This window comes from Puia sp. (assembly GCF_036500295.1).
Lineage (GTDB): Bacteria > Bacteroidota > Bacteroidia > Chitinophagales > Chitinophagaceae > Puia.
The window spans coordinates 1-57,671 of record NZ_DASYCH010000017.1 but is presented as its reverse complement, the minus strand read 5'-3'; the positions used below and the strand labels follow the sequence as shown (position 1 = coordinate 57,671).

Annotated in this window: 56 protein-coding genes (1 of these 56 running past the window's edge); 33 read left to right on the top strand and 23 right to left on the bottom strand. The window is 53.5% G+C overall.

The window, feature by feature from the left end; translation table 11 throughout:
• The 9 genes in view from VGM48_RS05185 to VGM48_RS05145 are tightly spaced (at most 47 nt apart) and all read left to right on the top strand, a layout consistent with a single transcriptional unit that may run on beyond the window.
• A protein-coding gene (locus VGM48_RS05185) for an argininosuccinate synthase (protein WP_331576729.1) crosses the window boundary here: on the top strand, positions 1–71 show its 3' end. It extends 1,126 nt beyond the left edge of the window; the window shows 71 of its 1,197 coding nt (coding positions 1,127–1,197); the start codon falls outside the window, past its left edge; the stop codon is at positions 69–71.
• On the top strand, positions 68–1,033 hold the full coding sequence (gene argC, locus VGM48_RS05180; protein WP_331576727.1) for an N-acetyl-gamma-glutamyl-phosphate reductase: 966 nt from the start codon (positions 68–70) through the stop codon (positions 1,031–1,033). Before VGM48_RS05185 ends, argC begins: the two co-directional genes overlap by 4 nt.
• A 35-nt stretch (positions 1,034–1,068) precedes the next feature.
• Positions 1,069–2,229, top strand: a complete 1,161-nt coding sequence (locus tag VGM48_RS05175) for an aspartate aminotransferase family protein (protein ID WP_331576725.1) — start codon at positions 1,069–1,071, stop codon at positions 2,227–2,229.
• 6 nt (positions 2,230–2,235) lie between these two features.
• Positions 2,236–3,183 (top strand): acetylornithine carbamoyltransferase, encoded by a 948-nt coding sequence (locus tag VGM48_RS05170; protein ID WP_331576723.1) that lies wholly within the window; start codon positions 2,236–2,238, stop codon positions 3,181–3,183.
• Positions 3,184–3,230: 47 nt separating this feature from the next.
• Positions 3,231–4,010, top strand: coding sequence for an acetylglutamate kinase (argB, locus tag VGM48_RS05165; protein WP_331576721.1), 780 nt, complete (start codon positions 3,231–3,233; stop codon positions 4,008–4,010).
• Positions 4,007–5,089, top strand: coding sequence for a M20 family metallo-hydrolase (locus VGM48_RS05160; protein WP_331576719.1), 1,083 nt, complete (start codon positions 4,007–4,009; stop codon positions 5,087–5,089). Before argB ends, VGM48_RS05160 begins: the two co-directional genes overlap by 4 nt.
• Complete coding sequence (gene argH, locus VGM48_RS05155) at positions 5,086–6,396, top strand: argininosuccinate lyase (RefSeq protein WP_331576717.1); 1,311 nt, start codon at positions 5,086–5,088, stop codon at positions 6,394–6,396. The genes VGM48_RS05160 and argH overlap by 4 nt, the downstream gene beginning before the upstream one ends.
• Before the next feature lie 9 nt (positions 6,397–6,405).
• Positions 6,406–7,059 (top strand): class I SAM-dependent methyltransferase, encoded by a 654-nt coding sequence (locus VGM48_RS05150; protein ID WP_331576715.1) that lies wholly within the window; start codon positions 6,406–6,408, stop codon positions 7,057–7,059.
• 24 nt (positions 7,060–7,083) lie between these two features.
• Entirely contained in the window at positions 7,084–7,734 is a 651-nt protein-coding gene (locus VGM48_RS05145) for a class I SAM-dependent methyltransferase (RefSeq protein ID WP_331576713.1), read from the top strand.
• 4 nt (positions 7,735–7,738) lie between these two features.
• Here VGM48_RS05145 and VGM48_RS05140 read toward each other — a convergent pair whose 3' ends face one another.
• From VGM48_RS05140 to VGM48_RS05125, 4 genes are read right to left on the bottom strand one after another with little or no spacing between them, the layout of a single operon-like run.
• Entirely contained in the window at positions 7,739–9,067 is a 1,329-nt protein-coding gene (locus VGM48_RS05140) for a hypothetical protein (protein WP_331576707.1), read from the bottom strand.
• A gap of 21 nt (positions 9,068–9,088) precedes the next feature.
• Entirely contained in the window at positions 9,089–10,372 is a 1,284-nt protein-coding gene (locus VGM48_RS05135) for a M28 family metallopeptidase (protein ID WP_331576705.1), read from the bottom strand.
• A gap of 11 nt (positions 10,373–10,383) precedes the next feature.
• Entirely contained in the window at positions 10,384–11,118 is a 735-nt protein-coding gene (locus tag VGM48_RS05130; protein WP_331576703.1) for a LytR/AlgR family response regulator transcription factor, read from the bottom strand.
• Between the two features lie 10 nt (positions 11,119–11,128).
• Positions 11,129–12,088, bottom strand: coding sequence for a sensor histidine kinase (locus tag VGM48_RS05125; protein WP_331576701.1), 960 nt, complete (start codon positions 12,086–12,088; stop codon positions 11,129–11,131).
• Between the two features lie 278 nt (positions 12,089–12,366).
• On the opposite strand from VGM48_RS05125, the gene dxs reads away from it, so the two are divergent.
• A complete protein-coding gene (gene dxs, locus VGM48_RS05120; RefSeq protein ID WP_331576699.1) occupies positions 12,367–14,298 on the top strand; it encodes a 1-deoxy-D-xylulose-5-phosphate synthase in 1,932 nt (643 codons plus the stop codon).
• On the opposite strand, the gene VGM48_RS05115 is transcribed toward dxs, so the two are convergent.
• From VGM48_RS05115 to VGM48_RS05090, 6 genes are all read right to left on the bottom strand, one after another.
• Positions 14,299–15,012, bottom strand: a complete 714-nt coding sequence (locus VGM48_RS05115; protein ID WP_331576697.1) for a pirin family protein — start codon at positions 15,010–15,012, stop codon at positions 14,299–14,301. It abuts the gene before it with no gap.
• A 7-nt stretch (positions 15,013–15,019) separates the two neighbouring features.
• A complete protein-coding gene (locus tag VGM48_RS05110; protein WP_331576695.1) occupies positions 15,020–15,892 on the bottom strand; it encodes a segregation and condensation protein A in 873 nt (290 codons plus the stop codon).
• Between the two features lie 63 nt (positions 15,893–15,955).
• Positions 15,956–16,954 carry a DUF3078 domain-containing protein gene (locus VGM48_RS05105; RefSeq protein WP_331576693.1) on the bottom strand — a complete coding sequence of 333 codons (999 nt, stop codon included), beginning with the start codon at positions 16,952–16,954 and terminating at the stop codon, positions 15,956–15,958.
• A gap of 77 nt (positions 16,955–17,031) precedes the next feature.
• Positions 17,032–17,406 (bottom strand): large conductance mechanosensitive channel protein MscL, encoded by a 375-nt coding sequence (gene mscL, locus VGM48_RS05100; RefSeq protein WP_331576691.1) that lies wholly within the window; start codon positions 17,404–17,406, stop codon positions 17,032–17,034.
• 192 nt (positions 17,407–17,598) lie between these two features.
• Positions 17,599–18,162 carry a ribosome recycling factor gene (gene frr / locus VGM48_RS05095; protein ID WP_331576689.1) on the bottom strand — a complete coding sequence of 188 codons (564 nt, stop codon included), beginning with the start codon at positions 18,160–18,162 and terminating at the stop codon, positions 17,599–17,601.
• Between the two features lie 40 nt (positions 18,163–18,202).
• Positions 18,203–19,339 carry an MraY family glycosyltransferase gene (locus tag VGM48_RS05090; protein ID WP_331576687.1) on the bottom strand — a complete coding sequence of 379 codons (1,137 nt, stop codon included), beginning with the start codon at positions 19,337–19,339 and terminating at the stop codon, positions 18,203–18,205.
• Between the two features lie 265 nt (positions 19,340–19,604).
• Here VGM48_RS05090 and VGM48_RS05085 point away from each other — a divergent pair, with 265 nt between their 5' ends.
• Positions 19,605–20,438 carry a transketolase gene (locus VGM48_RS05085; RefSeq protein WP_331576685.1) on the top strand — a complete coding sequence of 278 codons (834 nt, stop codon included), beginning with the start codon at positions 19,605–19,607 and terminating at the stop codon, positions 20,436–20,438.
• 44 nt (positions 20,439–20,482) lie between these two features.
• On the opposite strand, the gene VGM48_RS05080 is transcribed toward VGM48_RS05085, so the two are convergent.
• Both VGM48_RS05080 and VGM48_RS05075 read right to left on the bottom strand, forming a co-directional pair.
• Entirely contained in the window at positions 20,483–21,703 is a 1,221-nt protein-coding gene (locus tag VGM48_RS05080) for an ABC transporter permease (protein ID WP_331576683.1), read from the bottom strand.
• On the bottom strand, positions 21,700–22,173 hold the full coding sequence (locus tag VGM48_RS05075; RefSeq protein ID WP_331576681.1) for a ribosome-binding factor A: 474 nt from the start codon (positions 22,171–22,173) through the stop codon (positions 21,700–21,702). Before VGM48_RS05075 ends, VGM48_RS05080 begins: the two co-directional genes overlap by 4 nt.
• Positions 22,174–22,292: 119 nt before the next feature.
• Here VGM48_RS05075 and VGM48_RS05070 point away from each other — a divergent pair, with 119 nt between their 5' ends.
• Positions 22,293–24,110: an ABC transporter ATP-binding protein gene (locus VGM48_RS05070; RefSeq protein ID WP_331576679.1), complete on the top strand. Its 1,818-nt coding sequence runs from the start codon at positions 22,293–22,295 to the stop codon at positions 24,108–24,110.
• A 6-nt stretch (positions 24,111–24,116) separates the two neighbouring features.
• On the opposite strand, the gene VGM48_RS05065 is transcribed toward VGM48_RS05070, so the two are convergent.
• Positions 24,117–26,663, bottom strand: a complete 2,547-nt coding sequence (locus VGM48_RS05065; RefSeq protein ID WP_331576677.1) for a S9 family peptidase — start codon at positions 26,661–26,663, stop codon at positions 24,117–24,119.
• 292 nt (positions 26,664–26,955) lie between these two features.
• Positions 26,956–27,324 (bottom strand): TraR/DksA family transcriptional regulator, encoded by a 369-nt coding sequence (locus VGM48_RS05060; RefSeq protein ID WP_331576675.1) that lies wholly within the window; start codon positions 27,322–27,324, stop codon positions 26,956–26,958.
• A 46-nt stretch (positions 27,325–27,370) separates the two neighbouring features.
• On the opposite strand from VGM48_RS05060, the gene VGM48_RS05055 reads away from it, so the two are divergent.
• Positions 27,371–27,910: a hypothetical protein gene (locus VGM48_RS05055; protein ID WP_331576673.1), complete on the top strand. Its 540-nt coding sequence runs from the start codon at positions 27,371–27,373 to the stop codon at positions 27,908–27,910.
• On the opposite strand, the gene ileS is transcribed toward VGM48_RS05055, so the two are convergent.
• Positions 27,881–31,303, bottom strand: coding sequence for an isoleucine--tRNA ligase (gene ileS / locus VGM48_RS05050; RefSeq protein ID WP_331576649.1), 3,423 nt, complete (start codon positions 31,301–31,303; stop codon positions 27,881–27,883). The genes VGM48_RS05055 and ileS overlap by 30 nt on opposite strands.
• Positions 31,304–32,136: 833 nt before the next feature.
• Between ileS and VGM48_RS05045 the strand changes: the two genes are divergently transcribed.
• Together VGM48_RS05045 and VGM48_RS05040 are read left to right on the top strand one after the other, a co-directional pair.
• Positions 32,137–32,493, top strand: a complete 357-nt coding sequence (locus VGM48_RS05045) for a PIN domain-containing protein (protein WP_331576632.1) — start codon at positions 32,137–32,139, stop codon at positions 32,491–32,493.
• Positions 32,477–32,713 carry a hypothetical protein gene (locus VGM48_RS05040; protein WP_331576631.1) on the top strand — a complete coding sequence of 79 codons (237 nt, stop codon included), beginning with the start codon at positions 32,477–32,479 and terminating at the stop codon, positions 32,711–32,713. The genes VGM48_RS05045 and VGM48_RS05040 overlap by 17 nt, the downstream gene beginning before the upstream one ends.
• A gap of 7 nt (positions 32,714–32,720) precedes the next feature.
• Here the strand turns inward: VGM48_RS05040 and VGM48_RS05035 are convergent, their stop codons facing one another.
• Entirely contained in the window at positions 32,721–33,272 is a 552-nt protein-coding gene (locus VGM48_RS05035; protein WP_331576630.1) for a CopD family protein, read from the bottom strand.
• 15 nt (positions 33,273–33,287) lie between these two features.
• Positions 33,288–34,340, bottom strand: coding sequence for a ferrochelatase (gene hemH, locus VGM48_RS05030; protein WP_331576629.1), 1,053 nt, complete (start codon positions 34,338–34,340; stop codon positions 33,288–33,290).
• A gap of 137 nt (positions 34,341–34,477) precedes the next feature.
• Between hemH and hemA the strand changes: the two genes are divergently transcribed.
• The 7 genes from hemA to hemL are packed head-to-tail and all read left to right on the top strand — an operon-like array spanning position 34,478 to position 41,634.
• Complete coding sequence (gene hemA, locus VGM48_RS05025; protein ID WP_331576628.1) at positions 34,478–35,710, top strand: glutamyl-tRNA reductase; 1,233 nt, start codon at positions 34,478–34,480, stop codon at positions 35,708–35,710.
• Positions 35,710–36,657, top strand: coding sequence for a hydroxymethylbilane synthase (gene hemC / locus VGM48_RS05020; RefSeq protein ID WP_331576627.1), 948 nt, complete (start codon positions 35,710–35,712; stop codon positions 36,655–36,657). Before hemA ends, hemC begins: the two co-directional genes overlap by 1 nt.
• Positions 36,658–36,659: 2 nt before the next feature.
• Complete coding sequence (locus VGM48_RS05015; protein WP_331576626.1) at positions 36,660–37,358, top strand: uroporphyrinogen-III synthase; 699 nt, start codon at positions 36,660–36,662, stop codon at positions 37,356–37,358.
• On the top strand, positions 37,355–38,422 hold the full coding sequence (gene hemE, locus VGM48_RS05010) for a uroporphyrinogen decarboxylase (RefSeq protein ID WP_331576625.1): 1,068 nt from the start codon (positions 37,355–37,357) through the stop codon (positions 38,420–38,422). The genes VGM48_RS05015 and hemE overlap by 4 nt, the downstream gene beginning before the upstream one ends.
• On the top strand, positions 38,406–39,359 hold the full coding sequence (gene hemF / locus VGM48_RS05005) for an oxygen-dependent coproporphyrinogen oxidase (RefSeq protein WP_331576624.1): 954 nt from the start codon (positions 38,406–38,408) through the stop codon (positions 39,357–39,359). Before hemE ends, hemF begins: the two co-directional genes overlap by 17 nt.
• 15 nt (positions 39,360–39,374) lie before the next feature.
• On the top strand, positions 39,375–40,352 hold the full coding sequence (gene hemB / locus VGM48_RS05000) for a porphobilinogen synthase (protein ID WP_331576623.1): 978 nt from the start codon (positions 39,375–39,377) through the stop codon (positions 40,350–40,352).
• Complete coding sequence (gene hemL, locus VGM48_RS04995; protein WP_331576622.1) at positions 40,345–41,634, top strand: glutamate-1-semialdehyde 2,1-aminomutase; 1,290 nt, start codon at positions 40,345–40,347, stop codon at positions 41,632–41,634. The genes hemB and hemL overlap by 8 nt, the downstream gene beginning before the upstream one ends.
• Before the next feature lie 34 nt (positions 41,635–41,668).
• Here hemL and VGM48_RS04990 read toward each other — a convergent pair whose 3' ends face one another.
• Positions 41,669–42,625 carry an AraC family transcriptional regulator gene (locus tag VGM48_RS04990; RefSeq protein WP_331576621.1) on the bottom strand — a complete coding sequence of 319 codons (957 nt, stop codon included), beginning with the start codon at positions 42,623–42,625 and terminating at the stop codon, positions 41,669–41,671.
• A 240-nt stretch (positions 42,626–42,865) separates the two neighbouring features.
• On the opposite strand from VGM48_RS04990, the gene gyrB reads away from it, so the two are divergent.
• On the top strand, positions 42,866–44,845 hold the full coding sequence (gyrB, locus tag VGM48_RS04985; protein ID WP_331576620.1) for a DNA topoisomerase (ATP-hydrolyzing) subunit B: 1,980 nt from the start codon (positions 42,866–42,868) through the stop codon (positions 44,843–44,845).
• Positions 44,846–44,916: 71 nt separating this feature from the next.
• Positions 44,917–45,120: a hypothetical protein gene (locus VGM48_RS04980; RefSeq protein WP_325590962.1), complete on the top strand. Its 204-nt coding sequence runs from the start codon at positions 44,917–44,919 to the stop codon at positions 45,118–45,120.
• 154 nt (positions 45,121–45,274) lie between these two features.
• On the opposite strand, the gene VGM48_RS04975 is transcribed toward VGM48_RS04980, so the two are convergent.
• A complete protein-coding gene (locus VGM48_RS04975; RefSeq protein ID WP_331576619.1) occupies positions 45,275–45,934 on the bottom strand; it encodes a hypothetical protein in 660 nt (219 codons plus the stop codon).
• Positions 45,935–46,049: 115 nt separating this feature from the next.
• Positions 46,050–47,321 (bottom strand): serine--tRNA ligase, encoded by a 1,272-nt coding sequence (serS, locus tag VGM48_RS04970; protein WP_331576618.1) that lies wholly within the window; start codon positions 47,319–47,321, stop codon positions 46,050–46,052.
• 64 nt (positions 47,322–47,385) lie between these two features.
• Between serS and VGM48_RS04965 the strand changes: the two genes are divergently transcribed.
• The 7 genes from VGM48_RS04965 (at position 47,386) to VGM48_RS04935 (ending at position 51,167) form a co-directional block, all read left to right on the top strand.
• A complete protein-coding gene (locus VGM48_RS04965; protein ID WP_331576617.1) occupies positions 47,386–47,718 on the top strand; it encodes a YbjQ family protein in 333 nt (110 codons plus the stop codon).
• A 45-nt stretch (positions 47,719–47,763) separates the two neighbouring features.
• Positions 47,764–48,120: a hypothetical protein gene (locus VGM48_RS04960; protein ID WP_331576616.1), complete on the top strand. Its 357-nt coding sequence runs from the start codon at positions 47,764–47,766 to the stop codon at positions 48,118–48,120.
• Positions 48,117–48,836, top strand: a complete 720-nt coding sequence (locus VGM48_RS04955; protein ID WP_331576615.1) for a peptidylprolyl isomerase — start codon at positions 48,117–48,119, stop codon at positions 48,834–48,836. Before VGM48_RS04960 ends, VGM48_RS04955 begins: the two co-directional genes overlap by 4 nt.
• A gap of 66 nt (positions 48,837–48,902) precedes the next feature.
• Entirely contained in the window at positions 48,903–49,283 is a 381-nt protein-coding gene (gene gcvH, locus VGM48_RS04950; RefSeq protein ID WP_331576614.1) for a glycine cleavage system protein GcvH, read from the top strand.
• 37 nt (positions 49,284–49,320) lie between these two features.
• Positions 49,321–49,869 (top strand): RNA polymerase sigma factor, encoded by a 549-nt coding sequence (locus tag VGM48_RS04945; RefSeq protein ID WP_331576613.1) that lies wholly within the window; start codon positions 49,321–49,323, stop codon positions 49,867–49,869.
• The gene (locus VGM48_RS04940) at positions 49,866–50,678 is read left to right on the top strand and encodes an anti-sigma factor (RefSeq protein WP_331576612.1); all 813 of its coding nucleotides are present in this window, start codon (positions 49,866–49,868) and stop codon (positions 50,676–50,678) included. Before VGM48_RS04945 ends, VGM48_RS04940 begins: the two co-directional genes overlap by 4 nt.
• Before the next feature lie 75 nt (positions 50,679–50,753).
• A complete protein-coding gene (locus tag VGM48_RS04935) occupies positions 50,754–51,167 on the top strand; it encodes a VanZ family protein (protein ID WP_331576611.1) in 414 nt (137 codons plus the stop codon).
• A gap of 496 nt (positions 51,168–51,663) precedes the next feature.
• On the opposite strand, the gene prfA is transcribed toward VGM48_RS04935, so the two are convergent.
• Entirely contained in the window at positions 51,664–52,728 is a 1,065-nt protein-coding gene (prfA, locus tag VGM48_RS04930; protein WP_331576610.1) for a peptide chain release factor 1, read from the bottom strand.
• Between the two features lie 51 nt (positions 52,729–52,779).
• On the opposite strand from prfA, the gene VGM48_RS04925 reads away from it, so the two are divergent.
• Complete coding sequence (locus tag VGM48_RS04925; RefSeq protein WP_331576609.1) at positions 52,780–53,952, top strand: amidohydrolase family protein; 1,173 nt, start codon at positions 52,780–52,782, stop codon at positions 53,950–53,952.
• On the opposite strand, the gene recO is transcribed toward VGM48_RS04925, so the two are convergent.
• Entirely contained in the window at positions 53,949–54,689 is a 741-nt protein-coding gene (gene recO / locus VGM48_RS04920) for a DNA repair protein RecO (protein WP_331576608.1), read from the bottom strand. The genes VGM48_RS04925 and recO overlap by 4 nt on opposite strands.
• Before the next feature lie 39 nt (positions 54,690–54,728).
• On the opposite strand from recO, the gene VGM48_RS04915 reads away from it, so the two are divergent.
• Positions 54,729–57,065: an efflux RND transporter permease subunit gene (locus VGM48_RS04915; protein WP_331576607.1), complete on the top strand. Its 2,337-nt coding sequence runs from the start codon at positions 54,729–54,731 to the stop codon at positions 57,063–57,065.
• Here the strand turns inward: VGM48_RS04915 and VGM48_RS04910 are convergent.
• Positions 57,062–57,671 (bottom strand): response regulator transcription factor (locus tag VGM48_RS04910; protein WP_331576606.1); only part of this gene is annotated, 610 nt, incomplete at its 5' end. The genes VGM48_RS04915 and VGM48_RS04910 overlap by 4 nt on opposite strands.

The following is a 57,671-nucleotide window of genomic DNA, read 5'->3' as shown; positions in this document are numbered from 1 at the left end:
TAAAGGGGTTTGCGAAGATATTCGGCAACCAGACCGCTATTTTTCACAAGGTTAATGAACCTACCAAATGAGACGAGTAAGAGCAGGCATTATCGGCGGTGCGGGATATACCGGTGGGGAGATGATCCGGTTACTGATCAATCACCCGGCCACAGACATCAAATTTATCCATAGCAAGAGCAATGCGGGCAAGCCCGTTGCGGATGTTCATGAGGACCTTGCCGGGGATACGGCACTGACCTTCGATGCGGAATGGCATAGTGATGTCGACGTAGTATTTCTCTGTGTCGGTCATGGGGAAGCGAAGAAGTTTATGGAAGAGCACGGGAAGAGCTTTGATGGGGTGCTGGTGATCGATCTGTCGCAGGATTTCAGGTTGGGTACACCGGGTTGGGTCTATGGCTTGCCGGAGATGAACCGGGAAGAGATCCGGACGGCGCAGGCGGTTGCCAATCCGGGTTGTTTTGCAACAGCCATCCAATTAGGGCTTTTGCCTCTGGCAAAGGCAGGGCTGCTGAGCGATGTCTATTCCACGGGTATCACGGGGAGCACGGGCGCCGGGCAGGGCTTATCTCCTACCGCGCATTTTTCGTGGCGGGCCAATAATATCCAGGCGTATAAGACGCTTACCCATCAACATCTGAAGGAGATAGGCCAAACGCTCCGGCAACTGCAGCCGGGGGGTAAGCCGGTGGTGCATTTCACGCCGTGGCGGGGTGATTTTACCCGGGGCATCTTTATCAGCAGCCAGCTCCGATGTGAGAAAACTCCTGCGGAGGTGCTGGCGCTTTACGAGGACTTTTATAAGGGGCATCCCTTTACGATCGTCAGCCGGAAGCCGATATCGCTGAAACAGGTGGTCAATACGAACAAATGCCTGATCCAGCTGGAGCAGGAAGGATCGCAGCTGGTGGTGCATTCGGCGCTTGACAATCTGCTGAAGGGGGCGTCGGGGCAAGCCGTGCAAAATATGAATCTTCTTTTTGGCTTTGATGAGACCCTTGGTCTTCGGCTGAAAGCAAACGCATTTTAACCGACCGGGCTATCAGCCGGTTTAAACAGAAGTATATGAAATTATTCGACGTTTACCCTATCAATGACATCACCGTCGTAAAGGCAAAAGGCTCTTATGTCTGGGACCAGGACGGTCAGCAATTCCTCGATCTGTACGGCGGGCATGCCGTTATTTCCATCGGTCATACGCATCCGCATTATGTACAGCGACTCACGGATCAGCTTAACAAAGTGGGTTTTTATTCCAATTCCATCCGGATCCCGCTGCAGGAGGAACTTGCAGAGAAACTGGGGAAGGTCTCCGGCCGCCCCGACTACAAACTTTTCCTTTGCAACTCGGGAGCCGAAGCCAATGAGAATGCGCTGAAGCTGGCCAGCTTCCATACGGGCCGCAAAAAGATCGTTGCCTTCAGCAAGTCCTTTCACGGCCGGACCTCGCTTGCCGTCGCCGTTACCGACAATCCAGCGATCGTGGCGCCGGTGAACCAGACGGAGAATGTCATCTTCCTGCCCTTTAACGATGAGGCGGCGCTGGAAGATTGTTTTGCGAAGCAGGGAAAAGAGATTGCCGCAGTGATCATCGAAGGCATCCAGGGAGTTGGCGGGATCAACGAAGCGTCCGCCGCCTTTTTGCAGGCGATCAGCCGGCTTTGCAAACAACATGGGTCTGTTTTTGTCGCCGACAGCGTGCAGTGCGGGTATGGCCGGAGCGGAAAATTCTTTTCGCATGATCATGCGGGTGTCGATGCCGATATTTATAGCATGGCCAAGGGCATGGGCAACGGGTTCCCGGTGGCGGGGATCATTATCGCCCCGCATCTGCAGGCGAAACATGGCATGCTGGGGACCACTTTCGGAGGCAATCATCTGGCCTGCGCCGCCGCGCTTGCCGTATTGGAGGTGATCGAGCAGGAGAAACTTATGGCCAATGCGACAGAGGTCGGCAACTACCTCATGAGCGAACTGAAGAAGATCCCTCAACTGCAACGCGTGAGAGGAAAAGGGTTGATCATCGGCTTCGACGTGCCGGAGGCCCTGAAGGATCTGCGGAAGAACCTGCTTTGGAATCAGCATGTCTTTACGGGGGAGGCGAAGCCGAATACCATCCGGTTGCTGCCCTCGCTGGCCCTGCGGAAGAAAGACGCCGATGAATTTTTGGAAGCCATCCAGGAGGAGATCCATGCTATGGAAGGAAACGAGGTTAAAGTAAACTAGCATAAAATGAGAAATTTTGTTTCCGCCGCCGATGTCGCGGATATCGACAGCATCGTGCAGTCGGCCCTGGCCTATAAGGCCGACCCGTTGAAAGACAGGACCCTTGGCGCAAATAAGCGCGTAGGCATGCTTTTCCTGAATCCGAGTATGCGGACCAGGCTATCGACGCAGATCGCAGCACAGAACCTTGGCGCGGAAGCCATCGTCTTCAATGTCGATAAGGAAGGATGGGCGCTTGAGTTCGAGGAGGAGGCGATCATGAGCGGCAATACCGTCGAACATGTCAAGGATGCGGCCCCGATCATGGGCAGGTATTTTGACATTCTTTGTATCCGCACCTTCCCATCGCTGAAGAATAAGGAAGACGATTATAGCGAACTTTATATCAATCAATTCATCAAATATTCGGGGATCCCCGTAGTGAGCCTTGAGAGCGCCACCCTCCACCCGTTGCAGAGTCTTACCGATATCGTCACGATACAGGAGGTTTGGAAGGAGAAGCGGAAGCCAAAGATCGTGCTGAGCTGGGCGCCGCATGTAAAGGCTTTGCCGCAGTGTGTGGCCAACAGCTTTTCGCAGTGGGTGAATGCCTGGGGGAAAGCGGATTTTGTCATCACGCATCCGGAGGATTATGAACTGGATACAAAGTTTACGAAAGGTGCAACCATCACTCATAACCAGGACGAGGCGTTGAAGGATGCCGATTTCGTTTATGTGAAGAACTGGAGTACGTATGCCGATTACGGAAAGATCTATACGAACGATCCCGAGTGGATGCTGACGAACGAGAAGATGAAGGCCACGAATGGCGCCAAAGTGATGCATTGTCTGCCGGTGCGGCGGAATGTGGAGCTTAGCGATGAGATCCTTGATGGCCCTTCGAGTATCGTTACGCAGGAGGCGTCGAACCGGGTATGGGCGGCACAGGCTGTGCTGGGGGATCTGCTGCGCTAATGTCGGTCCTTCGGACGCGCCTCCGGCGGCCTGAGCAAAAAATAACTATGCAACTCTCCATTATCAAAATAGGCGGGAATATCATCGATGACGAGGCCAGGCTTGCGACGTTTCTCGATGCGTTTGCCGCGGTGCCGGGGAAGAAGATCCTGGTGCATGGCGGCGGCAAGCTGGCGACGAAGGTGGCCGAAGGCCTTGGTATCCGCCAGCAACTGGTGGATGGGCGCCGGATCACCGACGCGGAGACGCTTCGCGTCGTGACGATGGTCTATGCCGGAACGATCAACAAGAATATCGTTGCGCAGCTGCAGGCCCGGGGGTGCGCCGCCATCGGGCTTACCGGCGCGGACGGGAATGCTATCCTATCCCACCGGCGTGTACATCCGAGCATCGACTATGGCTTTGTCGGGGATGTCGATCAGGTGAATACCCCGCTGCTTACGAGCCTGCTGTTGCAGGACAAGACGATCGTTTTCGCCCCTATTACGCACGACGGGAAGGGGCAGTTGCTGAATACCAATGCCGATACCATCGCCCAGGAGCTGGCCCGCGCCCTGAGCACGGGGTTTTCCGTGAGCCTCGTCTACTCCTTCGAGAAAAGCGGGGTTCTTCTAAACGCGGATGACGAGTCGACGGTCATCGGGCGGATCAACCCCGCGGAATATGAGGACCTAAAGGCCCGGAAGGTGATCTTTGCCGGGATGATCCCCAAACTGGACAACGCCTTTGCGGCCCTGCGCAGTGGCGTGGGCCGGGTGATCATCGGACGTGCGGAAGAGCTATCTTTATTGCTTGCCGGACAATCAGGAACAACCATTCTTCCATGAGTCAACCATCCATTCAAAGCCTGGAGGCGGAAGCCCTCGAGTTGTTAAAGCGGCTGATCGCCGTGCCTTCCTTTAGTAAAGAGGAGGACCGCACAGCCGAGCTGATCATCGGTTATCTGGAGTCGAAGGGCGTCGTGGCAAACCGGCTGCAAAACAATGTCTGGGCAAAGAACAAATATTTCGATGCGGCCAGGCCTTCGCTGCTGCTGAATTCCCATCACGATACGGTAAAACCCAATAAGGCGTATACGCTGGACCCCTTTTCGCCGCTGGAAAGGGAGGGAAAGCTGTATGGGCTCGGCAGCAATGATGCCGGGGGGTGCCTGGTCTCGCTGATCACCACCTTTCTCTATTTTTATGAGCAGCAGGGACTGGCCTATAACCTGGTCCTTGCCGCCACGGCAGAAGAGGAGATCTCGGGGCATAATGGCATCGAGCTGCTGCTGTCTTCCCTGCCGCCGATCCAATGGGCTATCGTGGGCGAGCCGACGAAAGGGGACCTTGCGGTGGCGGAAAAGGGATTGCTGGTTCTGGATTGTGTGAGCCATGGCAAGGCGGGTCATGCGGCGCGTGAAGAGGGGGAGAATGCCATCTACAAGGCGCTAAAGGATATCGAATGGTTTCGCGACTACCGGGCGCCCAGGGTATCCGACCTGCTGGGGCCCGTCAAAATGAGCGTGACGGTGATCGACACGGATAATAAGGCGCATAATGTCGTTCCCTCCCAATGCCATTTTGTGGTGGATGTGCGGGTGAATGAATGTTATACCTTCGAAGAACTGCTGACGACGATCCGTGAGGCCGTCAGCTGCGAGGTCACGCCGAGGAGTCTGCGGATGCGATCATCGGGTATCGCGCTGGACCACCCCATTGTACAGTCGGGGGTGCGGCTGGGAAGGCCCTGCTATGGCAGCCCCACCACCTCGGATAAGGCGCTGATGCCGTTTCCCGCCCTGAAGACGGGGCCTGGGGATTCGGCGCGGAGTCATACGGCGGATGAGTATATTTACATTGCGGAAATAGGTCAGGGGATCAGGGGATATATCGATCTGTTGAACCCGGTAATTTTATCGTTATGAGCGGAAACAAACTATGGAGTAAGGCCGGCACCAGCACCTCGGAATTGATCGAGACCTTTACTGTCGGCCGGGACAAGGATTTCGATGTCCTGCTGGCGGAATACGATGTGCTGGGTTCGCTGGCCCACACCGAGATGCTGGCATCGGTGGGGTTGCTCTCGCGGGAAGATCTTGCGCAGGTGAAGGAGGGGTTGACCACGATCCTTGGCGAGATCCGCGCCGGCAACTTCGTCATCGATGCCGATGTCGAGGATGTGCATTCCCAGGTGGAATTGCTGCTGACCAATCGTATCGGGGAAGCCGGCAAGAAGATCCACAGCGGCCGCAGCCGGAATGACCAGGTGGCCGTCGATATCAAATTATATCTGCGGGCCCAGATACTCGCGGTGAAGGACGAGGTGGCCGCGCTGTTCGATCTGCTTATTAAATTGAGTGAGCAGTACAAGGACAAGCTTCTGCCGGGTTATACGCACCTGCAGATCGCCATGCCTTCTTCTTTTGGGCTTTGGTTCGGGGCCTATGCCGAGAGTCTTGTGGATGATCTGGAGGTGCTGGCGGCTTCCTACCAGGTGGCTAACAAGAATCCCCTGGGAAGCGGCGCCGGTTACGGTTCGTCTTTTCCCCTGGACCGGGAGATGACGACAAAGCTGCTGCATTTCCGAACGCTGAACTACAATTCCGTCTATGCGCAGATGAGCCGCGGGAAAACGGAGAAGATCGTGGCGATGGGTCTGGCCGCGGTCGGCGCCACGCTCAGCAAGCTGGCGATGGACTGCTGTCTCTATATCAACCAGAACTTTGGGTTTATTTCCTTTCCCCCGGAGCTGACGACGGGCAGCAGCATCATGCCCCACAAGAAGAACCCGGATGTCTTCGAGCTGATTCGCGCCAAATGCAACCGTATCCAGGCAACGCCCAATGAGCTGACCCTGCTGATCAACAATCTTCCTTCGGGCTATCACCGGGATATGCAGCTCACCAAAGAGATCCTCTTCCCCGCCATCGAGGAAGAGAAAGCCTGTCTGCGGATGACTCAGCTGATGTTATCGCATATCGAGATCAAGGACAACATCTTAAAAGACGAGAAGTATAAATATCTTTTCAGTGTGGAAGCCGTGAATGAGCTGGTCAACCAGGGCGTTCCGTTCCGGGAGGCTTACCGGCAGGTCGGCAACCAGATAGACCAGGGGCAGTTTCACTTCGACTATGGGAAGGGGCTGCATCATACCCATACCGGGAGTATCGGGAATCCGGGTAATAATGGGATCGCGGCGGAAATGAAGCGGGTGTTGGCTAAATTTGAGTAACCGGCGAACATGAAATTACATATCGGATGTGGCGACACCCTACTTGACGACTTCGTCAATATCGACAACAGCCCTTCGCTGTTGCTGGCGCGCCTTCCGCTGTTTATGGTGACCGGGTTGCGTAAACTCTCCCTTCTCTCCGACATCCAACTGGGATTCATCAAAGCGATCAAGACCAGGCGATCGACGGTCCGTTATGCCGACTGTCTGCATCTGCCCTATAAGGATAACACCGTTGATCTCTGTTATAGTTCGCATGTCATCGGCTGGTATCTGAGTCATTCCCAGCTGCGCCGGTTTTTTGCCGAGATGAAACGGGTTTTGCGGCCGGGCGGCGTTGTCCGGCTTAGCTGGGCTGATTTTGATGTCCGGGTCAGGGACTATCTTGAGAACCGGGACAGCATCGCCCTTTCGCATTCCTTTCCGATGGGAATGAATGAGCTTACCTTTAAAGACAAGCTAAAACTGCTTTTCAGTCCGCATCTCCGCGGCGGCGTGGTCCTGAATACGGATACGACGATCGAGCTGTTAAGACAATGCGGCTTCGAGCGAATCGAGCTTTTGGCTGCGGGTGAAACGACGATGCCGGCGGGGCTGGCGGGTTCTATCGATCTGGCGCAACGGGCCGATCATTCGGTGTATATCGAATGCTATAAGCCGTAATCACATGGGCATAAAAAGATCGCTATGAAGATACATATCGGTTGCGGAACGACGTTGCTGACGGGCTTTGTAAATATCGACAACAGTCCGAGCGCCCTGCTGTCGAAGATGCCGGGTTTTGTGCCGTCGCTGCTCAACAAGCTATCTTTGATCAATGGCGAACAGCTGCATTTTTCCCGGACGCTGCGGGAAAAAAAGGATGAATTCCGATATGCCAACTGTCTTCATCTTCCCTTTCCCGATGGAAGCATCGATTTTGCCTATAGCTCGCATATGCTGGGCTGGTGTCTTGGCCAGCACCAGATCGACGAGTTTGTCCGCGAGCTGCACCGGGTGCTGCGGCCGGGCGGCGGAGCGAGGCTTTCCTTTTTCGATCTTGATAAAGTGGTGGCGGATTATCAGCAACATCGTAATACGGTGAGGCTGATGGAGCAGATGCCGCTGGGCGCACAGGAATTCACTCGCAACCGGAAGATAAAGCTGCTGTTCAGCCCGAACATGCAAAACGGTATCCCGTTGAATGCCGAGACGTTTGGCGACTACTTGCGAAGGAATTCTTTCCGGGACATCCAGCATCTGCCGGCGGGCGCCACGACGATGGACCCGGAGTGGGTCGAGGGTCTCGATCTCTATCAGCGCGCGGGCGCCTCGGTGTTTATGGAATGCCGGAAATAGCGGGTTAGGGTTGTTTCAGGAGATCGAGTGGGTCACCCCTTCCTTTCAGAACTGCTTCTTTTATTTCTCCCGTGCCTTCAAATGCGAGGCGCAGTCCGATGATCCCGCCGATGGATCCATTCCGGGGTACGGTGTAGATCTGCCGGCCGTTGAGCAGGACGCTCAGCAGCCCATTTTCCTGTGTACAGGTGACCTGTTGCCACTGACTGCAGTCGCAACCAAACGCGCTGAGATCGTGATCTTTTCCGTTGACGCCGCGTGAACCGGTGTAGAGCGTCAGGCCGGAGATACAGCCTTTATCGGAAAAAGAGAGGACGATGGGGTTTTCGGTTCCCATGAGGATGATCTGCATCTTTCTACAAAGGGATTGTTCGACGGAAGAAGTGTTGCGGAACGTGGTTCGCAACAGGAAATGATCGCCGTCGATGCCCGGAAATTCGTGAACATCGAAAAAACTCACCCAGCGGTTGCTGAAGACGGGGGAGCCTGTCTTTGTTTCGAGGGTGGCGGCTTTGATCCCCATGCGGCCGGAGTCGAGGGTTGTCTCTGCAGGGGAGAGATAGACGGGCAATGGTTCTCTCGCGATGATCGCTTTCCAGCCCTTTGTCGGAATATAGACATCCGATTCCTTTTTTATCTCGCCGTCGACGATCAGCTTGGCGCGAAAAAAACCGGGAAAGTAATAGATGGAGGTATGTTCTTTTCCGTTGGGGTCTACTTTCTCCCGGCGTGACGGGTCCCAGGATTGCTGGATCGTGACCTTTTGGGGGTTGAGTGCGGTGGCGTCGTAGTCGAAGACGACGGAATTTGGGAGGGCTTCCGATGTCAGGTGATGGTCGAAACGCAGGGAGCCGGGGTTGGAGGGTTTATGGATGATGCGGGCGCTGATAAAAGAGAGTAAGGCGGCGATCGCGAGGGTGATGATGATCATGGGAGTTATGAAGCTGCGTTGACGGCGTGGTGGGGTTGGCGGGGGTTCGGTTGGCGGCTGCGTGGCTGGCGGCTGCACGGTTGGCGGCTGCACGGTTGGCGGCTGCACGGTTGGCGGCTGCACGATGGGGTGTTGTGGTGGCGGCGCCAGGAGGTCGCGCCAGCCTTCAAACCCGGCATACCGGGCCAGTGCGTTGAGGGTCGCCATCGTCGGGGAAGAATCATATTTCACTTTGCCCCAGATGCGTTTCAAGGTGGAGACGCTAAGCCGGACGGATACTTTTTCCGCGATGCGGTCGCTGAGGGTTTCGAAATCCTCGTTTGTCCAGGATGAGGAGTCTCCCCAGCCCAACGAGGCTTCAATAAGCCGTTTGCATTGTTCCAGACCGGAGGCGTTATCCATTACAGGACGAGTTTATTACACTTATCTTATCTGGGTCGTATCCACGCGGGTAGGGGTATCCTTGCCATCGATGATGGAGGTCGAACTGAGGGCGATGGCTTTGATGATGCGGACCATATTGTCGATATTGATGGTGCTCAGTTCGTCAGTCAGCTGATGATAATATTTGTCCCTGTCTATTTGTGTGGTGGAGATGGTATGCGCCGGTACGCCCTGTCTTGCGAGGCTGGCGTTGTCCGAACGGTAGAACAGCTGTTGTTCGGGATAGGGGTCCGGGTAGAAGGCGAAGCTGCTGCCGGTGAGGTTCTTTTGCAGGATCTTGCCCATGTCAGAACGTTCGTAGCCGGTGATGAAGGCCGAGTTGCCGCCCCATTTACTTTCGGAGCCGATCATTTCGATATTGAACATGGCGACTACCTGGGTGGGGTCGAACTGGCTGGAGAAATACTGGGAGCCATATTCCCCGATCTCTTCGGCGGTGAAGGCGGCGAAGACCAGGGTTCTTTCCTGTTTCTTTTGTTTTGCAAAATATTCGGCCAGCTCGATGACGGCGGTGGTGCCGCTTGCGTCGTCGTTGGCGCCGTTGTAGATGGAGTCACCTTTTACCGGGGTTTTTGTCACGCCGAGGTGATCATAGTGGCCCGAGAAGATGACGATCTCTTTTGGGTTCTTGCCGGGGAGGATACCGACGACGTTGGCAAGGGGTGATTCTTTTATTTCCTGCTTCACCTTTATCAGGTAGTGACTGGGCTCCCTGCTGGTGAGAAGGAAGACGACATTCGTCGGGGACTTGAATTGCTGACGACTAAAGCGGGCGAGCCGGGGGAAATTGGCGGCAAAGGATGTATCGATCAGCACCAGGTAATTCTTCTTTGCATGGATATAATGCATGATCTCTGTCTGGTAGGTTTGTCCGGCCTTTATCCAGACCTTTTCATACCCGCTGTTCTCATCGATCGTGAGATCGCTTGAGGAGCTCATCACGAATACATGCCCGGCGGGTTGCTCCTGGCCATCGAGGGTGGCGGTGGCAGAAACCGGTTTTGCCTGGATCATCGTAAACGGCTGACGATAGCTGCTGCTGCCGTTCCAGGTCTTCAGGCCCGCGGCTTTGAAGCGGGACTCAATGTAATCGGCGGCCTTTTCGATATCGGGTGTAAACGTGGCCCGGCCGCGCATGTCGTCGGCGGACAGGGTGCGTTCGGTCTTTTCGACTGTTGTGGCATTGATGATCTTGTCGATCTTCTGTGCGGACAGATGGATAGTCAGCGAAGAAAGAAGCAGTGTAAAAGCAAGGGGTCTCATGTGCAGGTATTTTATAGGCTCATCATCTCTTTGAACTTGACGGTCTGGCGACGGCTGACTTCGATCTTTTCTCCGCCTTTCATTTCCAGAAGGAGTCCGCCGTTGAAATACGGCTCGATCTTTTCGATGAGCCGCAGATTGACGATATGTTTGCGGTTGGCGCGGAAGAAGACCTTTTCATCCAGGCGTTCTTCGAGAGCGTTGAGGGATTTCAGGATCAACGGTTTGTTAGGACCGAAATAGACCTTTGCATAGTTGCCGACGCTTTCAAAGAGCCGGATGTCGGAGAGTTTTACAAACCAGCAGCGTTCGCCGTCTTTTACGAAGACCTGGTCGTGTTCGCTCAGGATACTGCGGTTGACGGAGATGGTATGGTCGGAGAGCGGCTCCTTATCTTCCTCCACCTGTAATTTCTGGAGGGCATCGGCGAGGCGCTTGGGCTCAACGGGTTTTAGGAGGTAGTCCAGCGCATTGACTTCGAAGGCCTTCAGCGCATATTCGTCATAGGCGGTGGTGAAGATAACGTTGGGGGCGCGTTCCAGTTCGGAGAGCATGTCAAAACCCGTCTTTCCGGGCATCTGGATATCCAAAAAGATAAGATCGGGGTTGAGGCTGTCGATCTTTTCAACACCTTCGGCGGCGTTGGCGGCTTCGGCAATGACCTCTATTTCGGGAAAATCGAGCAATAGCTTTTTTAATTCGTTCCTGGCTAGACGTTCGTCGTCGATGATGATGGCTCTGATCATGGTGCTATGTTTATTTACTCATGTCTACGGGGATCAGTACGCGGGCTTCAACCGTGTTGTCGCCGGCTTCCCGGATGTCGAAGTTAGCTTTTTGTCCGAAAAGAAGTTGAAGCCTGTTCTTGGTACTTGCCAGGCCAAAGCCATCGGAGTTGCGGCTGCCGTTGAGGACGCCGGTGTTGAGGATCACCAGCTCGTGATAGTCGTCTTTGAAGTCGGAGGTGATGCGGACGGTGCCGCCGTCGACCTGGCGGCTGATGCCGTGTTTGATCGCGTTCTCCACCAGGGTTTGCAGCATCATCGGGGGGATGGGCTGATCGAGGGTGTCTTCATCGATATCATATTCCACTTGCAGGCGGTCTTCGAAACGAATATGTTCGAGGGCGAGATAGTCTTTTACGATGTTGAGTTCCTTTTCAAAGGTCACGGTCTCGAGCTTTTCGGCCTGCATGCTGCTGCGCAGGATATTGCTCAGTTCGGTGATCGCGGTGCGGGCGCGGACAGGGTTCTCGTCGATCAGGGCCCGGATGCTATTCAATGCGTTGAAGATGAAGTGGGGATTGATATGCGCCTTGATGGTCTTCAGCTCCAGTTCTTTTACCAGCGCTTCCAGCTTGAAGGTGTCGAGTTGTTGTTTGGAGCTTATCTGAATATAGTGGTAGAAATAATAGATCAATGTCCAGGGGATGATCATGAGACCGGTGTCGGCGGTGATCGTGAGCAGCCGGGGCATGAATTCCGTGGTTTTGTGGGAGACGAGGTGCAGCATATCGGCCAGGGCGATCCGGATCAGGCCGATGGTGATACAGGTAAGGACCATGCCGATGAGGAATTTTGGGAGGGCTTTCTCGACGGTGAGAAGGGCCCAGCCGGAGCGTTTTATCACTTCCCTGAATCCATGGGTGACGAAGATGCCCGTCAGGACCGTGATGAACATGATCTCGACCTCTTTTTGGGTGATCTTTTGCTCCAAAGTAGAGGAATTCAATATCATAACCAGGGCAAGGGAGCCCCAACCACCAATCTGGCACCACCAATAATATTTGCTTCCGTTTTTGGTCATACGAGGTATCATATCAAGTCCGGACAGGTCCGGCCTGGGCTCAAATCTAGGGTTTTCCCCATACCCCGGCCTCTTAATTTGTACTAATGGCGATTTTATCCCGGTCAACGGGGCGAGGCCCTGCCGGACTTGCAAACCAGGCGCTAAAGTCGTATTTTTGGGGTTATAAAGGACAATTTTTGGAAATTATGGAAATCACCCCCGGTCCCCTGTTGCAAACGATCAATTCCCCCGACGATCTCAAGCATCTCAGCAGGGAGCAGTTGTACCAGCTCTGTGATGAACTGCGCCAATATATCATCGATGTAGTCAGCGTGCATGGGGGTCATTTTGCGGCCAGCCTTGGGGTGGTAGAGCTGACGGTAGCCCTGCACTATGTTTTTAATACTCCTTATGATCCCCTGGTTTGGGACGTCGGTCACCAGGCCTATGGGCACAAGATACTTACCGGACGCCGGGAGGTATTTGCCTCCAACCGAAAGTACAACGGGTTGAGTGGATTCCCCAAAAGAGGTGAGAGTGAGTATGACGCCTTTGGGGTCGGGCATTCTTCCACGTCGATCAGTGCGGCGCTTGGGATGGCGATGGCTGCCAAGTACAAGGGCGAGACGGACCGCAAGGCTGTTGCGATCATCGGTGACGGCGCCATGACCGCGGGACTTGCCTTTGAAGGAATGAATCATGCCGGGGTTGCGGATACGGACCTGCTGATCATCCTCAACGACAATTGTATGAGCATCGACCCGAATGTCGGCGCTCTCAAGGAATATCTTACCGACATCACTACCTCCAAGACTTACAACCGGTTAAAAGATGATATCTGGAAGGCGCTTGGCCGGTTGCCCGGTAGCCAGTTCAGCCGGGAGATGGCCAGTAAGATCGATCACAGCATCAAGAGCTTTGTCAGCCGGAGCAGTAATCTTTTCGAATCGCTTAACCTGCGTTATTTCGGGCCGATCGACGGCCATAATATCACCAAACTGGTGGATACCCTGCAGGACCTCCGGCAGATACCGGGGCCCAAGCTGCTGCATATCATGACTGTAAAAGGGAAGGGATATGCGCTGGCCGAGAAGGAGCAGACCAAGTGGCATGCACCGGGGCTTTTTGACAAGATCACCGGAGAGATCTATAAGAAACACTACCCTACCCCGCAACCGCCAAAGTACCAGGATGTGTTCGGGCATAGTGTCATCGAGCTGGCGGAGCAAAACCCGAAGATCTTCGGCATTACCCCCGCGATGCCGAGTGGCTCGTCGTTGAAGTTCATGATGGAGAAGATGCCCGACCGGGCATTCGATGTGGGTATCTGCGAGCAGCATGCCGTAACCTTGAGTGCGGGCATGGCCACGCAGGGGATGCGGGTGTTTTGCAATATCTATTCTTCTTTTATGCAGCGGGCATATGACCAGGTGATCCATGATGTGGCGATCCAAAAGCTGCCGGTGATCTTCTGCCTGGACAGGGCAGGGCTGGTAGGTGAAGACGGACCGACGCATCACGGGGCTTATGATATCCCGTATATGCGGTGTGTGCCCAATATGATCGTTTCATCACCGATGAACGAGAGCGAGCTGCGCAACCTGCTTTATACTGCACAATTGGACAGCAATGAATATCCTTTTGTCATCCGATATCCGCGGGGTGAAGGCGTGATGCCGGAATGGAGAACGCCGTTCCAGGAGATCCCCGTGGGGAAAGGCCGGAAGATAAAGGATGGGGAGGGTGTTGCCATCCTCAGCCTCGGTCATCCGGGGAATTTTGCGACGGCAGCCATCCGCGAGTTAAGGGCAGGGGGATTGGATCCCGCGCATTATGATATGCGTTTTGTCAAGCCGCTGGATGAGGAACTTCTGCATGAGGTGTTCAGGAAGTTTGACCGCATCGTCACCGTGGAAGACGGGACGGTTGTCGGCGGTTTTGGTTCGGCGATCCTCGAGTTCCAGGCGGCGCATGGGTACAGTGCTACGGTGCGTATCCTGGGCATCCCCGATCATATCGTCGAGCATGGAACGCTGAAAGAGCTGCAGCATGAATGTGGCTATGATGCGCCGGCTATTGCCGCGGCGGTGAGGGAGATGGCGGGCGATGCCGTCACTGTAAATCATCTATTGGGATAATCATCCAAACATCGGCACTTCGATTGCCAGCAGTTCGGTTTCGGTGGTTGCGGTGAGCGAGACTTTTTCGACGCCGGCGATGCCGAGTCCATCGCGTTTTTCGAGGGTACGGTCGCCGGTCCTGATGCTTCCTTCCAAAATAAACAGATAGATGCCGTTACCGGGAAAGGCCGGTTGGTAGACCAGCGCCTTGCCTGCGCTGAGCCGGGTAAGCGCGAGACGGGCATCCTGGTTGATCCAGAGTGCGTGGTCTTCGGCGCGGGGGCTTACGATGATCTGCCATTTGTCTTTGCGGTCATCGGCGTGAAAGGACCGTTGATCGTGACGGGGGCGGATGCCGGGCTGTTTTGGAAAGATCCAGATCTGCAGGTAGTTGGCATTATCGTAGTGCGAAGCGTTGTATTCGGAATGGCTGATGCCGCTGCCGGCGCTCATGATCTGGACGTCGCCGGTATAGACGATGCCTTCGGTGCCCGTACTATCTTTGTGGGAGAGCGCGCCCTTCAGGGGAATGGAGATGATCTCCATGTTCTCGTGCTGATCGTCATCAAACCCTTTTCCGCCTTTTACGACGTCGTCGTTGAGCACACGCAATGCGCCGAAATTCACTTTGTCCCGGTCGTGCCAGTTACCGAAGCTAAAAGAATGATGGCTGTCGAGCCAGCCGAAGTTCACATGGCCGCGTTCGGCCGAGGGATGGTATATGGTTTCCATATGAGCCCTAGTTTGCTGATGCGTTTAGAAAGCCCGGGAAAAGGCCGCCCGGGCCATTGCCGTTTTCCGGGCCTTCGTCATCAGGCCCGGGTCCGGGTGCTTCGCCGGTGAGAGTTGCGTCTTCGAGGGGGTCTTCCGGTTTTTCGGGATTGAATTCAACGATAAAATTATTCCGGCCTTCGCCGATGAGGATATTCATGTAGTTCAACTGCACCAGTTCCAGCATGGAAAGGAACAGGAAGATGGCATGCAGCCGGTCGTGACAGATATCGAACAGTTTCTCGAAAGACATGGTCCGATGTTCGCGGATGCTCGTGAGAATATGTTTTCGGCTACCCTCCATCGTATAGTTGTATTGTACGACGGTGTGTACGGGTTTGTTCTGGCGCTGCTGGATCTTTTGCATGAGGCGTTCGAAGGTCTTCATCAATTTGAAGAGGGTGATCGCCTGGATCTCGGTGCCTTCGCCGGCTTCTTCGCCGATGTGTGAGAGTTCTTTCTGGAGGTTGCCCCGGCGGACCATGAGGTGGCGGATGGCTTCCATTTCGGCCAGGGTCGCCGCAGCTTCCTTGTAGCGTTTGTATTCGAGCAGTTTATCGATCAGTTCCTGCCGGGGATCGATCTCGTTGCCCTGGGCATCCAGTTCTTTGCGGGGCAGGAGCATTTTTGCCTTTATCCGCATGAGGGTGGATACGAAGAGGATGAATTCGCTTGACAGTTCGATATTCAGGGCTCCCTCTCCATGGATGAAGGAGAGAAAGTCCTGAATGATCTTATGAATGGGAATATTGTAAATATCCAACTCGTCTCTTTCGATGAAGAAGAGCAGGAGGTCGAAAGGGCCTTCGAATTGAGGTAGCTTGATCTGATAATTGGTCATAACCCAACGAAAATAGCTTTTTCCCCGGGAAAGGGGGGCGGGGTTTTCCCCAAGTTGTCCCGACTATTGCGCCAGCGCCGGGGTGATGGGCTTCCGGGTCTTATGCGCGAATTTGTAGGCGAAGCCGACCCCCAATACTTCCTGCAGCTGGAGGGCGGGGCCTCCGGCGGTGCCGTCGGCTTTGACCGATTTGATGCGGTCGTCATAGATCAGGGTGAGCGCAAAGTTCATGCTGATCAGGGTCGTCACTTTGACGGTGAGGACATTGGTCATATACAGGGCGACATTCTGCGGGTGATTGAGGTAGTCGGAGAAGAGATCGAGTCTGCCGGTGTAGACGGCGGATTTGTTCAGCGGGGTGGTGTAATTGATCGAAGCGTAGGCGCCGAATTCGAACCGGGATTTCTTACCGCTGTCCACGCCGAAAGCGGCGACGGCGGCCAGGGAGTCGTTGCTGACGAGCACCTCCCGGATCGTGGCCGGGGACAGAAAGAAGGAAAAATTATTGGTTGGCTTATAGTCCATCCCGAGAGAGAGGAGCAGATAGGCCGGCGCAAAGAGGTCCGAGGTCAACACTTTTGTGTTTGCGTCGAGATAGTTATAGCCGGGAGAGAACTGGGTGCGAAAGTCGAAGAGGCCCGTGAGGTACAGCTTTTTTCCCACGTCGTAGCCATATTTGGAGGTGACGTTGAAGATATCGGTCGTTTTACGAGTGCCGAGGCTGGTTGTATTGGCGATGCCATACTGGATGTTGAGGAAGTTATCCCAGCTGCGACGGCCGTCGACATAAAAAGCGTAAAGGTTGACGAGGGCATTGAGGGAGAGGGCGGATTTATCACCGCCGGCGGACCAGTTGCTCAATGCGGCCTGGTTAAATGTGAGACTGAGCAGGCCGCCCGTTTTCCAGGTCTGTTTTGTGGTATCGTTCGGATCCTTTGTTATGACGGCGCCGCTGACTGCGTCGTGCAGGTTCTCTGCTCTGTTCTGGGCTTGTGACAGGTTGGTAGCTCCAAATACGAAAAGGCAAAGGATAAGAAAGTTGAGGGCACAATTCTTCAACATAATGCGTCAGTTTTTATAAGTGTGAACTTAACAAAAATGTTGCCAGCCCTGCCGGGCTGGCAACGGGTAGTTTTATTTTAGGGGCGTTTCTTGAGCTCGTCGAGGATATCCGCCAACAGTTTTTCGGTGGACGAAGGTGCGGCGGCGGGGGGTACGGATTTCTTTTCCAGCGATTTGAAAAATTTTACGATGAGGAAGAGGATGAAGGCAATGATGATAAATTTGATGGTGGCCGAAAGGAAGCTGCCGTATTTCACGGCTCCCCAGGCCAGTTTATCGATGTTATCCAGGTTCGCCGCTTTTAGCGCCGGGGCCAGCAGCAACGGAGTGATAACATGTTCGACAAGCGACGAAACGATCGCGCCGAAGGCTGCACCAATAACAACAGCAACGGCAAGATCGAGGACGTTGCCGCGCATGACAAAATCTTTGAACTCTTTTAGCATTCCCATGATAGTTGTTTTTAGTTATGAAAGAAGATTTACAACATGAATGTCGTTGAGTTCCGTGAGTATACGCCGGGGCTAGCCGGAATTACCCAGTTGCCGGTCGTACCGGCCAATCGAGGATCGCTCCTATCCTTGCGACAGGTTGAGGAGGTGCTTGTTGAATTGAAAGGGGAGTTTCAGAGGGAGGATCACTGGTCAGACCGACATGATCTCTTTTTCTTTTGCTGCCAGGTGTTTTTCAACCAGGGAAATATGTTTATCAGTGATCTCCTGGATCTCTTTTTCGGCATCTTTTGCTTCATCCTCGCTCAGGCCGTCCTTTTGCAATTTCTTGATCTGTTCGATCGCGTCGCGGCGGATGCTGCGGATCGCCACGCGGGATTGTTCGCCTTCGCCGCCGGCCCGTTTGACAAACTCTTTTCTTCTTTCTTCCGTCAGGGGGGGCATGAACAGGCGGATGATATTGCCGTCATTCTGGGGTGTAACGCCCAGGTTGGCATTTATGATCGCCCGTTCGATGGGCTGGAGCATGTTCTTTTCCCAGGGTTGGATGGTCAGGGTGCGGGCATCCATTACGGAGATATTGCCTACCTGGTTCAACAGGGTGGGACTGCCGTAATAATCGACGGTGAGACCTTCCACCATCTGCGGGCTAGCCTTCCCCGCTCTTATCTTAATCAGTTCAGATTCAAGGTGATTGAGGGCCTTTTGCATATTATCCCGGGTATCTTCCAGGATCAGTTCCAGATCGTCTGACATAGATGATTGATTAACAACCTTGCAAACCTACGTCAAAAGATCAATTGTTTTGCTCCAAAATCGAGTCTTTTTTCAGGGATACCAATTGGGAAGCTTTCGTTAACTGAGCATTCTCTTCCTGAGCCGTCTTTGCGACAAAAAGCCGGGGGCCGGGAAGCAGATAGTAGATTGCGGCGATCAGGGAAAAGAAGATCAGGAATACGCCGGCAAGGAGGTAGGTGACATTGAGTGACCGGCCCAGGAATACGGCGACGATCATCAGGAAGTTAACGGTTACGAGCGTGAGTGTGATGGCCCGATGGGAGAATCCGCGGTCGAGCAGAAGATGGTGAATATGATTCCGGTCGGGGCTGAAGGGGGAGCGGCGGTGGAGGATCCGGATGCCGAAAACCCTTAGGGTATCGAGGAGCGGGATCATCAGGATGGTGAAGCCTACGGCCGGGGATGCGGGGATCGGGAACGACACATCGGCTGTATTGGCGACGTTGATGAATTTGATGACGAGGATCGCGTTGATGGTCCCGACCAGCAGCGAGCCGGTATCTCCCATGAAGATCTTTGCCGGTTGAAAGTTAAAGATCAGGAAAGCCAGGAGGCTGCCTGCGAGTGAAAAAGCGATCACGGCATAGGGCGACAATCCGACGTACAGGAAATAGACGCCGAAGACAACGGTCGATAAGAGACCGAGGCTGCCTGCGAGACCGTCAACCCCGTCGATGAGGTTGAAGGAATTGATCACCACTATAACGGCAAAATAGGTGAGCAGCAGACTAAACATTTCGGGTAACTGATATAATCCGAGGAATCCATGCATGCTGCGGATCTGGATATTCCCGTAGTAGATGATGATGAACGCAGCAAGCACCTGGCCGATAAATTTCTTTACCGGGGAGATGACGAGGATATCGTCTTTTAACCCGAGGAAGAAAATAACAAAGGCCGCTGCTATATAATACTGAAGATCAGCAAATTGACTAAAGTGTAAAGTAAGCAGGCTGCCGAAGATGAAGCCGGCGAAGATGCCTATCCCGCCAAGAGGGGTGATGGGGGCATGATGTACTTTCCGGGCGTCGGGCATATCGAATAGCTTTTTCATTTCCGCCACATTGATAACGGCCGGGATGGCGAGAAAGGTAACGGTAAAGGAAATAGCTATCGAAAGTAGAACATCAAACATCCGTCTGATTTTGATTCGTGAACAAAAATAGGAATTCTTTATTAATGCATTCTATATACGACAAACTCTATTGCAAAGATTAGGCCTGGGTGTTCTGCGGAGATTGCGGGTCAAGGGTCAGGCAAGAAGTTGCGTACCAAGGGAGACTGGGACTGAAAGATAATACAAAAGTTTAATGACTCCAAACAATCGGACAAAAATGGATCAATCGACATGGTAAAAAACCTTTAGATTTGTCAAAAAAGGAATCAATAAATCAATACATATGGCAGAATTAAAAGCAATCGCTTCGCAGATCAGAAGGGATATCGTAAGAATGGTTCATGGCGCCGCAAGTGGGCATCCGGGTGGTTCGCTCGGGTGTGCTGATTTCTTCACCGCATTGTATTTCAAAGTACTGAAGCACGATCCTGCTTTCCATATGGATGCCAAGAATGAAGACGTTTTCTTTTTATCAAACGGTCACATTTCTCCTGTATTCTATTCGGCACTGGCCAGATCCGGTTATTTCGATATCAAAGAACTGTCCACGTTCCGCAAGATCAATTCCCGGCTCCAGGGGCATCCTACCACCCACGAACATTTGCCGGGGATCAGGGTAGCGAGCGGATCGCTGGGTCAGGGAATGAGTGTCGCCATTGGCGCTGCCCTGAGCAAAAAACTCAATAACGATAAAAATATTGTGTACTCTCTACATGGAGATGGGGAATTGGACGAGGGGCAGAACTGGGAGGCCATCATGTTTGCGGCGGCCAAAAAGGTAGACAATCTGATCTCGACGGTCGACTGGAACGGTCAGCAGATCGATGGGACGACAAAATCCGTCATGGATCTGATGAATATCCACAGCAAATTCGATGCGTTTGGCTGGAATACCCTGGAGATGAACGGCAATGATATGGATGAGGTTATTGCGACGCTCGATAAGGCGAGGAGTCTTACGGGTCAGGGTAAGCCCATCGCCATCATGATGCATACGATCATGGGCAAGGGTGTCGATTTCATGGAAAACGATCACCATTGGCATGGGGTTGCGCCGAATGACGAACAGCTGAAAAAAGCGCTGGCGCAGTTGCCGGAGACCCTGGGAGATTACTAAGATGAATTTTACGACAAATGAAAAACGGCCCGATGGGCCGTTTTTCATTTAAGGGCGATGGGTTCCGCGGCGGCCCTTCGCGCGGGCAGCCAGGAGGCCAGCAAGGCGATGACACCGATCGTGGACAGCACCAGAAGAAAATCGGTTGCAACGAGTTTTACCGGATAATAGTCGATCAGAAAGGAGCCGCCCTGCAAGGGAATGAGCTTGTATCTTATCTGCAGGACACAGACGATGACGGCCAGCAGGATCCCCCCTATCCCACCCATCAGCGCCAGCAGCAGGCCTTCGGTCAGGAAGATGCGCTGGATCATTCCATTATTGGCGCCCAACGCTTTCAGCACATGAATGTCTTTTTGTTTTTCCCATACGAGCATGGTCAATGCCCCTACCATATTAAATGCAGCCACGATGAGAATGAGGGACAGCACGATATAAATAACCCATTTCTCTGTTCCCATGACATTATAAAGACTTTGGTTCTGTTCGTAACGGGTCTGCACCTTGTAGCCGGCGCCGAGGAGTTGTGTGATGGCCTGTTTGATAACGGGGGCCTGTTCCGGATCGGTGACGGAAAGTTCCGCCCCGCTGTATTCGTTGGGTCCCAAACCCACCATTCGTTTGACAAATTCGATATTTGTGATCACGTAGTGTTCGTCAAAATCCTGCTGGATACGAAACATGCCGGAGGTGGCCAGGGCTTCATGGTTCATGGACGCCATGGGATCGGCGCTATAGTCTTTGCTTCCCCGGCGGAAGAGGTAGACGCCGAGCGGCAGCAGTTCTTTTTCGGCTTCCACTCCGAGGGTGTTGGCGATGCCCGAGCCGAGGATGGCCTGGGGATGATCACCGGTACCGGTCTCAAACTTTCCTCTTTCGAGTGTCTGGCCTACCCCGCTGACCTTTGTATAGTTCGCGTCCACCCCTTTTATATAGGCGGGCACCCAAGCGCCTTCGTTCTCCAGGATACCCTTATCCTCGGCTACGAGGGATAGGGCGCCGACCCCATTTACGGACCGGAGCTTTTTTATCTGGTCGGCGGTAAGGGTAAGATTTTTCCCACTGATGGGAGAAACCTTTATATCGGGATAAAAGCTTGTGTAAAGTGATTTTACGAGGTCTTCGAAACCATTGAACACACTCAGTACGAGGATCAGGGATGCGGCGCCGACCACGATGGCCGACACGCTTACCCAGGCGATGATATTGATCGCATTGGTAGATTTCTTTGCACGAAAATATCGCCAGGCGAAGAGGAAATTCATTGCGGCCCCTCCTTTCCATCGGGGTTGTCGTTCGTTCCGGCGGAGTTGGCGCTGCCATTGGAGTTGGCGCTGCCATCCGGGTTGTCGCTGCCATCCGGGTTGTCGCTGCCTGCGGGGCGTTCGGCCTTTATTTTACGGAAGAGTTCTTCCATTTTATCGGCATGTTCGAGGGTGTCGTCATGGAACCAGTCGATCGTCGGGATGCGGCGCAGTTGTTGCTTTACGCGGGCGGCCAGGTCCCGTTTGATCTCCCAGGCCTTGTCCTCGATCTTCTTCATCGTGGCGGGAACGTCTTTTACCTGGAAGAAACTGAGATAGACCCTGGCTTCCAGCAGATCGGGTGTGACCTTGACGGCTGTGAGAGAGATCAGGCCCCCATCGATCATACTCAGGCCCAGGCGTTGGAAGATATCGCTTAGTTCCTGCAGCAGCAGGGCGCTTACTTGTTTTTGTCTTTTTCCTTCTTGCATATACTTTTCGCTGTTTACGCGCCTTAAACGCTTTAATCGCGCCTTAAACGGTTTAACGTCTAAAATCTGCGACTTATCAATATTACTGCTAAATTTGCCCCAAATTTACGGATTTCAGCATGAAGAAGTTCTCGGTGATCTTACACTACCTGTCCAGATACAAAGGCAAGATCGTGGTGTATATGATCTTTAATATCCTTTCCATTGTCTTCGGGCTGATCTCCCTTGGCATGCTCAGTCCCTTTCTCTCCATCCTTTTCAACAATGAAGGAGGGGGTAAGGGACAGGCTGTAACCCTCAATACCAACGCGATCGGCGGATTGAAGGATGTGCTTGCCGAGGTGATCCGGCATTCCGACAGGTCCACGGCCCTGCTGGTCATCTGCTTCCTGATCGTCCTCAGCACGATCCTGAAGAATCTTTTTTATTACTGGTCATCCTATATCTCTTCTCCTATCCGGAGTGCGACGATCACTTTTTTACGAAATGATGTATATGAGAAGATCCTTGCGCTGCCGATCGGCTATTTTACCGAACGACGGAAGGGTGATCTTATTTCGCGAATGACCAACGATATCTATGAGATCGAATCCTCGGTCGTCAGTACGTTGGAAGGGTTGATCAAGGACCCGCTGACCATCATCGGCTATCTCGCGTACATGATCTATCTCAGTCCCCGGCTTTCGCTGTTTCTGTTGATCCTGCTGCCCGTGACGGGATTCCTTATCGGCCGGATCAGCCGGACGCTCAAGCGTCAGTCGAAAGATGCTTCCATCCGGCTTGGGGAGAGTCTTTCCGTTCTCGATGAGACGCTGGGCGGCATCCGGATCATCAAAGGGTTTGGCGCGGAATCGCTGTTGCGCAAGAAGTTTGTCCAGATCAACGACAATCTCTTTCATATCCGCAATAAGATGAATGCACGGCGGGACCTCGCGTCCCCGTTGACGGAGACATTGGGGATCGTTATCCTGACGATCATTCTGTACTATGGCGGGATGTTGATCTTTCGTACCCACGGACAGGGCTTCTCCGGGGGCGACCTGATGACCTATATCGCCATTTTCGGTTTGTTGATCAACCCGGCAAAGAACCTGTCGACCTCGATGTTCAATATCCAGCGGGGCGCCGCCGCGATGGAACGGGTGGAAGACCTGTTGAAAGCAACGGTGTCGATAAAGGATGATCCGGGAGCGCGGAAGCTGGAAGTTTTCAGCGACAGGATAGAATTCAGGGGTGTCTCCTTTTCGTATGAGGATGCGGGTATCCTGGAAGGGATCGATCTGGTGATCGAGAAGGGAAAGACCGTGGCGTTGGTGGGCAGCAGCGGTGCGGGCAAATCGACGCTGGCCGACCTGGTGCCCCGGTTTCACGATGTGACGGGGGGTGAACTGCTGATCGACGGGATCAACATAAAAGACTATTCGCTAAAGACGGTGCGCGAGCAGATGAGCATCGTAACCCAGGAGCCGATCCTGTTCAATGACAGCATCGCCGCCAATATTGCACTCGGCAAGCCCGATGCGACGCCGGAGGAGATCGAGCAGGCGGCAAAGATCGCGAATGCGCATACGTTTATCATCCAGAAAGAAGAAGGATACCAAACCAATATCGGCGACCGCGGCAGCAAGCTCAGCGGCGGCGAACGCCAGCGGTTGACGATCGCGCGGGCGTTGCTGAAAAACCCGCCCATCCTTATTCTCGACGAGGCGACCTCTTCGCTCGATACCGAAAGCGAACGCCTTGTACAGGATGCCATCTATAAAATGATGGAACACCGGACGAGCATCGTCATCGCTCACCGGTTGAGCACTATCCGGCATGCCGATGAGATCATCGTGCTGCAGAAAGGCCGGATCGTCGAAAGGGGCACTCACGACGAACTGATGGCCCGCGGCGGCTTTTACAGGAAGCTGGTCGAGATGCAGGAGGTCAAGTAGTCCGGCCTAATCCCAATCGTCATCGTCTTCCTCTTCGGTGTCCGGGTTGCGGCGACCTTCGCGGCTTTCAGCGGCGCCTTTATTCCCCACCTGTTCCTGTTCGCGATCCATCTCTTCGATGGCTACGGGCCGGGCCGATTCGTCCCCGATGAGATAGCGGGAGAAATAGTCTGCCATGCGCCAGAAGAAATATTCGGTCATGTCGCCATATCCATGGCGCTGTCCCGGCAGCAGGACGAGGTCGAAGCGTTTATTGGCCTTTATCAATGCATTCACCACCCGGATAGTATTTCCCGGATGTACATTGTTGTCGATGTCGCCGGTGGAAAGCAGCAGATGCCCTTTCAGGTTTTTTGCGAGGTCGGCATTCTTCTCGATGGAATAGAGAAAGCTGGTGTCGCCTTTGTCGCTGACCATTTCCCGGACCCCATGGTGTTTCTCGGACCACCACCGGTTATAGATGGAGTTGTCGTGGTTGCCCGAAGAGGAAACGGCCACCTTGAAGAAATCGGGATAGACCAGCATCGCGGCGGTACTCATAAAGCCGCCACCGCTGTGACCGTGGATACCTACGCGATTGACATCGATGAATGAATACCGGTCGGCCAACTGTTCGGCCGCGGCTTTTTTATCGGGAAGGCCATAGTCGCGCAGGTTTCCGTAACCGTAGTTATGATACCATTTGCTGCGGGAGGGGGAGCCGCCGCGGTTGCCGATAGTGACGACGACCATGCCCAGCTGTGCGAGGCGATCGACGCGGTCCATCGACCGGCTGAAGGCTGCATTGACGGATTCTGTCTGCGGACCGGGGTAGACATATTCCATCAGGGCATATTTTTTTGTGCTGTCGAAGTTGAAGGGTTTGTACATGACCCCATAGAGATCGGTGATGCCGTCGTCGGCCTTCACGGTGAACGGCTGCGGGAATTTGTAGCCGGCGGCGAAGAGCGAGCTGAGATCGGCGGTCTCGAGGTCCATGATCTTGTGGCCGCTGCTGTTATAGAGAACCGATTTCGGCACGGTGTTCACCCGCGAGAAATTGTCGACATAGTACTGCTGGTCGTCATCCATGTTGACTGCGTGATCAAAGTTGCCGTTGTCGAGCAGGGTGAGTCCGCTGCCGTCCAAACCGACTTTATACAGATGTACATAGTAGGGATTCTCGCCGGGCTCTCTGCCGGCGGCGGTAAAATAGAGGGTGCGCTTTTTGTCATCGATGCCTACGATATCCTCACAATGGAAGGGACCGCTGGTGATCTGATTCTTGAGTTTTCCGGCGCCGTCATAAAGATAGAAGTGGGCCCAGCCATCGCGTTCGCTCCATTCGACGAGTTCCCGGCCTTCATTCACGAGTCCCAGGCGACGGACCTCGACATAGGTGTTTAAGCGTTCTTTTATCAGGGGCTGTGCGATGGAGTCGCCGACGGTTACGGCGCAGACATCGATGCGATGGAGGTCACGGCTGGTACGGGTGAAATAGAACCGGGATGCGGTTCCCAACCAAAATTGGATGCGATAATCGTCATCACGGCGGCGTTCCTGGGTGGGCGCGGACCAGATGGCGACATCCTGGTCCTTGAATTCCGCGGCGCTGACTACCTGGCGGGTATGTGTCGTCATGTCGAAGACGAGCAGTTGTTCGATGGGCGCTTCTTTGTCGCCGGGCATCATGTATTTATAGGTCTCGAGCGTTGGCCGGGGATCGGCGATCGAGTTGATGACCCAGAGGTCTTTTACTTTCCGCATATCCGAGCGTGACATGGCGAAGTGTTTGGAATCCGGGCTCCAGAACAGTTGCGCGGGTTTGCGTTTGTTCTTATTCTTTTCCTTGTCGACATTCGTCTCTCCGCCGCCGCCCTGCACGCCGTTGCCGTGATAGCTGTAGTTCTCCACGCCGTCGGTTGTAAGCGCGTGTTCTACGATGGTGCTGTCGTCCTCATTCTTCAATGCTTTTTCGTAGTTGGCCCTGTCCATCCAGAACAGGTTGAAGTGGCGGCCGAAGACGATGGTGTTGCTGTCCGGGGAGATATTCGCCCAGGATGGTTTGCGTTTGGGTTTTTTGTAGCCGGTGAGTTCGTTGAGGGTGCCGTCGAGGAGATTGTATTCGAAGTAGTAGATCTTTTTTGCGGTGGAGTCTTTTTTGGAGTTTTCTTTATGCAGGGTCTCGGAGCTTTTCACTTCGAACTGGATCCAATTCTCGTCTTTTATAAAGCGCATGCTGTCCAGGCCGAGATGTTTTGCTTCGAAAGGATCTTTTACGATGCGGGAGATGGCTGCGGCCAGTCTATCGTTGTCGAATAGGGTCTTTTTCTCGGCTTTGAGCGGATCGACGATATACCATTTCTTGCCTTCTGTTGTTTCGTACATGTACCAGAAGCGGGTGGTTTTTTTCAGCCAGTGGGCGTCCACCTGGGTGGTAAAGACCATCTTGTCCAGCTTTTTTGGCGAGAAGCGGGCAGCGGCCTGGAAATTGGCTTTTGTCGAGGGGTTTGGCTGGGAGTAACCGATGAAAGATGCCGTCAGCAGCAGCAAGGCTATGAGGATGCGGGGCATAAGCAGTTGTGGGTTTGAAGATGCTATATAGCATTTTCTTTCCCGGAGAATCTGGCGATATCCATCCGCGGTGACATTTCAGGATGAATGGGTGGGCGGAGGAGGCGATCGATCGGGTATACGCCGGCGTTGCAGAAGGGCTTTTTCTGCAGCGGGAAGGCCGTGAGAGTGAAGCCCAGGGAGTGCCTGGGGGCATAGTAAAGGAGGGACGTCACCTTAGTTCCAGGGAAAGGCGGGCCAATCAGCACTGGATACAAAAGTCAAGGGAAGAACTAAAGAAGGTATCCTAACCTTATTTATTCATCATCTGTTTTGCCTCGATACTCAAGGTTGCGTGTGGAACGGCTCTAAGTCTGGCTTTATCGATCAGTTTACCGGTAACCCGGCAAATACCATAGGTCTTGTTCTCGATTCTCATGATAGCCTTCTCCAGGTGGTCGATAAAAGTGATCTGGCGGCTGGCCATCTGGCTGAGCTGTTCTCTTTCCATGCTCATGCTTCCATCTTCCATGGTCATGTAGCGGGCGTCATCGTTATCGCCGCCCATTTCGTCCTTGCGCGTGATCAACCCCTGGAGGTAGGCCAATTCCTTCTTTGCCGCATCCAGTTTGCGATTGATCAAATCCCTGAATTCTCCAAGTTCTGCGTCGCTGTATCTCATAGTGGGTCCAGTTTGTTCTTCTTGTGGGGTGTCTAATACTGATTTTGTGAATTCCGGTTCGTATTTGCGAACTGTTTTTGTTTTTATTTCCGGGATAACCACCTTTACCGGTTTGGCGGGAGGGGCCGGTTTTTTTACTTCCGGTCTCGACGTCAAGGGTGGAGGTGTAGGGAGGGCGGTGGCTACCGCTTTGCCAAGGGGCGGAGCGGGGGTAGCCGGTTTTGCGGCTGCCTGGGCTTGCTGCGCTTTTGTTACAGGGGCGGTTACCTTCGAAATAGGGGTTGTGGTAGCATGGCTCTTTGCTGCAGGCTTAGAAGTACTGGATACAGCTGATTTTTTTGTTGGCAAGGGAGGGGATTTTTTGGCCGATGCTGACGGGGCAACCTTTTTAGCGGCCGGTTTAGCAATACTCTTCACCGGGGCTTTTTTTGCGGCCTTGCTTCCACCTGACGAGTGGACAGATTTTGACGCCGTTTTTTTAGCCGGGGCTACTTTCTTGACATTTACGGTCTTCTTACCGGCTGGTTTTGCCAGTTTCTTCTTGGTTGCCATACAGTTAGGCTTTTTTAGTGACGAACACTTTTAAGAGAATATCATTCACTTCAATTTCAGTGCCATTCGCGGGTTCCTTCACCAATTCGATGGAATCTGCCAAAATTTCCGCACAAATATAGTCATTAAATTGGGTCAAGGAATCTGTAAGGGAGGGTACGTCTGCTACTTTAACCAGGATCCTGTCGGTCAGGTTATAGCCATTGTCTTTCCGGATTTTTTGGATGCGATTAACGAACTCACGGGCATTGCCTTCCTGGGCCAGTGCCGGAGTAACTGTTACATCCAGGGCGACAGTGAGCGCATTTTTATTTGCCACTACCCAGCCCGGGATATCCTCACTGGTGATATCTACTTCTTGGATAGACAATATTATGGGTTCTTTATCAATAAATAAAGTAATATCACCTTCTTTTTCCAATTTCGCTATGTCCTCCTGAGAAAACTGACTTAGGGCTGTGCTGACGGCCTTCATTTTTGCGCCCAGCTTTTTACCGAGTGCGATGAAGTTCGGCTTTATCTTCTTTTTTATGAATCCGTCGCTTCCGTCCAGGTATTTGATCTCCTTGATGTTGACCTCGGCCTTTATCAAATCTTCCACCTTTTGCAGCTGATGGCTCATTCCGGGATTGAGGACGGGGATCAGCACCTTTTGCAAGGGTTGGCGAACCTTGATATTTACCTTTTTGCGCAGACTCAGGATCAGCGATGAGGCATCCTGGGCAAGTTGCATCCTTTCTTCCAGCGGTAAATCGATAAAGCCGGCGTTGGGGGTGGGGAAGTCGGCATGGTGGACGGAGTCCGCTTTTATCCGGCCGGTGATCGCGTTGAGATTGCCGAAGAGCCAGTCGGCGAAGAACGGCGAGATGGGCGCCATGAGGCGGCTGAGGGTTTCGAGACATTCGTACAGGGTCTGATAGGCGCAGATCTTGTCGTGTTCGTATTCCCCTTTCCAGAAGCGGCGGCGGCAGAGGCGGACGTACCAGTTGCTGAGATGTTCGTCGAGGAAGTCTTCGATCAGCCGGCCGGCGACGGTGGGCTCATAGTCGTCGAGGCTGTCGTTCACCTTGGCAACGAGGCTGTTGAGTGAGGAAAGGATCCAGCTATCGATCTCCGGCCGTTCGGCCGGTGGGACATAGGCTTCCTTGAAGGTGAAGCCGTCGACGTTTGCATAGAGGACGAAGAACTGGTACGTATTATATAAGGTACCAAAGAATTTTCGCTGGACTTCCCGGATGCCATCGAGATCGAACTTCATGCTTTCCCAGGGGGAGGCATTGGTGATGAGGTACCAGCGGGTGGCGTCGGCACCGAATTTCCCGATGGTTTCGAAGGGATCGACGACATTGCCGACGCGTTTGGACATCTTATTGCCGTTTTTATCCAGCACCAGGCCGTTGGAAACGACGGTTTTATAAGCGAGGCCCGGGTAACGGGTGTCGCCGTCGGCCGGATAGATGCCGGCCTTTTTGAGTGTGCTCTCGACGGATTCCTTTAACAGGGCGCCGAGGGCATGGAGGGTATAGAACCAGCCGCGGGTTTGGTCGACGCCTTCCGCGATGAAGTCGGCGGGATAGTTTTGGGCAAAAACCTCCTTATTTTCAAAGGGAAAATGCCATTGGGCATAGGGCATGGCGCCGCTGTCGAACCAGACGTCGATGAGGTCGGCAACCCGTTTCATGGGTTTGCCGGTCTTGCTGACGAGGACGATCCCGTCGACATAGGGTTTATGTAGATCGGCCGTAAGCTTTTGGATATAGGCGTCTTCGGTCTCCCCTTTTTCGGGAGTCATGAAGCCGGCTTTAACGGAGGCCTTCAGGGCTGTTTGGAGCTGGGCGATGCTCCCGATGCAAAGCTCTTCGCGTATTGCGGGGTCTTCTTCATCCGTTCGCCAAACGGGTAAAGGGGTACCCCAGTAACGGCTGCGGCTGAGGTTCCAGTCGACCATATTTTCCAGCCAGTTGCCGAAACGGCCTTCTCCGGTGGATTTGGGTTTCCAATTGATGGTCTTATTTAGTTGGACCATCCGGTCCTTGAGGGCGGTGGTGCGGATGAACCAGGCGTCAAGCGGGTAATAGAGAACGGGTTTGTCGGTGCGCCAGCAGTGTGGATAGGTATGTTCGTATTTCTCGATGCGGAAGGCGCGGTTCTCTTTTTTGAGTTTTACGCAGATGTCGACGTTGACATCGGCATAGTTGGGGTCGTCTTTGTAGTTTTTTACATAGCGGTTGCTGAATTCGCCGAGGCCGTCCAGGAACTTTCCCTGTTTGTCGACCATCACCAGGATACCTATATTATACTTCTGACCCACTTTGTAGTCATCGGCGCCGAAGGCGGGGGAGGTATGGACGATGCCGGTACCGTCTTCGGTGGTTACAAAGTCGCCGGGGATGACGCGGAAGGGGTCGCCGCCGGCCACTTCGGGGCTGTTGGCTTCGAAAGGCAGGAGCTGTTCGTAGCGGATCTCTTCGAGGTCACGGCCTTTGAATTCACCCAGGATCTTCCAGGGAAGGACCTTGGTATCGGGGGTAAAGCCGACGAAATCGCCATTCTCGCCTTCGGGCTTGAAGTACTTGCCGATCAATGCCTTTGCGAGGATGACGTTAATGGGGAGATGTGTATAGGGATTGAATGTCTTCACCAGAGCGTAGTCGATCTTCGGACCGACGGTGAGCCCCAGATTGGAGGGCAGGGTCCAGGGGGTAGTCGTCCAGGCCATGAAAAAGACCTCGTCGTCGCCGGCAAGTTTGAAGAGGAATTCGCTTTTTTTGTCGCGGGTTGCCTTGAACATGGCCACGACGGTGGTGTCTTTTACGTCCTTGTAGCAGCCGGGCTGGTTGAGTTCATGAGAGCTAAGGCCGGTGCCGGCGGCGGGGGAATAGGGTTGGATGCTGATGCTTTCGTAGAGAAGGCCCTGGTCATAAAGCTGGGCGAGTATCCACCAAAGGGTCTCTATATAGTTGCTTTCGAAGGTGATATAAGGATTCTTCAAGTCTACCCAATAGCCCATCCGGCGGGTTAGCTCGTCCCATTTATCCTTGTATTTCAAGACTTCCCGGCGGCAGGTCTCGTTGTATTCGGCGACGGAGATCTTTTTACCGATATCTTCCTTGGTGATGCCCAGCATTTTTTCGACGCCCAGTTCTACGGGCAGGCCATGGGTATCCCAGCCGCCCTTGCGTTTTACCTGGAAGCCTTTCATGGTTTTATAGCGGCAGACGAGGTCTTTGAGGGTACGGCTAATGACGTGGTGGATACCGGGGAGGCCATTGGCGCTGGGGGGGCCTTCGTAGAACACAAATGGGGTGGCGCCTTCCCTTAATTCCACACTTTTTTCGAATGCCCGTTCTGCTTCCCATTTTGCCAGCATATCCTGGCTAATGGCGGGTAGATTCAACTGCTGGTATTCCTTGTACTTGTTGGCCATGTAATAATGTAATAAATAAATTATGCGGGTGCGGGGGGTTGCCGGCCCCCTGGGCCGGCTATTGGGGACGCAAATTTACGAAAAAACGACTGGAAGGCTGGCGGCAGGCGAACGAATTATCTTTGATCAAGGGCCGCGGAGGGAAATGTTAAAGGATTGCCAAAAGCCTGCTAAACCGATTTAAAAAGCCACCCCTGTCTTCGGAGTTATCCACATTTCCGGGTTTTGGCATAATTTCTGGATACTATTCTTCCAGAAACGCGATACAAACGGATGGTCAACATCCGACAATTTATACAGAAGCAATTCTAACTCTTTCTACGGTTTAGGGTTTAGGGGTTAAAAAGGGGGGTATTCCTACTCCCCTTCCTTTTAAATTTCCCCTAGCCGCCATTGGCGGCAAGTCCTTTAAGACGGATTTTAGTCCTCCCGGCCGGTTTCACCCCAACTTTTTCCTTATTCCGTGTAACGAACTACCTTATTCAATGGAGATCCGTAGCCATCCCGTTTTTAATCTCTGATATTACCTTGCAAAAAACCCGTTCGACAAGCACACCAGGCTGTAAGATTTCAATTCCTGAATTACCTTTTTAAAAAGTTCAAGTCCGGAGAACCACCTTTTTTACCCCGGAGGACAATGAACCCTCCCGGTCAATGACCGGGAGGGTTGTCTTTTTTTAGGGTTTCTAACCTTTAGATCTATAGATGTATAGACTCTTTTTTTGATTAAATTTGTCAGGATGCGCATATATCTTGACAATTGTTGTTTTAACAGACCTTTTGACAGCCAGTCAAGCATTAGAGTTAAGTTAGAAACCGACGCGAAGTTATATGTGCAACAAAAGATCAAAGAAGGCAAATTTGACTTGATTTGGTCTTACATTCTTGATTTGGAAAACCTGGAAAATCCATTTCCAGAGAGAAAAGATGTTATCGCAAAATGGAAGAGTTTGGCTGTAGTGGATATCGAGGAGAGCGACAGTGTTTTAGTTCTGGCAAAAGCATTTGCATCAGAAGGCCTGCATCCAAAGGATGCCCTTCACGTTGCTTGTGCGATGGAAGCGGACTGCAAATATTTCCTTACAACCGATGACCGTATTTTGAAGAAAATGTCCGCCAAATCTGAAATTAAAGTAGTTACGCCGATTGCCTTTATAGAAGAAATTGAAAATTATGATACAGATAACTGACACCGAAATCAAACAAAAAGGATTGGATATCCTGGTATCCGCGTTGGGTGCAGTAGATGCGGAAAGATTCATTACATTGTTGAGCAGAGAACCTTTTAATTATACACGTTGGCAGAGAACGCTTTTCATTGACATGAGTGTCGAAGCAATTAGCCAACGAGCTATGAAGCTCAGAGGAGATAGTTTGTCTTCTTCTGAATTAGACATTGACGCTCATTAATTTACACCTAGTCACTTTTTCTAACGCTTCTGGAGTGGCTCCGGATGATCTTATAAATTTTTATGGCGCTGATCAGCAAGATCACGAAAAGGAAGAGTCCGAGGAGGCCCCAGGCCCAGCTCAGGTTCTGTTTAACGACGACGAGCATGACGATCGCGACAAGGAAGATGGTAGCCACTTCGTTCCAGATGCGCAGCTGCTGGGAGGAGAAGCGAAAGATGCCTTTCATTTGCTGGCGATAGATCGCCTGCAGGGAGAAATGATACAGATAGAGTCCGACGACAAATCCTAATTTGATGGCGAGCCAGGTGGGGACGGAGCCCATCTGGATCATCATCCAGGGGCCGAAGATGAGGGTAAGGACCGCGGAGGGCCAGGTGATCCCCATCCAGAGCCGGCGGATCATCAATTTGAACTGCTTTTGCAGGATCGTCCGTTCGGGTTCCGGCTTTTCATTTGCCTCGGTATGGTAGACGAAGAGCCGCACCATATAAAAGAGACCGCTAAACCAGGTAACGATAAAAATGATGTGAAGCGCCTTGACATAATTATTAAACATAGGAACGTGTTTATATCAATCCAGGATCATCGTCTTGTCGCCCGCCGTATAATCCCCCACCCATCCCGCCAACGCGTCTACCCATCGCGAGTCGACATTCAGGCAAGGGATCATCGCATATTCTTCACCGCCCGCGCCCAGAAAGGTTTCTTTACCGCGCATGGCTATTTCTTCAAGCGTCTCGAGGCAGTCGCTGACAAAAGCGGGACAGAGGATGAGTAATTTCTTTATTCCTTCCTTCGGCATTTCTTCCAGGCGGATATCGGTGAAGGGTTGGAGCCATCCTTTTCCCAGCCTCGACTGGAAGGAGTTGCTGTATTTCCCTTCGGGGATATTCAGCAGCCGGACGATCTCGCGGGTTGTGGAAAAACATTGGTGACGATAACAGGTGGCGTGCGCCGGCGAGGCCGTATCGCAACATCCGGCCGATTGCAGGCAATGATTGCCCGTGGGGTCCGATTTCCGGATATGCCGGCCCGGCACTCCGTGGTAGCTGAACAGGATATGATCGTAGGGCTGTTTCAGCCAGGGCCTGATATGTTCGCTCAATGCCTGCAGATAATGGGAATCGTTGTAGAACGGCTTTATAAAAGTTAACCGGAAGGAGTATTTTTTCCTGCGATGGATCTCCTGCGCATACTCGACCGCCGTCTCATACGAGGCCATGGCGTAGTGCGGGTAGAGCGGGATCGCGATGACCTCTTCGAGCTGCGGTTCCCGCTGCAGCAGGCGCTGGTAGGCTTCCTCCATGGAAGGATGACCATACCGCATGGCGATCTCGACGGGTTCGGCGACCAGTTGTTGCAGGGCCGCCTGCAGCTGGCGGGTAAGGACGATGAGCGGAGAGCCTTCCTTTGTCCAGATGGTCTCATAGGCCTCGGCCGATTTTTTGGCGCGGAAGGGCACGATCAGCCCGCTGACGAGTATCTTTCGAAACAGCCAGGGATAATCGATGACCCGTTTGTCCATCAGAAATTCCGTCAGATAGGTATGAAGGTCCCCGGTGGAAATGGAATCCGGCGAGCCAAGATTCATCAGGAGAATGGCTCTTTTACCTGTTTGTGTCATACAATAATCTACAAAGATATTCGGTTTGGGCCATCGGGGAGCCATTTTGGGGAAATGACATTCTAATGACATAAAAAACTGTGATGGGGGAACCGCGGGGGGTAACTTTGCGTACTATATTTCTACAAGCTGTAAGAATGCGCACAAGGACCTCTGATATCTCTGAATTTTACGTAGTCGGGATCAATTATAAGAAAACGGATGCTGCAATCCGGGGTCGGTTTGCCATCAGCGAAGAGCAATACGCCCATCTCCTCACTCTCGCACCTTCTCATCATCTTTCCGAACTGTTTGTCCTCTCCACCTGTAACCGGACGGAGATCTACGGGTTTGCCGACGATGCGGGCCAGCTGGCGGGTCTTTTGTGTTCGGCCACGGAGGGCGACTATGCGATCTTTAACGAGATTGCCTATGTCAAAAGGGGTGCAGAAGCGATAGAGCATCTTTTCCTGGTGGGAGCGGGTATCGACTCGCAGATCCTCGGCGATTATGAGATCGTCGGGCAGATAAAGCAGGCCGTGAAATTCGCCAGGGAGCAGCAGTTTGTCGGCGCGTTTCTCGAGCGGCTTGTCAACGCTGTGCTTCAGTCTTCGAAGTCAGTGAAGAATCAGACCGAACTTAGCGGCGGGACCGTATCGGTGTCCTTTGCCGCCATTCAATATATCCGCGAGCGGTTTACCGATCTCGGTGATAAGCATATTCTGCTGATCGGGACCGGGAAGATCGGGCGCAACACCTGCCGAAATATGGTGGATTATCTGGGTACGCGGAATATCACTCTGATGAACCGGACCGAGTCGAGAGCCGCCGAACTGGCCGCGGAGACCGGTGTGGGCTGTGCTCCATTGGAGCAGTTGCCTGTCTTTGCCGGCAAGGCGGATGTCATCCTTGTAGCCACTAACGCCGAGCAGCCTACGCTTTTGTGTTCCCATCTCGAAGGGCAGGGGGATAAGCTGGTTGTCGATCTTTCGATCCCCTGCAATGTGGAAAAGGCGGCCGCCCAGCTGCCGGGCGTAACGCTCGTCAATGTCGACGAACTGTCGAAGATCAAGGACGAGACGCTGCAAAAACGCGAGGCCGAAGTGCCCAAGGCGAGGGTCATTATCGCGGAACATATCGGGGAATTTATGGAATGGTATGCGATGCGCAAGCATGTTCCCGTATTGAAGGCTGTCAAAACAAAATTAAAAGAACTGCATACTCACCCGCTGTACACCCGGCTTACCGGGGCAGCTGCCTCCGGCGAAGGCGACAACGACGCAGACGAGCAGATCCAGCGGGTGATCAATGGAATGGCTACCCGGATGCGCCAGCATAACCAGGGCGGCTGCCATTATATCCAGGCAATAAACGAGTATATCGGAAGCTAATGCCGACTCCCATCCGCATAGGCACAAGAGAGAGTGAACTTGCCCTCTGGCAGGCCAACCAGGTGAAACAACTTTTGGAGCAGGAAGGTCTTGCCGTGGTGCTTGTGCCGATAAAAAGCGAGGGGGATATCGACCTCAAGACCCCCTTATATGAGATGGGTGTAACGGGAGTGTTTACCCGCAGCCTGGATATCGCCCTTCTCAATGACAGGATCGATATTGCCGTCCATTCGATGAAGGATGTTCCCACGCAGTTGCCGGAAGGTCTCCAGCAGGCGGCGGTATTGAAACGGGGACCCGTTCATGATCTTCTGGTATATAAGAGCTCCAGCGATTTTCTCGGGCATCGGGAAGGCGTGGCCAGGGTCGCCACGAGCAGCATCCGCCGGAAGGCCCAGTGGCTGCACCGGTATCCCAATCACCAGATAGAGAATCTGCGGGGTAACGTCAACACGCGGATCAGAAAATTGAGTGAGGAGGGCTGGGATGCGGCTATTTTCGCACAGGCGGGGCTTGAGCGGATCGGGCTGCGACCGGAGAACAGTCTGGTTCTCGACTGGATGCTACCCGCGCCCGCCCAGGGGGCCATCATGGTCGTCAGCCGCGACGAAGACGTGCTTTTACAGGCTTGTCAGCCGCTGAACGACTCCGATACCGCGCTTTGCACCAGCATTGAACGGGATTTTCTAAGAACCCTGCTTGGCGGCTGTTCCACTCCGATCAGCGCATTGGCCGAGGTCGAGGATGGAGATGTCTATTTCAGCGGACAGATCCTATCTCTTGACGGAAAACAGAAAGCCGAGATCGAAAAGATAGTCCCCGTTGACAAGGCCGACCTCCTTGGCCGGCTGGCGGCCGGGGAATTGCTTGAAACAGGAGGACGGGCGATTGCCGATGGTATTCGCGCTGCGGAATCTGCGGCAAAGAAGGCGCCCGGGAAAGAATAGGCATGGCTACTCCAGGTATATTTGTTTTGTCGACCCAGGGCTTGCCGGCCGGGCTGATCCGATTGGCGGCGGCGGCCGGTGTGCAGTTGGATGCAATGGCATTTATCCGCACCGAACCCCTTGCTTTGGGCGATTGGCCCGGGGGAGCGACGATTGCCGTTTTTACGAGTCAGCATGCGGTGGAAGCCTTGTCCGCGGCCGGGCCGGATTGGACCGTCTTTTGTCTCGAGGGCGCCACGCGGAAGCTCGCGGAGGAGCGGTTTGGACCGGCTATCGTCGCGGGAACCGCATCTTCGGCGGCTGAACTCGCAGAGGTGATCATCGGCGCCTGCGCGAAAGACTCCGACATCGATGAGGGCGGCGGAAAACAAGTGGTTTTCTTTTGTGGGGACCGGCGCCGGGAAGAGTTACCTGCCCTGTTGCGTCAGGCCGGGTTTAGAGTCGAGGAGCGGATCGTTTACCGGACGCTGTTGACGCCACACCGCCTGGAACGCGAATATGCGGGCATCGCGTTTTTTAGTCCCAGCGCGGTGGAAAGTTTTTTTTCGGTGAATACGATCAACCCCAGGACAGCGCTTTTTGCCATCGGCCGGACGACGGCGGCGGCAGTACAGGCACGGACGGGGAAGGAAGCGATCCTCAGCAGCCGGCCGGACAGGGAAGTATTGATCCACGAGATGATCACCTATTTTAAAGTATGAATACACTCAAGAACGATCTATTGTTACGCACCCTGCGGGGAGAGAAGACAGAACGGACACCGGTATGGATGATGCGTCAGGCGGGACGATACCTGCCCGATTATCGTATCCTCAGAGAAAAATATTCTTTTTTCGAGCGTTGTCAGACCCCTGAATTGGCAACGGAAATAACTATCCAGCCGGTGGAACAGATCGGTGTGGATGCGGCGATCATCTTCTCCGATATTCTGGTCGTCCCGCAGGCCATGGGGATGGAGGTGCAGATGGTAGAGTCGAAGGGGCCGTTACTGCCCGATCCTATCAAGGGAATGGCCGATCTGAACCGGCTGGCGCTGCCGGATGTGGAGGAAAAACTGGGTTATGTATTCGATGCGCTGCGGTTGACGAAAAAGACCCTGGCCGGGCGGGTGCCGCTGATCGGTTTTGCCGGGGCGCCATGGACCCTTCTGTGCTATATGGTCCAGGGGAAGGGATCGAAGACCTTTGACGAGGCCAAGGCCTTTTGTTATACGCAGCCGGAGGCGGCGCACCGTTTGTTGCAGATGATAACGGACACGACGATTGCCTATCTTCGGGGTCAGGCGGCCGCGGGAGCCGATGTGGTACAGATATTTGACAGCTGGGGCGGATTATTGGGGCCGGAGGATTTTGAACAGCTGTCGCTGAAGTATATCCGGCAAATCGTCGCTGCACTAAAAGATGAGGTGCTTACCATCGTCTTTGCAAAAGGGGCCTGGCATAGCCTCGAGGGCATGGCCGCAACGGGTGCGAACGGGCTTGGCATCGATTGGTGTATCCGGCCGCAAATGGCGAGGAAGCTCGCCGGCCCAACCGTGGCGTTACAGGGGAATTTTGATCCGGCGAAGCTGTTGTCGCCGATACCGGTGATCGAACGGGAAGTGAGGGCTATGCTGGATGATTTTACGGGAGGGCCGGGACGCAATGCAGGCGCGCATGGCTATATCGCCAATCTCGGCCATGGCATCCTTCCCAATGTGCCGGTGGAGCACGCCCTCGCCTTTGTCGAGACGGTAAAAAACTATCAATATGAACCAGCCCGGTAATCCCTTGCAAAAGACCGAGACCTGGTCCTTCCGGGACCGCTGGATCGGATTTATCCATGGTCTTCAGGACCGGATCTGCGCCGCACTCGAAGATCTCGATGGCCAGGTGCTTTTCCGAACGGATGAATGGGAGCGCGAACATGGCGGCGGTGGCAAGACAAGGGTTCTTTCCGACGGCCGCATCTTCGAGAAAGGGGGAGTGAACACTTCCGTGGTGTGGGGGAAAGTGACGGATACGATGCGAGCGCAGCTGAAGATCGAGGGGAAGAACTGGTTTGCCTGTGGTTTGTCGCTGGTGATCCATCCCCTGAATCCCTATGTGCCGACAACCCATGCCAACTGGCGATATTTTGAATTGTACGACGATGCGGGGCATGTCAGCGACCGCTGGTTTGGCGGGGGCGCCGATCTGACGCCTTTTTATCTCTTCCGGGAGGATGCCCGGCATTTTCACCGGAGTTTTAAAGATGCCATGGACGCGTTTGATCCGGCGGCGTATCCGAAATACAAGCAATGGTGTGACGAGTATTTTGTCAATGTGCACCGGAGCAACGAGATGCGCGGCATCGGCGGAGTATTCTACGACCATTTACGGCCGGCGGATGCCGCGGATGCCGACCGGCTTTTTGCTTTTCAGCAGGCCAATGGAAATGCTTTTCTTCCCGCCTACCTGCCCATTGTCGAAAAAAGGGCGGTTATGCCTTATGGTGAACGCGAGGTGGAGTGGCAGGAGGTTCGGCGGGGGCGATATGTGGAATTCAACCTGATCCATGACCGGGGTACGCTTTTCGGGCTGAAGACAAACGGCCGGACGGAGAGTATCCTGATGAGCCTGCCGCCGAGGGCAAGATGGGAATATGACTATCGACCTGAAGAGGGAAGTCCGGAGTCGGTGCTGCTGGATGCGTGTCAGCATCCCAAGGATTGGATAAAATAAAAAACTTTTTAAGATATGTATCTGCAACGACGCAATCGCATTTTGCGCCAGACCCCGGCCATCCGGGCGATGGTCGCCGAGACGGTGTTGACACCGAATGACTTTATCGTTCCGCTGTTTATTGATGAAGGCAAGGGCGTGGAGACGGAGATCGCTTCGATGCCCGGTTATTTTCGCCGGAGCATTGACGGAACGGTGAAGGAAGTAAAGGAACTGTGGGGTCTTGGGATCAAGAGCGTGCTGCTCTTTGTAAAGAGCAAGGACGAGTTGAAAGACAATACCGGAAAGGAGGCCTGGAATCCCGATGGGCTGATGCAACGCAGCATCAAGGCCATCAAGGAGGCAGTCCCTGAGATCCTGGTGATGACGGATGTCGCGCTTGACCCATACTCCTCGTATGGGCATGACGGGATCGTGCAGAACGGGGAGATCGTCAACGACCCTACCGTGGAGGCGCTGATCCGGATGAGTCTGAGTCATGCGGAGGCCGGCGCCGACTGGGTCGCGCCAAGCGATATGATGGATGGGCGGATCGGGGCGATCCGTCAGGCGCTGGAAGAACACCACTACACCCGGACGGGGATCATGGCCTATAGCGCCAAGTATGCTTCCTGTTTTTATGGTCCCTTCCGCGATGCGCTGGATTCGGCGCCGGGGTTTGGCGATAAGAAGGGCTATCAAATGGATCCGGCCAACCGGCTGGAGGCGGTGAAGGAGGCGTTGATGGATGTGGAAGAGGGCGCGGATATGGTCATGGTGAAGCCGGGCCTCCCCTACCTGGATATTATCCGGGAGGTGAAGAATGCTGTCCGGGTACCCGTCAGCGCCTATAACATCAGCGGGGAGTACGCCCTGATCAAAGCTGCGGCGAAAATGGGCTGGATCAATGAGGAAAAAGCGATCCTGGAGACGCTGTTGTCGTTAAAAAGGGCCGGGGCCGATCTTATTGCGACCTATTTTGCAAAAGATGCCGTAAAATTGCTGCATGTATAATAAGAGCAAAGAGCTGTTCGAAAGAGCCCAGCAAAGCATTCCCGGCGGAGTCAATTCACCGGTTCGCGCTTTTCGCAGCGTAGGCGGGACTCCTTTATTTATCAGGCGGGCGGAAGGTCCCTATCTGTACGATGTGGACGGCAACCGCTATATCGATTATATCGCGTCCTGGGGGCCGATGATCCTCGGGCATGCCTGGGGTCCCGTCGTGAAGGCTATACAGGAATATGCCATCTTTTCCACTTCGTTTGGCGCACCTACCGAGCTGGAAGTGGAGATGGCGGAACTGATCCGCAGGATGGTGCCGGGTGTGGACCTGATACGGATGGTCAGCAGCGGGACTGAAGCGTGTATGAGTGCGATCCGGCTGGCGAGGGGGTTTACCGGAAAGAACAAGATCATCAAATTCGAAGGACATTATCATGGTCATGCCGATGCGTTCTTGGTAAAGGCGGGCAGCGGTGTGGCCACTTTCAATATCCAGACGGTGCCCGGGGTCACGCCCGGGGTGGCGCAGGATACGCTGACCGCAGCGTACAACGATCTGCCGGGAGTCGAGCAACTGGTGACTGCGTATCCCGGAGCAATAGCCGCGATCATTGTCGAGCCGGTGGCCGGCAATATGGGTTGTATCCTTCCCGAGCCCGGTTTTCTGGAAGGGTTGCGGGCCCTCTGCGACCGCGAGGGTATCGTGTTCATCTTTGACGAAGTGATGACGGGTTTCCGGCTTGGGCCAGGCGGGGCGCAGGAGCGGTTGGGTGTCCGGGCCGATCTGATCACTTTTGGAAAGGTGATTGGCGGGGGAATGCCCGTTGGGGCCTTTGGCGGCAAGAAGGAGATCATGCAGCATATATCGCCGCTTGGTAATGTCTATCAGGCGGGAACGCTTAGTGGTAACCCGATCGCGATGATCGCCGGATATACGGTGCTTTCGGAGTTGCGATCGAATCCGCGTATCTATGCCGAGCTGGAAGAGAAGACGGTCTATCTGCGGGATGGGCTGGATAAGGTGTTTGCCGCGTGGGGTCAGCCGTATCAGATCAACCAGCTGGGATCGATGATCAGCGTTCATTTCAGTGATCACCCGGTGAGAGACTTTTCTTCGGCGTCGGGCGCCAATAATGGACTTTTTAAATTATTCTTTCACTCGATGTTACGGCGCGGGGTGTATCTGCCGCCTTCGGCGTTTGAGAGCTGGTTTTTGAATAATGCGTTGTCTACCGCCGATCTTGATGCGACGGTGAAGGCTGCGGGGGAGAGTTTGGCGGAGCTGAATGGATGATGGGCCTTCGGCCGGACGGCCTGCCGTCCATGGGTTAATGCAGCAGGAGCTCGCAGGGTTTGAGACCCGTGTGTTTCTTGAAGGCCGTGGAGAAATGGGAGATGGAAGAGTATCCCAGCATGACGGAGACTTCGGTGACGCTCAGCCCTTTTTCATAGAGCAGATAGCGGGCATGTTCCATCCTTTGACCCTGGTAAAAGTCGAAGATGGTGGTGCCGAACATCTCTTTAAATCCCTTTTTCAGATAACATTCGTTGATGGCCACTTTCCGGCTGAGTTCCTTGATGGTAAGGGGTTCGCCGATGTGCTGGAGGAGGATCTCCCGGGCCTGGACGATCTTTTCCCGATCGGCCTCGTTTGCCAGGAATTTGCACTGGAAGCCTTCGACCTCTTTCTCTCCTACCATACATTCCAGGCTGTATAGCAAAAGCATCTGGCTCTGGGCATTGATGTAGATGTTCTCGTGGCTGCCCGTATGGCTGTGGTTGAGCAGGGTCTCGAGGACCATGCGGGTCCGGCCGCAGATGGAGAGTGTCTTACTAAAGGAGCTGAGGTGCCGGAATTCGAGGAGGTCGTCGCTGACGGTGCTGTCCGTCCTCCGGGGTCTTGCGAACTGGGAGAGGTGGACGGGGAGGAAGCGGAAGCTGAGGACGTCGACGGTGTCGATCCGTTCGGAGCAGCCGGGTGTGGCATTCAGCTTACAGGAATCGCATTCGATATCTTTCTTTTTGCAATAGACGTTACCCGCGACACAGAAACGGAGTTCGAGAAAGTTGCGGGTGGGGTCTTCTTTTTTGTAGTGATAGACCATCATTCCCATATCGTCGAGCGACCATTGGGGGTTTTTCGAGTAGCGTTTGATGCTGTATTGTACGGAGCCGGGTATCTGCTGTTCTTTTTCCTGGAGGAGGACCAATTGATCCTGCATGACGGGTTGTTTGTACGCCATGGTTAAGATATCCGGAGCCTGGTACGCTACCTGTGTCATCATTCGGCAAAATTATGCGGAAAACGGGAATAAATACGTGCCGGTAGACTGAATGGTTCAAATGGGGCATTATTTGACCGTTTTTTGACGAAATTGTGACGGATAGGGGCCTTTGGCCTCTAAAGTTGAAGCGCTAATAATTGTCCTTCGGACGGCCGTCTTCGGCGGCTTAGTGCCTTATTTTTCGTACATTTGCGGACCTTATTAATTTATTGTTAACCACACTATTCCAGTCGAAAAAATATGAGTGAATCAATACAGGAAGTCGCGACCCCGGCCGTCAACGGATATGGGGCAGACAGTATCCAGGTGCTCGAAGGTTTGGAGGCCGTGCGCAAGCGTCCGGCCATGTATATCGGGGATATCGGCGTAAAGGGTCTGCACCACCTGGTCTATGAAGTGGTGGACAACTCCATTGACGAGGCTTTGGCGGGATATTGTAAGAACATCGTGGTTACGATCTTCGAGGATAACTCCGTCGAGGTGGTGGATGACGGCCGCGGGATCCCCACCGGGATCAATACAAAGGAGAAGAAAAGCGCTCTCGAGATGGTCATGACCATTTTGCATGCCGGGGGCAAATTCGATAAGAACACCTACAAGGTCTCCGGGGGTCTGCATGGTGTGGGTGTAAGTTGCGTGAATGCCTTGAGCGCCGATCTGCATGTAACCGTATTCCGGGAGGGCAAGGTCTTCGAACAGGAGTATAAGATCGGGGTGCCGCAGTACTCTGTGCGGGAGATTGGTGCGAGTGAGAAGACGGGTACGACGATCCGTTTCTGGCCTGACTCGAACATCTTTATCACGACGGTCTATAGCAAGGACATCCTGGAAGGCAGGCTCCGCGAGCTTTCTTTCCTGAACCGGGGGGTCCGCATTACCCTGCGGGACCTGCGGGAGAAGGAAGAGGACGGAAGCACCTACACCAAGGAGTTTTACAGCGAAGGCGGGATCGTCGAGTTTGTGGATATGCTGGATAAGAATGCCGGCAGGCAGTCGCTTATCCCCAAGGTCATTTTTGTGGAAGGCCGTGACGAGACCACCAATGTAGCGGTGGAGGTGGCCCTGACCTACAACGACAGCTACAGCGAGCACATCTATTCTTACGTCAACAACATCAATACGATAGAAGGCGGCACCCATGTGGCCGGCTTTCGCCGGGCGCTTACCCGCGTGTTCAAGTCCTATGGGGACCGGGAAGGGCTTTTCGAGCGGGCGAAGGTCGAGATCGAGGGGGATGATTTCCGCGAAGGGTTGAGCACGATTATTTCGGTTAAAGTACCGGAGCCGCAGTTTGAGGGTCAGACGAAGACCAAACTGGGGAACAATGAGGTTTCCGGGGTGGTGGATTCCACGGTCAGCAAAGCGCTGAACGACTATCTGGAAGAAAATCCCCGGGAAGCCAAGAATATCATCGCCAAGGTGGTCCTTGCGGCCCAGGCGAGAGCGGCAGCAAAGAAAGCGAGGGAGTTGGTACAGCGGAAGAGCGTGCTTAGCGGTGGCGGTCTGCCCGGGAAACTGGCCGATTGCTCGGACCGGGACCCCAATCGCTGCGAGCTGTTCCTCGTCGAAGGAGACTCGGCAGGCGGGACGGCCAAGCAAGGCCGGGACCGGAGCTTTCAAGCCATTCTGCCGTTGCGCGGTAAGATCCTCAATGTGGAGAAGGCGATGGAGCATAAGATCTATGAGAACGAGGAAATCCGCAATATGTATACGGCGCTTGGGGTAACGGTGGGAACGTCGGAAGACCCGAAGGCCCTGAACCTTGCGAAGCTGCGTTATCACAAGCTGATCATCATGACCGATGCGGATGTGGATGGAAGTCATATCGCGACGCTGATCCTGACTTTTATCTACCGGTATATGAAGGAGATGGTGGAGCAGGGCTATGTCTATCTCGCACAGCCGCCGCTTTATCTCGTGAAGAAAGGCAAGGACCAATCCTATGCCTGGAACGAGGAGCAGCGTAAGGGCTGGGTGGAAAAGCTCGGCAACGGAAAGGAAGACAGCGTAACGGTTCAGCGATACAAAGGGCTTGGAGAAATGAACTCCGATCAGCTTTGGGATACGACGATGAACCCTGATACGCGGACGCTCAAACAGGTGACGATCGAAAGCGCAGCAGAGGCCGATCGGATCTTCAGTATGCTGATGGGTGACGAGGTGGCGCCGCGGAGGGATTTTATCGAATCGCACGCGAAGTATGCGAAATTGGACGTGTAGATGAAAATACCTAATATTACATTATTTCATACTAACCAGCCCTGCCATAGCAGGCATTAAATCAATGAGTTATGTCAACAGTAACACTTACGGCCTACAACGTTAAGACGAAAGAGAAGAATGTGCCCATTCAGGATGCCGTTATTACGAAGACTGCGAAGGGTGCGTATATGGCGCAGGGTCATGATGGCAAGGGCAACAAACTGACGACCCTATTGGGCGAGGAAAAGGCCCTGGCGGCGATCCAGGCCGGCATCGCCAAACAAGGCTGGTAAACGGCGGACAGCCGAAACAGGCTGGCAAAGGCGCACAGCCGATCTTTAAGGACCGTAGAATTTACCGACAGAAGAAAATTCCCCTCCCCACGATACTTACATTTCAATGAGGCTGCAGGCCGGCAGAAGGCCTGCAGCCGGTATTTGTTATTGGTTAGTTGCCGATGAAATAGCGCAATCCCACGGAGAGGGAGTTATTGCCTGCAAGGGAGCTTTGGATCGAAAAATTGGAACTTTTATTGACAACGTCGGGCTGGGTCGTGAACGACTGGGTATCCGTGGTGTGTGCATAGTTGACAGCAAAGAAATTCGGAAGCCCCGCCTCCAGTTGCCATTTTCGGCTCAGGGAGTAGGCGATACCCGGAAGAAACTGTAAGCTAAAGCCATAAGAGTTGGTAACGTCCCTGGTGGGTTCATTGCCGGTGGGTTCGTCTATTCCGCTGTGCGAATAGCTGCCGCCCAGCCGGCTCTGCCCGAAAAGATAGAATCCGTTTCCCAGTGATTTGTATTTTCTGATAAAGATGCCGGCGCCGAAGCCGTTAGCGGTGTTGGTTTGGTTCATGGGGTAGTCGTATTTGGTATTGGTGTAGTCGATGTCGAATCCGAACATCAGGTTGTCTTTTATCATTTTGCCGAAGGCGGGGGCGACCGACAGTCCCCGGGTGCGGTAGGTATAATCCGTGCCATTGCTTGAGGTTTGGGTGGCGTCTGAATAAGACAGATTTCCACCCAGGGCGATAGCGCCCTTTTTTAATTGCGCATGGGCGGCGCCGCAGCAGCAAACGGTAACGAACAGGACATAGAGCTTCTTCATACAATAAAATTTTTGTTGTACTAAAGATTGCAAGAAGACTCAGGACATGCAATACCGTTAGCCCACTTTAATGAAAGTTTAAGCAGAGGATTAATGCGTTTTAATTAACACTGCATTAACGAATGGAGTCAGCGCCGAAGTAGGAACGAAGGGCTTCGGGCAAGCGGATGGCGCCTTCCTGCTGGTGATTCTCCAGGATACAGGCCACGATGCGGGGAAGCGCCAGCGAGCTTCCGTTCAGTGAGTGGGCCAGTTGCGTTTTGCCGCTTGCATCCTTGAACCGGATCTTCATCCGGTTGGTTTGAAATGCCTCGAAGTTACTGACCGAGCTTACCTCCAGCCATTTTTCCTGGGCGGCGCTGAAGACCTCGAAGTCATAGGTCATGGCGGATGTAAAGCCCATATCTCCGCCGCATAGCCGAAGGATGCGGTACGGCAATTCGAGGGATTGCAGCAGTTTTTCAACATGCAGCACCATTTCTTCCAGCACTGCATAGCTTTTTACCGGGTCTACCAGCTGGACGATCTCCACTTTGTCGAACTGATGCAGGCGGTTAAGGCCGCGGACGTCCTTGCCATAGCTGCCGGCTTCCCGGCGGAAGCAGGGCGTATAAGCCGTCATTCTGATGGGGAACCGGGTTTCCTTCAGGATCTCGTCGCGGAAGATATTTGTCACCGGCACTTCGGCGGTGGGGATCAGGTAGAGGTTATCTTCGCCCACGTGGTACATCTGGCCTTCCTTATCCGGCAGCTGGCCCGTACCCCGCGCGGAGGCTTCATTGACCATGATGGGGGGCTGGTATTCCGTATAGCCCGCAGCGGTATTATAATCGAGGAAATACTGGATAAGGGCGCGTTGCAGTTTCGCGCCTTTGTTGATGTATACCGGGAAGCCGCTGCCGGTTATTTTGTTCCCGAGTTCGAAGTCGATGAGATTGTATTTTTTTGCAAGGTCCCAATGGGCGAGGGCGCCGGCGGGCAGGGTGGGTTTGCTGCCGCCTTCGCGGATGGTAATATTGTCCTCGGGTGTCTTTCCGCGGGGTACGGCGGCCGCGGGGAGATTGGGGAGGAGTACGAGGGCGGCATTTAACTCTTCTTCCACTTTGGCCAATTGACCGGCGATGGGTGCAAGCGCTGCTTTCAGCGTGGCTACCTCCTGTTTCTTTTGTTCCGCTTCCGGTTTCTGGCCTTTTGCCATCAGTGCGCCGATCTCTTTTGAAAAGGCATTTATCTTCGACTGAGTGGTATCTGCGTCGAGCTGGAGCTTCCGGCGCTGATCATCCAGCGCGACGATGGTGTCTACCAGTCCGGTGTCGGCAAAATTTCTAACGCCAAGTCTTTCCTTTACAAAGTCAACGTTCTGCCGGACAAATGCCACTTGTAACATTTTTCTGAGTTTTGTCGCAAAGGTAATAATGTAAAAGTGTAAATTCAGCCATAAAACCTTTTATATGATAGACCCAACCATGATCACCACGAGCACCAATCTTGAAGGACATCGTGTCGTACGAAACCTTGGGGTTGTCCGGGGCATCACCGTTCGCAGCCGCAGCGTACTTGGCAATCTTGCCGGGGGACTGCAGACGATCTTCGGCGGGCAGATATCCATCTATGTGGAGCTTTGTGAGAAGACGAGGGAAGAGGCGTTTCAGTACATGATGCAGCATGCCGCAGAACGCGGTGCAAATGCCATCCTCAATATGCGCTATGACGCCAACGAGGTGATGAATGGGGTTACCGAGGTCCTGGCTTATGGGACCGCGGTGCTTGTGGAGAAGGCATAGGGCGGGACGGGCGGCTTCCAGCGGCTTTTGCGTATCTTTGCGTCCATGCAACAGTTACAGGATGATCTGCAAGCGCGTTGGTGGAATCTGGAGGCCCGGCTTGTCGAGCGGTTCGGCAAGAAGCCTGACATGGAAACCCTTCTGTTCCTCATCGGGGTACAGGAGTTGGGGGATATCCGAACGAAGTTCTCAAAGGAAGAGAAGCAGGATCTCATGCATATTGCGGTGTGTACGCTTTTCGCCCAGAGCGGGTTTTACCGGCTCGAAGGATTGGATGAGCAGGGGTGGCCGCATTTTATCCAGTTGAAACCGCTGCCGGTGATGAATATGATCGAGCAGGAGAATTATCTGAAGGACCATATCCTCCTATATTTTGACAACCAGGAATTTGATAAAGAATGAAACGGATCTTATCCGGCTTGCTGCTTATTGCGGGGCTTGTTTTTTGGGCCTCGTGTAACCCCAAACTTTCCAATGGTCTCCGGAAGAAGGACCGGCTTCGGGATGTAGAGGTCGTCACCACCAGGGGGACCCTTGTGATCCGCCTCTCCGACTCGACCCCCTTGCACCGGGATAATTTCCTGTTGCTGGTGAAAAAGGGCTATTATGACAAGCTATTGTTCCATCGGGTGATCCGCAATTTTATGATCCAGACGGGAGATCCCGACAGCCGGGAGGGACGTCCGGGCAAGCCGCTGAGCCAGGGAGGGAGCGGGGGTCCCGGGTATACGATACCGGCAGAGTTTCGTCCGGAGCTGTTCCATCATCGCGGCGCCGTCGGTGCGGCGAGGACCAATGACGACGTCAACCCCACGAGGGCCAGCAGCGGCAGCCAGTTTTATATCGTTCAGGGAAAGCGGTTCACCGATCCGGGGTTGGACTCCCTGGAGAACGGCCGGCTGAAGGGGAGAAAGATCCCGGCGGCGCACCGGGAGGTGTATAAAGAGGCCGGCGGCTCACCCCATCTGGATCAGGCCTATACGGTCTTTGGAGAGGTTATAAGGGGGATGGAAGTGGTGGATTCCATCGCCGCCACAGCGACCAGCGGCCCGCCGCTCGACCGGCCGAAAACAGAGATCAGAATATTGAAAATGAAGCTGATAGCAAGAGACAAATAATTAATCCCCGGGGCAGCTTATTTCGATGGCTTTTTCTAATCTTTGCAGCATAAAAATTTAACTACCATGAATTTCCCAGAAGAATTGCGCTACACGAAAGATCATGAATGGATCCGGCTGGAAAAGGACAATGTTGCCGTCATCGGCATCACGGAATTTGCACAAAAGGAATTGGGAGATATCGTTTATGTCGAGGTTGAGACCATTGGCAAGGCGCTTGCGGCAGAGACTGTATTCGGTACGGTGGAAGCGGTGAAGACGGTGTCCGATCTCTATCTGCCCGTAGCAGGTACGATCCTTGAGTTAAATCCCGAATTGGGAACCACACCCGATCTCGTCAACTCGGATCCTTATGGAAAGGGATGGATGATCCGGATGACGGTGAAGGACCCTGCCGATCTGGATAAGTTGATGGACGCCAAAGCCTATAGCAACATTGTGCACTGATCCTTTATCTTTACTTTAGAGTACCTATTAATAAACCTTGGGAATACCTACCACCTATACAGAGCAGGAGCTTGTGCTGGCGCTGAAAGAAAGGAACAACCAGGCTTTCGGTTTTCTGTATGACAATTATGCTGGGGCGCTTTATAGCATTATCAAACAGATTATTACGGATAACAGTGAGTTAGCCAGCGACGTATTGCAGGAGGTATTCATCAATATCTGGCGAAAGATCGAGACCTATGACCAGAGCAAGGGACGCCTCTTTACCTGGATGTTGAATATTGCCAGGAATGCCTCCATCGATACCCTCCGATCCAAGAGCTATCAGAACTCCCAAAAAAACCAGGAGCTACCAGATAACGTATATAAGGGTGTAGCCAATCAGACCACACAACAGAATGTCGACAATATTGGCTTGAAAAAGGTGCTGGAAACGCTGAGACCCGAACATCGGGTGCTGGTGGAATTGGCTTATTTCAAGGGTTTTACGCACGAGGAGATAGCGGAGATGACGTCTATCCCACTGGGGACTGTAAAGACCCGGATCAGGAATGCGTTATTACAACTACGGCAATTTCTAAAGTGAATATAAAAGAATATATAGAGAGCGGCATCATAGAAAGCTATGTGATGGGTTTGGCCAGCGAGTCCGAGCGGGCCGAATTCGAGCGATACTGTGCACAATACCCCGAGCTGGTTGCGGCACGCAGGAAGTTTGAAGATAAGTTGGAAGCATACGCAGCTGAGAATGCGGTGTCTCCCCCTCCAGAGGTCAAGGTGAAAGTTTTGGAAGCCGTCGGAAAAGAGTCCCGTTCGGCGGCCCCATCCATTCCACCAAAGATCATCAACATGGAAAATTCAAAAAGCTCCTCTTCTTCCGGGGTGCTGAAATTCATGGCTGCCGCCTCCATTATTTTACTCGCCGTAATGGTGTACCTGTATTACCAGGGCCAGCAGCAGAACAAGGACCTGGCGGACACCAATCAGCGGCTTATCGTGAAGGCCGCGGAAACCCAAAATACCCTGGATAAGATAATCGGGGAACAGAAGGTTGTAAGCGATTCGAACACCCTCGTGGTCAACATGGTCGGCACCAAAGTGGCTCCGAAGTCCTCGGCAAATGTCTATTGGGATTCGGCGTCCTCGAAGGTCTACCTGGTGGTCAAGAATATGCCGCAGCTGCCTTCGGACCAGCAATATCAGCTATGGGCGCTGATCGATGGCAAGCCCAAGGACCTGGGAGTATTCGACGCCAGGGATCAAAACGTGATTTTGCAAATGAAGAATACGCAGAAGGCCCAGGCCTTCGCCATCACTATCGAGAAGAAGGGCGGCAGCCCCTCCCCCACGCTGGAAAAGATGCAGTCCCTGGGTAAAACGATGGTGACCCAATAGGAAACTATTTCTACAGCTATAGAAAAAAAGTCCCAATTGAGGGACTTTTTTTAATTTCCGCCCTATTATCGGGTTATGTTCAATTTTATCAAAAAATATCTGTCGGCCGTATACGTTCCCGTGATCTGGACCCTGCTTATCGCCATTGCGATGTGTATCCCCGGCTCGCTTATCCCCAATGAGAATAAATTTGCGATCCCCGGTTTTGACAAACTGGTGCATCTTGGGCTTTTTGGAGGGTTTGTATTCCTCTGGTGTCTTTATCTGACGACCAGGCGGGTGTCGTTTGGAAAACTGCTGCTCGGCTTCTTTTGCTTTTATATGCTTTCCAATGGGTTTGGAATAGCGATGGAATACGTACAGAAATACTGGATCCCCGGAAGGGATTACGACCTTGGAGATATCATTGCCGACATGTTTGGGGCTGGACTCGGGTATGGACTCAGCAATCTTTTGCTGTTGCCTGGTAGAAAAGATAAAAACGGGTAGACATGACAGTTAGCTCAGCGGAAGGGAAAAAATAAACCCCTGTAGAAACAGGGGTCGTAACCAAAACTAACTGCTTATGAGAAAATTGACTGCTTTATGTGAGTCAAATAGAAAAGACTAATTTTCAACTTATATAACGCAAAACAGGTGCCAATGTTGTGCTGCGTTTCATGCTACAAATTTACGTTGGAAATCTGCGTTTCGTTTCCCTAATTGGGAGTAATAACATTTATTTAGCATTACCCTTATTAAGTTAAACAATTTCCCGCTTTATAGCAAGTTTTAGCGTTTATTTTTTAAAGAACTGTGGGCGTGAGCCCTTTACTATCTAAAGACAACGTTCTAACTGCAAAGTTTAAACATTCGCCGTTAAAATAACGTGAAAGCCCCTTCTTTCTGTTGTATTTCCTATGCCTTTTAATTGCGTTTTAATGTCAGGATGACCCTTATTAGGATCGTCGAAGACCCTATAATCGCGTGACAATCAAGCCCAGCCTCAGTTCTGGCGGGCCATTTTCTCGGCGTTTTCGGCGAATTGCAGGGCATCGAGGAATTCCTGGACATTGCCGTTGAGAACATCGTCGAGGTTATAAACGGTGAGGCCGATGCGATGGTCGGTGACGCGGCCCTGTGGGAAGTTGTAGGTCCTTATTTTGGCGCTGCGGTCGCCGGTGCTGACGAGGCTTTTCCGGTGGCGGGCGATCTCTTCTTCCTGTTTCCGGACCTGCTCTTCGTAGAGTTTTGTCCGAAGCATCTGCATGGCTTTTTCGCGGTTGCCCAACTGGCTGCGTTCCGTTTGGCAGACGACCACCACCCCGGTGGGGATATGGGTCAGGAACACCTTTGTTTCCACCTTATTTACGTTCTGACCGCCTGCGCCACCGCTTCGGGCCGTCTCCATTTTCACATCGCTTTCCTTCAGTTCGAAGTCCACTTCTTCGGCCTCCGGCATAACGGCCACGGTAGCCGCGCTGGTATGTACCCGCCCGCTTGTTTCGGTGTCGGGGACCCGCTGGACGCGATGGACGCCGCTTTCGAATTTCAGCGTGCCATAGACATCGTCGCCGACGACCTCTACCTGGACTTCCTTATAGCCACCCACGGTTCCTTCGCTTTCGCTGAGGATCGCCGTTTTCCAGCCTCTTCTTTCGCAATACTTAATATACATCCGAAGCAGGTCGCCGGCGAACAGGCTGGCTTCGTCGCCGCCGGTTCCCGCCCTGATCTCGAGGATGGCGTTCTTCTCATCCTGCGGGTCTTTGGGTATCAGAAGCTGGCGGATATGGGCTTCCAGCTGAAGCTTGCGTTCCTCCAGCCCGGGCGCTTCGGCCTTGGCCAACTCCCGCAATTCGGCATCGTCGCCATTCAGGGCTTCTTTATTGAAATCGATGGTGTCGAGCAGGTCCTTATATTCATCGTGCGCCTTCACGATCTTTTCGACACTGCGATATTCCTTGCTCATGGCGCTGAATCTCCGGTTGTCACTGACAATCTCCGGGTTGCTCAGGGCAACCCCCAGGTCTTCGAACCGGGCTTTTATGGCTTCCAGTTTATCTAACATATATTTGGGCTGAGCTTGGCTCTGCGAAGCGCAAAGATAAATTGTTTACGAATGACTTATCGAAAATTCAAAGCCGATTATTTGTTTACGGGAGAGGGATTTGCCGCGGCGGACAGTGTATTGGTTACCACGGATGAGGGCAGGGTGCAGGATGTCGTCCCGGCTGCGGCGGCCGGGGATGGGGTGCTTTATAGCCCGGGGATCCTGTGTCCCGGTTTTGTCAATTGTCATTGTCATCTGGAGCTGTCGCACCTGCGGGGGGTGATCCCGGAAGGGACGGGGCTGGTGGAATTTCTCGGCACGGTGATCCGGGGACGGGGGGCCGGCCTGGCCGTTGATACAGGCGATCAGGCGGAACGGATAAGGTCGGCGATTGCCGCGGGAGAACGGGAGATGCTGGATAACGGGATCGTGGCGGTGGGAGATATCTGCAACACTGCGGACACATTGGAACAGAAACGGCCTGGCCGGTTGCGCTACTATAATTTTATCGAGACGGCCGGGTTTATCGAAGGCGGCGCGCCTATGCGGTTTGATCATAGTCTGCGGGTGAGTGGAGAGCTGGGTACCGGTTCCATCGTTCCTCATGCGCCCTATTCGGTGTCACCGGCGCTTTTCCGCCTGATTGCCGGGCAGGCAAAAGGGGGCATACAGACCATTCATAACCAGGAGGACGAAGAGGAGGACCGGTTCCTGTTTTCGGGGGATGGCTCCTTTCTCCGGTTGTATGCCGCGCTTGGCCTGGATATCTCCTTTTTCCGGGGCACGGGGAAGCGAAGCCTGGAGAGCTGGCTGGGCTATTTTGACCGGCGGCAGCCGTTGATCGCCGTGCATAATGTGGCTACGCGGGAGGAAGACCTGCGGATCGCGGCGGGCTATGCGCTTAGTTTTTGTCTTTGTCCGAATGCGAATTTGTATATCGGCGGTCGCCTGCCGGATGTCGGGTTGCTGGTGCGGTCGGGGTGTTTTATCGTTGTAGGCACGGATAGTCTGGCCTCGAATCATGGGCTTTCCGTGTTGGAAGAACTGAAGACGTTGGAGCGGGCCTTCCCGGAGCTGGACACAGCGTCGCTTTTGCGATGGGCTACGATGAACGGGGCGGCGGCGCTGGGAATGGAGGCGGAGCTGGGGAGTTTTGCGCCGGGAAAGCAGCCGGGGGTTATTTTAATAGAAGGGGGGGTTGGCTCGCGCCTTGGACGCGCGAGGGTGAAACGGCTTCTTTAGGACAGGACGGTCTGCAGTACGTTGAGCGTGCGCATTTCGCCGAAATCCGGGACATGCAATGCGTAGAAGGTTCGATACGCCAGGAGGAGTGTGCGGCGCGTCTCCTGGTTGAGGGCGATCTCCTGTAGTTCGGCGGGTTGTTGTACCCGGAGAAGCTGCGCCGTTACATAGCTTAGCGACCCCTCGAGCACCTGGTGATGATGCGGATGTTCGGCCACAAACTGGCCTTCGTGGAGATCGAGAAAGGAGTTGCGTTCACTATAGATATCCTCGATCTTAAAGCCGAAAAAGCCGGCCAGGTGAAGGATAAAGAAAAGCGAGAAATTAGCCAGGACGCGACCTTCGGCCGCATCGAGATGCAGAAAAGCGTCTTCGATGAAATAAAACAGTTCGGGATTGTGTTCCGGCTGCTTTATACATTTCTGCAGCAACTCCACCATGAAGAGGGCGACGGCATTCTTTATCACATCGAAGAAGATGTTCTGATAGAGGACGGCCCATTTGAACTCGCGGATGCGCTGCAGATTTTTCAGATCGTTGTGATAGACGATGAGATCGAGGATGGCGGCGGGCTGGAAGAGATTGGCCTTACCGGGGCCTTTGCGGGTACTTGTCCTGACGCCGTTGACGAGATAGGACTGGATGCCGAAGAGCTCGGTATAGACGGTGACAATGAGGCTCGTTTCGCCGTATTTCACCCCGCGGAGGACGATTCCTTTGGTCTTGTGTAATTGCACTTATAAAAATACGTTATTTGCAAAGTAAAATCTTGATACATGTGGGAATCCATTGCCCGTCTTGTCCTCAAATTCCGGTTATTCTTGCTTATCGCGCTGTTATCGCTTACGGGGTATATGGCTTTCCGGGCGTCCCGGGTGAAACTAAGCTACGACTTTAACAGCGCCATTCCCACCGACAATCCCAAATACAAGGACTACCAGGAATTCAGGAAGCAATTTGGCGAAGACGGCAACCTGCTGGTCATCGGGGTACAGACGGATAGTCTTTTCCGGCTGCCGATATTCAACGCCTATGTGGCGATGACGGAGGCATTGAAGCGGGTGCCGGGGGTCGATGACGTACTGGGTGTTTCTTCCGCGGTGAACCTGATCCGGGATACCGTTGCCGAACGCATGAAAGCGGTGCCGATCTTCCCGGCCCATCCTACCACACAGGCGGAGATCGATAGCGGCAAGGCGGTATTGCTGGGTTTACCTTTTTACCAGGGACTTCTATACAATCGTCAGACCGGCGCCTGGCTGACGGCGGTGCATGTCAATAAAAATGTCATGAATTCGGCGCAGCGGATCTTGACCGTGGGCGGGATCACGCGGATCGTAGACAGCTTTGGGACCGCGACAGGCCTGGACATGCGTTACAGCGGGCTGCCGCTTATCCGAACCCGGATGGCGACGAAGGTGGCGTCGGAGACGAAGTGGTTTCTGCTGGGATCGGTAGCGATGCTGGCGCTGATCCTCTTGCTTTTTTTCCGGAGCGTGAGCACGATGGCCCTGTCGCTGGCGGTTGTGATCATCGGCGTCGTCTTCAGCTTTGGCACGCTTGATCTGCTGGGATATAAGATCACGCTTTTAAATGCCCTCACGCCTACCCTTGTCGTCGTCATCGGGATACCGAACTGTATCTATTTCATGAACAAATATCATACGGCTTACCGGGATACGGGGGACAAGCAGGAGGCGCTGATCGTGATGATCGGCCGGATGGGTATCGTCACGCTTTTCTGTAACCTCACGGCGGCCATTGGTTTTGGGGTTTTTGCGCTGACGCGGAGTGCGATCCTGAATGAGTTTGGCGTGGTAGCGGGGATCAATATCATGGGGTTGTTCTTTATCTCCTTTATCCTGATCCCCGTCGTGCTCAGCTATCTGCCGGCGCCGAAGCCGAAACATATGCGGTACCTGCAGAATCGCTGGTTGTCGGTGGTGTTAAAGCGGCTTGAACGGTGGGCCCTGCACCATCAGGCAACGATCTATGTGGTGACGGCGCTGGTCGTGGCGGTTTCGATCGCCGGGATGTTCCGGCTGCGGTCGGAGGGCTTTATCGTGGATGATCTGCCCCAGAAGGATAAATTATTTACGGACCTGAAGTTCTTTGAAACGAACTTCAAGGGGGTGATGCCGCTGGAGATCGTGATCGATACGCGGCGGAAGAAGGGTTTGCGGGCGGGGATGGTGAAGACGCTGGACAGCATCGAACAGCTATCCAAATATATCGCCTCGCAGCCGGAGATGGCGAGGCCATTGTCGCTGGTGGAAGGGTTGAAGTTTGTCCGGCAGGCTTATTATGGTGCGGACAGCTCGGGGTATATCGTGCCGAATGCGATGGATCTGAATTTTCTTTTCTCTTATCTGAATCTTGGCGGTGAAAAGAATCCGGGCGCGCCGAAGAACAACCTGAGTAAGCTTCTGTGGAGCTTTGTAGACAGCAATCAGCAGCGGGTGCGGGTAAGTATCCAGATGGCGGATATCGGCAGCAGGCGGCTTCCAGCCGTGCTTAGCGATCTGGAGCAGCGTACCAATCGCCTGTTCGATTCGTCGAAATACAAGGTCACCTTTACGGGGACGAGCGTGACCTATCTGGAAGGGAGCAGCTTTATTATCAAGGGGCTCAAGGACAGTGTCATGTGGGCCTTTGTGTTGATCGCGGCCTGTATGCTTTTCCTGTTTCGGAGTCTGCGCATCCTTTTGTGTTCGCTGATACCGAATGTCATTCCGCTGGTGATCACGGCGGGGATCATGGGTTGGGCGGGCGTGCGGCTGCGGCCTTCGACGGTCATCGTCTTTAGCATTGCGCTGGGGATCGCGATCGATATTACGATCCGGTTTCTGGTAAATTATAAGCAGGTGGACCCTGCCCAGGGTTCCGAGTATGCCGTCGTCGATACGATCAACACCACCGGGATCAGCATTCTTTATACTTCGCTGGTGCTGACGGCGGGTTTTGTGATCTTTTGTTTTAGCGATTTTGGAGGAATTCTGGCGCTGGGCTGGCTGACGTCGCTGACCCTGGTGATCTCGACCATCACCAATCTCGTTTTCCTGCCGGTGCTTTTGCTGGGTTTGACGAAGACGCGCCGAAAGAAGGTTGCCTAAATCTCGACGAGGCCGTTCTTGATGGCGAACATGACCAGCCCGACACGGGTCCGGACCTTGAGCTTTTCAAAAAGGGTATTGCGATAGTTGTCGACGGTGCGCGGGCTGATGAACATCTTGTCGGCAATATCCTTGTAGGAGAGTTCGGAGCAGACCAGCCGCAGGAATTCCTTTTCCTTGTCGTTGAGTACGATGGGGTCTTCGGGATTGCCGAGATCCTTGTGCAGACCGCTGATGATCTTGCCGGAGATATATTCCGAGAGGTAGAAATCCTTTTTCATGATGGAATCGAGGGCCAGCTTCAGCTCTTCGGGTTCGATATTCTTGAGGATATAGCCCTTGGCGCCCAGACGCAGCATCCGGATAATGGTCGTTTCATCGCTGAACATGGACAGGGCCAGTACTTTGACCTGCGGGTAATTCTTGTTCAGCCAGCGAACCGTTTCATAGCCGTCCATATCCGGCATATTGACGTCCAGCAGGATCACGTCAGGGATGACCTGCAGCGCGATCTTGGCCTTGATCTCCTTTCCGCTGTCTCCTTCGAACAAAACCGCATAATTCTCAAAAGAAGAGATCAGCTTGGCCAGGGCCTTGCGTAAAAGG

Bases quoted from the DNA above. Each gene is read 5' to 3' on its own strand.
- VGM48_RS05160 (WP_331576719.1), top strand. From the start codon at position 4,007: ATGAGTCAACCATCCATTCAAAGCCTGGAGGCGGAAGCCCTCGAGTTG.
- dxs (WP_331576699.1), top strand. From the start codon at position 12,367: ATGGAAATCACCCCCGGTCCCCTGTTGCAAACGATCAATTCCCCCGAC.
- hemL (WP_331576622.1), top strand. From the start codon at position 40,345: ATGTATAATAAGAGCAAAGAGCTGTTCGAAAGAGCCCAGCAAAGCATT.
- gyrB (WP_331576620.1), top strand. From the start codon at position 42,866: ATGAGTGAATCAATACAGGAAGTCGCGACCCCGGCCGTCAACGGATAT.
- argB (WP_331576721.1), top strand. From the start codon at position 3,231: ATGCAACTCTCCATTATCAAAATAGGCGGGAATATCATCGATGACGAG.
- VGM48_RS04915 (WP_331576607.1), top strand. From the start codon at position 54,729: ATGTGGGAATCCATTGCCCGTCTTGTCCTCAAATTCCGGTTATTCTTG.
- VGM48_RS05110 (WP_331576695.1), bottom strand. From the start codon at position 15,892: ATGACCAATTATCAGATCAAGCTACCTCAATTCGAAGGCCCTTTCGAC.
- hemE (WP_331576625.1), top strand. From the start codon at position 37,355: ATGAATACACTCAAGAACGATCTATTGTTACGCACCCTGCGGGGAGAG.
- VGM48_RS04980 (WP_325590962.1), top strand. From the start codon at position 44,917: ATGTCAACAGTAACACTTACGGCCTACAACGTTAAGACGAAAGAGAAG.
- VGM48_RS05170 (WP_331576723.1), top strand. From the start codon at position 2,236: ATGAGAAATTTTGTTTCCGCCGCCGATGTCGCGGATATCGACAGCATC.
- mscL (WP_331576691.1), bottom strand. From the start codon at position 17,406: ATGGGAATGCTAAAAGAGTTCAAAGATTTTGTCATGCGCGGCAACGTC.
- VGM48_RS05145 (WP_331576713.1), top strand. From the start codon at position 7,084: ATGAAGATACATATCGGTTGCGGAACGACGTTGCTGACGGGCTTTGTA.
- VGM48_RS04965 (WP_331576617.1), top strand. From the start codon at position 47,386: ATGATAGACCCAACCATGATCACCACGAGCACCAATCTTGAAGGACAT.
- VGM48_RS05060 (WP_331576675.1), bottom strand. From the start codon at position 27,324: ATGAGATACAGCGACGCAGAACTTGGAGAATTCAGGGATTTGATCAAT.
- argH (WP_331576717.1), top strand. From the start codon at position 5,086: ATGAGCGGAAACAAACTATGGAGTAAGGCCGGCACCAGCACCTCGGAA.
- hemC (WP_331576627.1), top strand. From the start codon at position 35,710: ATGCCGACTCCCATCCGCATAGGCACAAGAGAGAGTGAACTTGCCCTC.
- VGM48_RS05150 (WP_331576715.1), top strand. From the start codon at position 6,406: ATGAAATTACATATCGGATGTGGCGACACCCTACTTGACGACTTCGTC.
- VGM48_RS04990 (WP_331576621.1), bottom strand. From the start codon at position 42,625: ATGATGACACAGGTAGCGTACCAGGCTCCGGATATCTTAACCATGGCG.
- hemH (WP_331576629.1), bottom strand. From the start codon at position 34,340: ATGACACAAACAGGTAAAAGAGCCATTCTCCTGATGAATCTTGGCTCG.
- VGM48_RS05015 (WP_331576626.1), top strand. From the start codon at position 36,660: ATGGCTACTCCAGGTATATTTGTTTTGTCGACCCAGGGCTTGCCGGCC.
- prfA (WP_331576610.1), bottom strand. From the start codon at position 52,728: ATGTTAGATAAACTGGAAGCCATAAAAGCCCGGTTCGAAGACCTGGGG.
- hemF (WP_331576624.1), top strand. From the start codon at position 38,406: ATGAACCAGCCCGGTAATCCCTTGCAAAAGACCGAGACCTGGTCCTTC.
- VGM48_RS05105 (WP_331576693.1), bottom strand. From the start codon at position 16,954: ATGTTGAAGAATTGTGCCCTCAACTTTCTTATCCTTTGCCTTTTCGTA.
- VGM48_RS05140 (WP_331576707.1), bottom strand. From the start codon at position 9,067: ATGGATAACGCCTCCGGTCTGGAACAATGCAAACGGCTTATTGAAGCC.
- VGM48_RS04975 (WP_331576619.1), bottom strand. From the start codon at position 45,934: ATGAAGAAGCTCTATGTCCTGTTCGTTACCGTTTGCTGCTGCGGCGCC.
- VGM48_RS05035 (WP_331576630.1), bottom strand. From the start codon at position 33,272: ATGTTTAATAATTATGTCAAGGCGCTTCACATCATTTTTATCGTTACC.
- VGM48_RS04935 (WP_331576611.1), top strand. From the start codon at position 50,754: ATGTTCAATTTTATCAAAAAATATCTGTCGGCCGTATACGTTCCCGTG.
- VGM48_RS05130 (WP_331576703.1), bottom strand. From the start codon at position 11,118: ATGATCAGAGCCATCATCATCGACGACGAACGTCTAGCCAGGAACGAA.
- VGM48_RS05115 (WP_331576697.1), bottom strand. From the start codon at position 15,012: ATGGAAACCATATACCATCCCTCGGCCGAACGCGGCCATGTGAACTTC.
- ileS (WP_331576649.1), bottom strand. From the start codon at position 31,303: ATGGCCAACAAGTACAAGGAATACCAGCAGTTGAATCTACCCGCCATT.
- hemB (WP_331576623.1), top strand. From the start codon at position 39,375: ATGTATCTGCAACGACGCAATCGCATTTTGCGCCAGACCCCGGCCATC.
- VGM48_RS04955 (WP_331576615.1), top strand. From the start codon at position 48,117: ATGAAACGGATCTTATCCGGCTTGCTGCTTATTGCGGGGCTTGTTTTT.
- argC (WP_331576727.1), top strand. From the start codon at position 68: ATGAGACGAGTAAGAGCAGGCATTATCGGCGGTGCGGGATATACCGGT.
- VGM48_RS05070 (WP_331576679.1), top strand. From the start codon at position 22,293: ATGAAGAAGTTCTCGGTGATCTTACACTACCTGTCCAGATACAAAGGC.
- VGM48_RS05040 (WP_331576631.1), top strand. From the start codon at position 32,477: ATGATACAGATAACTGACACCGAAATCAAACAAAAAGGATTGGATATC.
- VGM48_RS05135 (WP_331576705.1), bottom strand. From the start codon at position 10,372: ATGAGACCCCTTGCTTTTACACTGCTTCTTTCTTCGCTGACTATCCAT.
- VGM48_RS05075 (WP_331576681.1), bottom strand. From the start codon at position 22,173: ATGCAAGAAGGAAAAAGACAAAAACAAGTAAGCGCCCTGCTGCTGCAG.
- VGM48_RS05175 (WP_331576725.1), top strand. From the start codon at position 1,069: ATGAAATTATTCGACGTTTACCCTATCAATGACATCACCGTCGTAAAG.
- VGM48_RS05085 (WP_331576685.1), top strand. From the start codon at position 19,605: ATGGCAGAATTAAAAGCAATCGCTTCGCAGATCAGAAGGGATATCGTA.
- serS (WP_331576618.1), bottom strand. From the start codon at position 47,321: ATGTTACAAGTGGCATTTGTCCGGCAGAACGTTGACTTTGTAAAGGAA.
- VGM48_RS04960 (WP_331576616.1), top strand. From the start codon at position 47,764: ATGCAACAGTTACAGGATGATCTGCAAGCGCGTTGGTGGAATCTGGAG.
- VGM48_RS05080 (WP_331576683.1), bottom strand. From the start codon at position 21,703: ATGAATTTCCTCTTCGCCTGGCGATATTTTCGTGCAAAGAAATCTACC.
- gcvH (WP_331576614.1), top strand. From the start codon at position 48,903: ATGAATTTCCCAGAAGAATTGCGCTACACGAAAGATCATGAATGGATC.
- frr (WP_331576689.1), bottom strand. From the start codon at position 18,162: ATGTCAGACGATCTGGAACTGATCCTGGAAGATACCCGGGATAATATG.
- VGM48_RS05090 (WP_331576687.1), bottom strand. From the start codon at position 19,339: ATGTTTGATGTTCTACTTTCGATAGCTATTTCCTTTACCGTTACCTTT.
- VGM48_RS04925 (WP_331576609.1), top strand. From the start codon at position 52,780: ATGACTTATCGAAAATTCAAAGCCGATTATTTGTTTACGGGAGAGGGA.
- VGM48_RS05065 (WP_331576677.1), bottom strand. From the start codon at position 26,663: ATGCCCCGCATCCTCATAGCCTTGCTGCTGCTGACGGCATCTTTCATC.
- hemA (WP_331576628.1), top strand. From the start codon at position 34,478: ATGCGCACAAGGACCTCTGATATCTCTGAATTTTACGTAGTCGGGATC.